At 37.6% G+C, this 41,122-nt stretch carries 30 protein-coding genes and 2 tRNA genes (1 of these 32 cut by a window edge); 27 read left to right on the top strand and 5 right to left on the bottom strand.

From position 1 onward, the window contains the following. Window positions 1–104 precede the first annotated feature (104 nt). The 12 genes from ESV85_RS11325 (at window position 105) to ESV85_RS11270 (ending at window position 15,074) form a co-directional block, all read left to right on the top strand. Window positions 105–1,067: a glycosyltransferase family 2 protein gene (locus ESV85_RS11325; protein ID WP_223275978.1), complete on the top strand. Its 963-nt coding sequence runs from the start codon at window positions 105–107 to the stop codon at window positions 1,065–1,067. A gap of 13 nt (window positions 1,068–1,080) precedes the next feature. Continuing rightward, complete coding sequence (locus ESV85_RS11320) at window positions 1,081–2,118, top strand: glycosyltransferase (protein WP_191321986.1); 1,038 nt, start codon at window positions 1,081–1,083, stop codon at window positions 2,116–2,118. A gap of 1 nt (window position 2,119) precedes the next feature. Continuing rightward, window positions 2,120–3,313 (top strand): hypothetical protein, encoded by a 1,194-nt coding sequence (locus ESV85_RS11315; protein ID WP_146917635.1) that lies wholly within the window; start codon window positions 2,120–2,122, stop codon window positions 3,311–3,313. Continuing rightward, window positions 3,310–4,569, top strand: a complete 1,260-nt coding sequence (locus tag ESV85_RS11310; RefSeq protein ID WP_146917633.1) for a glycosyltransferase — start codon at window positions 3,310–3,312, stop codon at window positions 4,567–4,569. The genes ESV85_RS11315 and ESV85_RS11310 overlap by 4 nt, the downstream gene beginning before the upstream one ends. Continuing rightward, on the top strand, window positions 4,566–4,949 hold the full coding sequence (locus tag ESV85_RS11305; RefSeq protein ID WP_146917631.1) for a glycosyltransferase: 384 nt from the start codon (window positions 4,566–4,568) through the stop codon (window positions 4,947–4,949). Before ESV85_RS11310 ends, ESV85_RS11305 begins: the two co-directional genes overlap by 4 nt. Continuing rightward, window positions 4,950–5,705: a glycosyltransferase family 2 protein gene (locus tag ESV85_RS11300; RefSeq protein ID WP_146917630.1), complete on the top strand. Its 756-nt coding sequence runs from the start codon at window positions 4,950–4,952 to the stop codon at window positions 5,703–5,705. Next, window positions 5,702–7,345 carry a capsule assembly Wzi family protein gene (locus ESV85_RS11295; protein ID WP_146917628.1) on the top strand — a complete coding sequence of 548 codons (1,644 nt, stop codon included), beginning with the start codon at window positions 5,702–5,704 and terminating at the stop codon, window positions 7,343–7,345. The genes ESV85_RS11300 and ESV85_RS11295 overlap by 4 nt, the downstream gene beginning before the upstream one ends. 572 nt (window positions 7,346–7,917) lie before the next feature. After that, a complete protein-coding gene (locus ESV85_RS11290) occupies window positions 7,918–8,994 on the top strand; it encodes an MraY family glycosyltransferase (protein WP_223275977.1) in 1,077 nt (358 codons plus the stop codon). Window positions 8,995–9,112: 118 nt separating this feature from the next. Next, on the top strand, window positions 9,113–10,252 hold the full coding sequence (locus ESV85_RS11285) for a DegT/DnrJ/EryC1/StrS family aminotransferase (protein WP_146917624.1): 1,140 nt from the start codon (window positions 9,113–9,115) through the stop codon (window positions 10,250–10,252). Then, complete coding sequence (locus ESV85_RS11280; protein WP_317130784.1) at window positions 10,253–10,867, top strand: sugar transferase; 615 nt, start codon at window positions 10,253–10,255, stop codon at window positions 10,865–10,867. A 223-nt stretch (window positions 10,868–11,090) separates the two neighbouring features. Continuing rightward, the gene (locus ESV85_RS11275; RefSeq protein ID WP_146917622.1) at window positions 11,091–13,001 is read left to right on the top strand and encodes a polysaccharide biosynthesis protein; all 1,911 of its coding nucleotides are present in this window, start codon (window positions 11,091–11,093) and stop codon (window positions 12,999–13,001) included. Between the two features lie 495 nt (window positions 13,002–13,496). Then, a complete protein-coding gene (locus ESV85_RS11270) occupies window positions 13,497–15,074 on the top strand; it encodes an NAD(P)/FAD-dependent oxidoreductase (protein WP_146917620.1) in 1,578 nt (525 codons plus the stop codon). 339 nt (window positions 15,075–15,413) lie between these two features. Here the strand turns inward: ESV85_RS11270 and ESV85_RS11265 are convergent, their stop codons facing one another. From ESV85_RS11265 to ESV85_RS11255, 3 genes are all read right to left on the bottom strand, one after another. Continuing rightward, a complete protein-coding gene (locus ESV85_RS11265; RefSeq protein WP_146917618.1) occupies window positions 15,414–15,848 on the bottom strand; it encodes a hypothetical protein in 435 nt (144 codons plus the stop codon). 65 nt (window positions 15,849–15,913) lie between these two features. Next, the gene (locus ESV85_RS11260) at window positions 15,914–17,095 is read right to left on the bottom strand and encodes a class I SAM-dependent rRNA methyltransferase (protein WP_146917616.1); all 1,182 of its coding nucleotides are present in this window, start codon (window positions 17,093–17,095) and stop codon (window positions 15,914–15,916) included. Between the two features lie 147 nt (window positions 17,096–17,242). Next, window positions 17,243–18,865, bottom strand: coding sequence for an ABC-F family ATP-binding cassette domain-containing protein (locus ESV85_RS11255; RefSeq protein WP_146917614.1), 1,623 nt, complete (start codon window positions 18,863–18,865; stop codon window positions 17,243–17,245). A gap of 164 nt (window positions 18,866–19,029) precedes the next feature. Between ESV85_RS11255 and ESV85_RS11250 the strand changes: the two genes are divergently transcribed. The 11 genes from ESV85_RS11250 to ESV85_RS11200 all read left to right on the top strand — a co-directional run bounded on the left by ESV85_RS11250 (window position 19,030) and on the right by ESV85_RS11200 (window position 35,093). Then, complete coding sequence (locus tag ESV85_RS11250; protein WP_146917612.1) at window positions 19,030–22,134, top strand: PKD domain-containing protein; 3,105 nt, start codon at window positions 19,030–19,032, stop codon at window positions 22,132–22,134. A gap of 158 nt (window positions 22,135–22,292) precedes the next feature. Further along, on the top strand, window positions 22,293–23,300 hold the full coding sequence (galE, locus tag ESV85_RS11245; protein WP_146917610.1) for a UDP-glucose 4-epimerase GalE: 1,008 nt from the start codon (window positions 22,293–22,295) through the stop codon (window positions 23,298–23,300). A gap of 373 nt (window positions 23,301–23,673) precedes the next feature. Further along, window positions 23,674–28,020, top strand: coding sequence for a PAS domain S-box protein (locus ESV85_RS11240; protein WP_191321985.1), 4,347 nt, complete (start codon window positions 23,674–23,676; stop codon window positions 28,018–28,020). A gap of 204 nt (window positions 28,021–28,224) precedes the next feature. Further along, window positions 28,225–28,298 (top strand) — tRNA-Asp (locus tag ESV85_RS11235). Window positions 28,299–28,448: 150 nt separating this feature from the next. Continuing rightward, window positions 28,449–28,522: transfer RNA gene (locus ESV85_RS11230), tRNA-Asp, on the top strand. A 144-nt stretch (window positions 28,523–28,666) separates the two neighbouring features. Further along, window positions 28,667–29,614, top strand: coding sequence for an acetyl-CoA carboxylase carboxyltransferase subunit alpha (locus ESV85_RS11225; protein WP_146917608.1), 948 nt, complete (start codon window positions 28,667–28,669; stop codon window positions 29,612–29,614). 51 nt (window positions 29,615–29,665) lie between these two features. Continuing rightward, window positions 29,666–30,505, top strand: a complete 840-nt coding sequence (locus ESV85_RS11220; RefSeq protein ID WP_146917606.1) for an MBL fold metallo-hydrolase — start codon at window positions 29,666–29,668, stop codon at window positions 30,503–30,505. Further along, a complete protein-coding gene (locus tag ESV85_RS11215; RefSeq protein WP_146917604.1) occupies window positions 30,495–31,298 on the top strand; it encodes a patatin-like phospholipase family protein in 804 nt (267 codons plus the stop codon). The genes ESV85_RS11220 and ESV85_RS11215 overlap by 11 nt, the downstream gene beginning before the upstream one ends. Beyond that, window positions 31,295–31,855, top strand: coding sequence for a 1-acyl-sn-glycerol-3-phosphate acyltransferase (locus ESV85_RS11210; protein WP_146917602.1), 561 nt, complete (start codon window positions 31,295–31,297; stop codon window positions 31,853–31,855). Before ESV85_RS11215 ends, ESV85_RS11210 begins: the two co-directional genes overlap by 4 nt. 147 nt (window positions 31,856–32,002) lie before the next feature. Then, a complete protein-coding gene (locus ESV85_RS11205; RefSeq protein WP_146917600.1) occupies window positions 32,003–33,163 on the top strand; it encodes a DUF4221 family protein in 1,161 nt (386 codons plus the stop codon). A 394-nt stretch (window positions 33,164–33,557) separates the two neighbouring features. After that, complete coding sequence (locus ESV85_RS11200) at window positions 33,558–35,093, top strand: SulP family inorganic anion transporter (protein WP_146917598.1); 1,536 nt, start codon at window positions 33,558–33,560, stop codon at window positions 35,091–35,093. A 131-nt stretch (window positions 35,094–35,224) separates the two neighbouring features. Here ESV85_RS11200 and ESV85_RS11195 read toward each other — a convergent pair whose 3' ends face one another. After that, complete coding sequence (locus ESV85_RS11195) at window positions 35,225–36,415, bottom strand: aspartate aminotransferase family protein (protein WP_146917596.1); 1,191 nt, start codon at window positions 36,413–36,415, stop codon at window positions 35,225–35,227. 14 nt (window positions 36,416–36,429) lie between these two features. Further along, complete coding sequence (locus ESV85_RS11190; RefSeq protein WP_146917595.1) at window positions 36,430–37,326, bottom strand: class I SAM-dependent methyltransferase; 897 nt, start codon at window positions 37,324–37,326, stop codon at window positions 36,430–36,432. A gap of 327 nt (window positions 37,327–37,653) precedes the next feature. Between ESV85_RS11190 and ESV85_RS11185 the strand changes: the two genes are divergently transcribed. The 4 genes from ESV85_RS11185 to gyrB form a co-directional block, all read left to right on the top strand. Next, complete coding sequence (locus ESV85_RS11185; RefSeq protein ID WP_146917593.1) at window positions 37,654–38,472, top strand: 1-acyl-sn-glycerol-3-phosphate acyltransferase; 819 nt, start codon at window positions 37,654–37,656, stop codon at window positions 38,470–38,472. Then, a complete protein-coding gene (locus tag ESV85_RS11180) occupies window positions 38,469–39,428 on the top strand; it encodes a GNAT family N-acetyltransferase (RefSeq protein WP_146917591.1) in 960 nt (319 codons plus the stop codon). Before ESV85_RS11185 ends, ESV85_RS11180 begins: the two co-directional genes overlap by 4 nt. Then, entirely contained in the window at window positions 39,415–39,804 is a 390-nt protein-coding gene (locus ESV85_RS11175) for a CoA-binding protein (protein WP_223275976.1), read from the top strand. Before ESV85_RS11180 ends, ESV85_RS11175 begins: the two co-directional genes overlap by 14 nt. A gap of 165 nt (window positions 39,805–39,969) precedes the next feature. After that, window positions 39,970–41,122, top strand: the 5' portion of a protein-coding gene (gyrB, locus tag ESV85_RS11170) for a DNA topoisomerase (ATP-hydrolyzing) subunit B (RefSeq protein ID WP_146917589.1). 806 nt of this gene lie beyond the right edge of the window; the window shows 1,153 of its 1,959 coding nt (coding positions 1–1,153); it begins with the start codon at window positions 39,970–39,972; its stop codon lies beyond the right edge, outside the window.

Genomic DNA, 41,122 nt, shown 5'->3' with positions numbered 1-41,122 from the left:
TATATATATATATATGGAATCAAGTATCTAATAAGCATTCAAAAATTACAAAAAAGAAGAATGAAAATTATACGACAAAATCCTACTAATAAAAAGATTAATTAATGATTGAACCAACCTGTTTAAACCAAAACTTTAGCACAACCAGATTATTGGTAAATGACCAATCGGCTATCCTGAAACAAATAAAGCAATCTAGAAACCCCGATGATAAATTCGAAACAATATTATTTTTAAGGGAAGACAAAGATCGGCAAGGAGAAGGCGGCCTACGTACTCAAGGATGTTTTAAGCAATCATATATAGACAAGCCCTTGATTACCATCGTCACCGTAGTCTATAACGGCGAAAAATTTCTTGAAGAAACTATCCAAAGCGTTATTAACCAAACCTACGATAATGTTGAATACATTATTATAGACGGTGGTTCAACTGATAGTTCTCTTAATATTATCCGACAATATGAAAACATGATAGATTATTGGGTGAGTGAGAAGGATGGAGGGATGTATGATGGTATTAATAAGGCCTTTGTTTGTGCTCAGGGAGATTTAATAAATTTTTGTAATTCGGATGATTTATTTTATTCTAAAGATGTAATCATGAAAATTGTTATGAATTTCAAATCCAGATATTTTGATTGTTGTTATGGCTCTAGTGAATATATAAATACCAAAGGTGGCCATTTATATTACAAACATCCTTTAAATTTTAAAAATCGTTATCTTTTAACATTGGGAATGCCTTTTACTCAGCCAACTTTTTTTTGGACAAGTAATATTATGAAGAGAACAGGATTGCTTAATATTAAATATAAAATTGCAAGTGATTATGACTTTATAGGTCGAATTGTGCTTGAGTCAAAAATTGTACATAAAAATAATTTTTACATAGCAAAATTCCGTAAACACGGAGAGTCTTTTGGTGATAAAAACACAACGATTGCTAATAAAGAAGTTTATGATATTAAAAATAATACATTGAAGTGTTTTAAACCATCTTTTTATTCGTTTTTTTTGTTGTATGATCGGGTTATTCAAAAATGTTATAATATTTTATCGACTTAAAAAAGGATTTAAAATGATAGATTATTTGATTGTAACACACATACCTGTTTTTTACAAAATAAACTTATACAATGAAATTTCAAAGGAAAGAAAGATATTTGTATTGTTTGTGTCGGATAATACAGGACAAAAAAGATCTATAGACTTTACAGGTCTCCATAATGCTGTTTTCGATTATGAGTGTATCAATTATGGTAATTTTGAGCACCGCAACAAAATTAAAAGCATTTTTAAATTAGTTAATAAAATTAGATTATTGTCCTTTAAAAAAATTATTATTTCTGGGTGGGATTTGCCAGAATTTTGGGTTTCCGTTTTTATGGTGAAAAAACGAAAAAATTGTTTGGCATTAGAGTCAACAATTAATGAAAGTATTATAAGCGGTGTTAAAGGTTATATTAAGAAATTATTCTTGAACAGAATTAGCCATGTATTTGCATCTGGGAAAATGCATGCAAAGTTAATTCACAATTTAAACTATCGGGGTAAAGTGTCTTTAACATACGGAGTTGGCATTATTAATAAGCCTCTTTTAAATAAAAAAGTATATAAAGAATTTCATAAACGCTTTGTTTTTATTGGTCGATTATCACCAGAAAAAAATTTATCGGATACAATTCTTGTATTTAATAATCAACCTGATATTGAATTACAAATTTATGGTTCTGGTCCTCAAGAAAACTATTTAAAAAGTATAGCCGGAAATAATATTAGCTTTATGGGTTCGATTGCCAATTCTCAATTGCAAGGAGTTTTTAATAATGTAGATTTTCTGCTTTTACTCAGTAAATCAGAAACTTGGGGCTTGGTTGTTGAAGAGGCCTTATATTTTGGTGTTCCTGTTATACTAAGTGATACTTGTGGTGCTTCTGAACTTATTAATGATGGTGTTAATGGCTTTATATTACCAATCAATAACCTAAAAGATAAACTTAATTCTTTACTTATTGACTTTATGGAAGATTCAGAATCTTTTAACTTGTCAATAGATAAAAACTTCATTGATGAAAAAGACGAAACTCAAGTCAAAGTTTATTTTTTAAAAAATTAATATGAATAAAAAGTATCTTAATTTTTTAATTTTGCTTTTATTAGGTATTTCTCCACCATTAGCAGGCCAGTATCTTAATGCAACGTCAATGGCTTTGGGACTTTTAATATCTTTAGGATTTATAATAGTGACTTATTTAACTAAATTGGAATGGCTCTTTAAATCAAATAAAGTAATTTTATCTACTTTTGCAATAGTGTTCATTTATGGTGTTTTTCAACATATTCTCGTAGGGTTTTGGGAGCTAAAGTCTTATTATAGTTTAATTCTTTTATTTATTATTGTATCAGTTGCTTATTTTTTCTCCAAAATCCTTGTTACGGACAATCTTTTTGACAGAAAAATGATTTATTACTTAACTGGTCTTTTAATTTTTTTTGGATTTTTCGCTATTGTAACTGATTCAACCCTATCCAAACTTTTGTATAATAGGGAGAAAGGCGTTTTTCCATTTGGAGAACCAAGTCATTTCGCATTGTTTTTTGGTCCTTTTTTTATATTAACAGTTATTTTTCTTAAAAGTAATTCCATTAGGTTTTTGCTGATATTCATAGTTTTTTTATTGTCAATTTTTATTGAATCATCTACCTTGTTGATCTATATTTTTCTGGTTTTACTGCTTTTTGTGAGGTTTTCCTTTTTTTCAGTATTAATTTTCATTCCGTTTTTCTTAGGTACTCTTTACTATTTCCTTACTAATGATTATTTTAACTCACGTTTAATATTAAGCGTTGATTCTACCAATCTAACTTCACTTGTATATTTACAGGGGCTTACAGATGCATGGTTAGCTCTAAAAAACACAAATGGTCTTGGCTTGGGCTTTCAAATGTTAGGTTCCCAAGCGCCAAGCCAGATTAGTTATCAAATAGCTCATGTTTTAGGATCCCAAGGAGGGGAAGTAAATCGTCTTGATGGTGGTTTTTTAGCGGCCAAAATAGTGGCTGAATTTGGTGTGTTTGGAATATTTGCAATTTTTGGTTATTTATTTGTATTTATAAAGACTTTCCTAAAGTTAAGAAGGGTAATGAATAGCCGGATTTTTGTTCCAAATTTTTATCTTTTCTCTTTAGTTTTTATATATCCCTTATTTGTTGAGTTTTTTGTACGTGGAGTTGGTTATTTTTCACCTAGTCTATTCTTATTTTTCGTAGCTATGTTTATCTATAATACCTATTCAAATAGATTTTTATGAAATTAAATCTTTATTCTTTTTCCATCATGCGTGGCGGTGCTGGTCTTGCTGCTAAAAAATTTAAAACGCTTTCTGAAAATATATTACGTTCATCAGTATTGATTGTATGTCAAGATAGTGCTTCAGGGTTTCAGTTCTTCAAGCGTTTAATTTCCTTTGCTTTATTGAAACTTCAATTCGATGGTAATCCGATAAAGCATTCACTCAATTTGTTTTCATATGGTCCAGTTTTAAATTCATTTAAGAACCTTGAAAAGCTGCATCATATTCATTGGATTAACAACGACACTCTCAGTGTTTTTGATTTCGATAAAATCCCTGCGGGGTCAATAATTACATTGCATGATGAGTGGCTTTATTGTGGTGCTGAACATTGTTATAATGTTAAGGATGAAAATTTGGATTTTGTTAATGGTTATTTTTTTTTAAAAAAGGGAACATTAGGTATTCATTGGAATTATATTATTTGGAAGATTAAATTAAAAAAACTCTCATACAGATCAGATTTAATTTATACTGTTCCTTCCACTTGGATGTTGGAACGCGCAAAGAGAAGTTTGATATTAAGAAATGCAGATGTTCGCTTATTACCGAATCCTATCGATACTGATGTTTTTTGTCCTGTTACTTTCAATTTTCTAAAAAAATATCGAAGGAAACTTGGGTTGTCTGTTGATGACTTTGTTCTGTGTTATGGAGCTGTCGGCGGCAAAGCTAGCTATTATAAAGGTTCACATTTGTTAGAAGAGGCGTTGCGAATTCTACACAAATCGATAAGTGAGATAAACTCAAAGAAAATAAAAATTGTTATTTTCGGTGGTAAATGGAAAGGGACAAAGGAAAGTTTCGGTTTTAAAACTTATTCTCTAGGCCATATAGCAAATCCTGCTGAACTAGCGTTGCTTTATGCCAGTATTGATTGTGTCGTAGTCCCTTCTTTGGTTGAGTCTTTTGGTCAGGTCGCGGCTGAATCCATGGCGTGCGGGACACCTGTAGTATCTTTCGACTGTTCTGGCTTAAAGGATATTGTTATTGATGGTGCGACAGGTTTATTAGCTCAAAACTATAGTGCGGATGATTTAGCTGCCAAGTTAAAAATTATACTTATGATGTCATCAACTGAGCGCAAGGCATTAGGAAAGAAAGGTAGAGAACACGTAGTTAATAACTTTTCCTATTCTGTTATTGAAGATCAATATAAAAGCATTATTAATGACGCTGCACTCTTAAAAAAACAAACAGTTATACCTAAATGAAAATCGCCCTAATCACGGTCTTTTACAACAGTACTGCAAACATTGAAAAAACAATACAGTTGGTGGCTGCACAAACTTATAAAAATATAGAATACATTGTAATAGATGGCAATTCAAAAGACAATACAGTTGCTATTATCAAAAAACACGAAGCCGTAATTACCAAATGGGTTTCAGAACCAGACAAAGGTTTGTATGATGCTATGAATAAAGGCATAGAAATGGCAACTGGTGATATTATAGGCATATTGAATTCAGATGATACTTTTTATAACAATACCGTATTGTCAGTAGGATCAGTTGCTGTCAAAAACCTGGAAGCCTATTCCATATACCAAGGGAACCCTGCTTTAAAAGTTAGAGATCGAATAATTTCTTAAATGAAAGTAAGTATCATCACAGTAACCTATAATTCCGATTCTACTCTTCAGGATACTATTGATAGCCTGGCCATTCAGGATTATCCGAAGATCGAATACATCATCATTGACGGAAATTCCAAAGACAGGACTCAGGATATTATCCGTGCCAATCTGGATGTGGTATCCTCCTGGATATCCGAACCTGACAAGGGGCTCTACGATGCCATGAATAAAGGAATAAAAATAGCTACGGGTGATGTGGTTGGAATAATAAATTCAGACGATTTTTATCACAGATCGGATGCGATTTCTAAGATTGTAGAGGCTTTTCATTCTTCTGGAAAAGATGCGGTGTATGCAGATGTAGAATTTGTAGACCCTTCAAATCTTGAAAAAACAGTTCGTTATTATAGTTCAAAAAGATTTGCACTTTCTAAATTTAAAAAAGGAATAATGCCAGCTCATCCTACTTTTTTCACCTACAGGAAAAACTTCGAGAAATTTGGGTATTATAAAACTGACTATAAAATCACGGCTGATTTCGAGCTTTTAGTTCGATTCTTATATAAGAATAGACTAAGTTCACACTATCTCCCTATTCCTCTAATGAAAATGAGAACGGGCGGTGTAAGTACAAAATCCTGGATGAGTAATATTATAATAAATCAGGAAGATTTACGGGCTTGTCAAGAAAATGGGTTAAAAACTAATTATTTTTGGCTGTATTCCAGATATTTTAAAAAAGTATTTGAATTTTTCCCTAGACTATTTTGAAACAGATTCTTATTCTTTTATTTCTTTTTAATGTAGTTATTGGCAGATCGGCATTAGCCCAATCTATACCAGCCAACTTCCCTGTTTTAGAAGAAAATCTTAGGCGAAGTCAGTTAGTCGACACTTTACATAAATCTACGTCCATTTTATTAAGACCTGTTTTAGCTGATAACAGTCTTTATCCGTTTTTGGAGAGTATTAGCGATAGTGAAGTGTCCATCAAACTCAGCCCGGTAATTAACACTACTCGTCTCACCTCCAAAAGACCTTATGGATGGGGAGATAATGGGATGATACCAAATCCCGGTTTTCAGACCTATTTTTCGGGTGGTGTTGAGGTAAAGTATAGATTCATCAACCTTACTTTTAGGCCTGAACTGGTTATTGCTCAAAACAAAGGTTATAGAACCGGGCTGGACAATTTTTCGAATTCGGAAATTAGGGATAAATTCTATTACTTTAATAGAGGTGATTTTCCTGAGCGCTTTGGTAACGGTACTTTGGTGAATCCTTGGTGGGGGCAGTCCAAGCTTACTTTTCAATATGGAGCATTTGAAATTGGAGCCGCCACTCAAAATATCTGGTGGGGTCCAGGCCAATTTAACGCTCTGACCTTTTCAAATAACGCTCAAGGATTTCCTCATTTGACTTTAAATACTACAAAGCCAGCGAAAACATTTTTAGGAAGCTTTGAAACTCAGCTGATCTTTGGCAAGCTTCAAAACTCAGGATTTGCTGGATCTCAGTATCCTGAGTTGAATTCTCAATATTTTAAGCCATTTTCTGGGGACTGGAGATTTCTAAACGCCTTAATGCTATCCTATAATCCAAAATGGGTTCCTGGTTTATATGTAGGCTTTACCAGAACTTTCCAACAATACAGTGAATCAATGGACTCTGGGCTGTTAACGTATCTCCCTGTTTTTTCGGGTGTTACAAAAGATGCCTATGGTTTTGATAAGGATGCCAATGGTCAGGACCAGCAAATATCGATTTTTGGACGCTTAGTAATGCCTAAATCCAAAAGCGAAATGTATTTTGAATTTGGACGTAGAGATCATGCAAAAAACTGGCGGGAATTTACACTTAGTCCCGAACATGCTAGAGCATATATTTTAGGTTTTGTACAGTTATTTGATGTGCCTCTTTTAAATAAAATGCTTCAAGTTCGTGGAGAAATGACCCAGCAACAAGAATCTGTAAATAGATATATTCGATATGGAGGTTTAGGAGGAGAATCAACTTGGCATACCCATGGAATAGCTAGAGGCTTTGTCCAAAACGGTCAGCCCCTTGGAGTAGGGATAGGAGTGGGTACTAATGTGCAGACACTTGAGTTCTCCCTCGTCGAAGGCTTAGACAAAATTGGGATTCTGTTTGAACGATTGGCTAATAATCAGGACTTTTATTACAAAGCCCAACTACAGAATACGGAACGAAAGCCCTGGATCGACTTATCTCTAGGCTTCCTTTACGATAAAAAATTCGGTAACCTGTTAGTTAGTTCCAAGCTTCAGTTTATCCATGCCAGAAACTATCAATGGCAACTGGATCCAGCAAGTACGCCTGACTTCCCGAAAGGAGAGAACATGACTTCTTTCCTAGCGCAGACTAGTTTGATTTACTTCTGGAATAAGTAGCTGAGATAAGAAGCGACCTCAGAGAGCTAGGAGGTTTAAGGAAATTAAAAAAGGGAGAATTTTAATTGGATACCACAGCTATTAATGTTTGAGAAATTCTCACCTTACTATCAATCCGAAAGAACAGGTTGGTTCGCTAGTGAGTGAGGAAATTGTGTCTTTTATATTTTTCCTTATGCAATTTCTCACCAATTCAGTTACCAAAATGCACTGGAATTACCCAATTCTCCCCATTCCGATAATGATTTTTCAATTGTTTAGTGGCCGGTAGTGTAGGCTCTATAATTTATGATTTTAATCAAAAGTGGGTGTATGTTTTTTTGGCGTATTATTTTTGTAGTTTACATTTCAATTTTAGCTTAACGCCACATTTTTAATATTTTCTTGTTTGCAAATAATCGCACGTAATATTATTTGATTATTAATGGCAAGGCAATTGTATTGTATTTTCCTAAATTTGTCCTAGCCAACTAGAGTTTAACTACTTCTTTATGTTTTTTATACTTGCTACACTTTCAGCGTTTTCAGTAGGTCTTTTAGTAACACCTATATTGATCAAGTTCCTGAGAAGGATGAAAATTGGTGATTCACCTGGAGGACGCAAAATTCATAAATCATTTATCCCTTCTATGGGGGGGATCTCTTTTGTGATAGCAGTAGCTGTCTCTCTTGCTACATGGGGTTGGCAATTTCCATTACCGGACATTAGGTATTTGCTTGGAGCAATAGGTTTGATGTTTTTTGTAGGGCTTAGTGATGATTTGATTGAGCTGAAGGCAACTCATAAGTTATTAGGGCAAATGGTTGCAGTGACTTTAGTGGTTGTTGCTTCAGATATTAGAATCAGAGACCTGCACGGATTTCTTGGAATAGGAGAGCTAAATATTGTTATCAGCTACGCATTTTCAGCATTTACTCTTCTTGCTTTGACGAATGCTTTTAATCTAATCGATGGACTGGATGGACTTGCTGGTACGATTGCTTGTATAGTTTTTGCTCTTTTAGGCTCTTGGTTTTTGATTCAAGGTTTGGAAAGTTATGCACTCTTATCATTTACATTCCTAGGGGGTATCCTAGCATTTCTTGTTTTTAACTGGCATCCAGCAAAGATCTTTATGGGTGATACAGGCTCGTTAACTCTGGGCTTTACTATGGGAGCATTAATTATTGCTTTTATGGAGCGAAATTCAGGATTGCCTCAGGGTAGTTTTCTTAAGTTTGAACCTGTATTTTCTGTTGGGGTTGCACTGATGATGTTTCCTCTTTATGATATGGCTAGAGTGTTTACTCGAAGGATATCTCAAGGAAAAGCACCTATGAGTCCAGACAAATCTCATGTCCACCATTTCTTGATGAGAATGGGACTTCGACATGATCAAGTAACTTTGGTACTAGCAGGATTGCAGTTCGCATTCATTTTTTTGGTTTTTATTTTAAGAAATTTTTCAGATCATCTAGTGCTTTCCTTGATCTCAATTTTGGCCATTGCACTTGGTTACCGGTTGGACAAGATTACTGTGAAATATGTAAAAAAGAAAGTATCTGTTCAACCTAAGGTCTTAGAAATAAGAGCCTTAAGGATAAAACAAAAGAAGAAAATTAAGGTTGACAAAAGCGAATTTAAAGAGTCCCAAATCAATTTGAATTAATCGTTAAAGTGAACTATAAAAATAAAAAGGCTCCATAGGAGCCTTTTTTATTAAAATCTGATCTATTGTGGTTTGAAATTTGTGTGATATATTTATAGTCAAGAGCTAAACCTATAGAATGTCCTTACAAATTCCCTTATCATTTCCAGTATTTAAAGGCAGTGAAAACCTGTATTCCCAACAGGCTATAAGTTCTGGACATATAGCTACTTTTGGTTCATTCATAAATAAGTTTGAGAGTAAGCTGACTAAAAGATTAAAAACTCACGAGTGCGTTGCATTAAACTCAGGAACATCAGCTTTGCATTTGGCAATGGTTCTTTTGGGAATTGGTTCAGGCGATGAGGTAATCTGTCAGTCTTTTACTTTTTGCGCTTCGGCCAATCCAATTGTTTATCTAGGAGCTTCACCAATTTTTGTAGACAGTGAAAAGAGCTCTTGGAATATTTGCCCGGAAATTCTGGAGGATACAATTCTCAATAGAATATCCAAGGGAAGAAAACCAAAAGCTATAGTTGTAGTGCACTTGTTTGGTATGCCTGCTAAGATGCGGGAGATCATGGAGATTTCTACCAAATATAATATACCAGTTTTGGAAGACGCTGCTGAAGCTGTTGGTAGTAAATATTTGGATAAAAACTGTGGGACTTTTGGTGAGATTGGGATTTTTTCCTTCAATGGAAATAAAATCATTACTTCAGGAGGGGGAGGTGCTCTAATTTCAAATGATGCAGCTATGATCCAACGTGCAAGACATTTGTCCACTCAGGCTAGAGAAGATTTACCTTATTATCATCATTTGGAAATTGGCTATAATTTTAAAATGAACAATCTAGCGGCTTCAATAGGATTAGCTCAATTAGAGCAACTGGACGTTTTTATAAAGAAAAGAAGATCCATTAATGAACTTTATAGAAACTTATTGAAAAATTTTGAAGGAATTAGCTTCCAAACAGAAGGGATAGAATCTAAATCAAATTACTGGCTTACAACAATTTTGATTGATAAGGAGAAAACTGGTTTTACCAATAATCAGTTAAGAACTTCATTAATGAAAAGAGGCATAGAAAGTAGATTCTTGTGGAAACCACTTCACACTCAGCCGATATTTAATAAAACTCCATATTATGGAGGTAGCTTATGTGAAAAATTGTTTGAGAATGGCCTTTGTCTTCCGAGTTCTGTTAATTTGTCCCTTCAAGATCAAGAGATTATCGTAGATATAATGCATGAGGAGCTTAGTAAAACATTTAAATAAGTGATATACCGTAATTGGCTAAAAAGGGCTATTGATTTACTTTTGGCCTTAATGTTATTTATTTTTCTTTCACCGATATTTTTGGTGCTTGTGGTTACTTTAAGTTTATATCATAAAGGGACACCTTTTTTTTCTCAATCACGCCCGGGAATGGACAATATTCCATTTAAGATTTTGAAATTCAAAACTATGTTGGATTTAGTAAATGAGGATGGTAATCCACTTTCAGATTCGGAGAGAATTACTGGTTTTGGAAGAATTATTAGAAAATCATCATTGGATGAAATCCCCCAATTAATTAACGTACTTAAGGGAGATATGAGTCTTATTGGACCTAGACCTTTATTGGATGACTACCTTAAGCTTTATTCATCTGTACAGTCTAGGAGACACGAGGTAAGACCAGGTGTGACTGGTTGGGCTCAAGTGAATGGAAGAAATGCTATTTCTTGGGATACTAAGTTAAAGCTAGATGTTTGGTATGTAGATAATATGACTTTTCTTCTGGATCTCCGCATTCTTTTCCAAACATTAATTAATGTCCTGGCTGGTAAAGGAGTTTCGCAAAAAGGGCACGTGTCAATGGGAAGGTTTGAAGGAAGTAGAGAGGGATAGTAATTTGGATATTGTTTTTTCTGCTCAACATATACAATCAGAACTGATCCGAAAAAAGTATTTATTGCGTTAATGAACAAAAGTTATCATTTGATAGCCTAAAAAACGCAAAATATTATATTAGGATTTAGATATAAGCAGTAAAAATCTTTACTTTGCAGATTAATTAGTCTGTTTCATTGATTGAGTTTATAAATTAGTATTATTTGAATAAATCTTTACTATGAATTTTTTAACGCGGTTGAAAATCCTTCCTAGATGGATAATAGCCACCCTTGACTCCTTTATTCTTTTCTATTGTGCCTTATTTGGATATTTGGTTCGATTTAATTTTGAACTAGTTCTAATAGAGCAGAATGATGCTTTTGCCGGAAGCTTTATTTTTATGGTCGGCGGTCTATTGGTGATGCAAAACACCAGAAGCTACGAAGGTATTGTGCGCCATACTGGTTTTAGAGATGGTGCTAATATCTTTAAAACTGTACTCATAAATTTCATTCTATTTTTGTCCTTGAATTTCTTTCATGGCAACTTTCTGAATGATAGGTTTTTGCTTCCTACATCTGTACTTATTATAGCAAGTCTATCGTCGCTCTTCATGTTAATCTTTTACCGCTTGCTAGTAAAAGAACTATTTGTTTACCTGAAAAATGGAATTTTGGTAAAAGAACTGAAGAATGGAATAATATTCGGAGCTGGAGAAGCGGGAATTATCGCTCAGGAGGCAATTAAACGTGACAGCAAGATTCTTTTCAACACAGTGGCATTTTTGGATGATGATCCAAAAAAAGAAGGTAAAAATATTGATGGGAAGAGAATTTATAAGGGATTAGGCGATCTGGAAAAATTAGTGACTCAATTTGGTATCACAGAATTGATTATAGCGGTCAGGGATCTCTCTGTACAGCGAAAGAATGAAGTGATAGATGAATGTCTTCGTTTAAAGATTTCAGTTTCTATAGTTCCACCAGTTGACCAATGGATTAATGGTGGTTTGACAGCGGGGGCCATTCGCGAAGTGAAAATTGAGGACCTGCTTAGTCGTGAGCAAATAATTTTGGATAATCCTAGAATTCATCAAGACTTGCTAGGAAAAGTAATCCTGGTGACTGGTGCTGCTGGTTCAATAGGATCAGAATTATGCCGACAGATTAGTCATTATGAGCCTAAGCTGCTAATCATGTTTGATATTGCTGAATCAGCTTTATACGATGTGGAGCAAGAATTTAAGGAGAACCATGCCCATTGTCCAATAAAAATTGTACTTGGTGATGTACGGAATAAGAAGAAGGTTAAGGAAGTTTTTAAAGCATACAAGCCCCAGGTTGTATTCCATGCTGCTGCATACAAACATGTGCCAATGATGGAGAATTATCCAGAGGAGGCTATCCAATCAAACGTGTTAGGGACCAAAATTCTGGCAGATATTTCCGTGTTAGCTAAGGTGGATAAATTTGTTTTTGTTTCAACCGATAAAGCTGTGAACCCTACTAATGTAATGGGGGCAAGTAAGAGAGCAGCCGAAATGTATGTACAGGCTTTAAATGAATATCTTGAAAGAAATCATAAAAGTTACCATACAAAGTTTATCACTACCCGATTTGGAAATGTGTTGGGCTCTAATGGATCGGTGATACCATTGTTTAAGAAGCAAATAATGCATGGTGGGCCAATTACGGTGACTCATCCAGAAATAACTCGGTATTTCATGACTATTCCAGAAGCTTGTCAGTTAGTACTGGAGGCAGGGATAATGGGTGAAGGTGGTGAGATATATATCTTCGATATGGGAGATCCGGTCAAAATTCTTGACTTAGCTTATAAGATGATCAAGCTTTCTGGTAAAAAAGTGGGTGAAGATATTGATGTGGTTTTCTCTGGATTAAGAGAAGGCGAAAAGTTGTATGAAGAACTTTTAAATGATTTTGAGACAGTCAAAATTACTCACCATCCTAAAATAAAAATTGCTCAGGTGCTTCCATCCTCTTATCACAAGATCGATGGGCAAATCGAACTATTCATAGATTTGGTAACTAAAAATTCTGAGAATGAATTGGTTTCACATCTGAAAGTAATCGTACCTGAATTCATTTCTAACTCGTCAAGATTTGAAGTTCTTGATCGTTTAAATTAAGTTACTTGACAAGTTCAGCCCAGATCTAAGCAATCTATATTTTCTTATACTTATTTATATCTAGCAGCTTCGGTGTTACTAGATTCTTTACCTAATCCCGGTAGCTACTCCTTAGATACCCCATAGATACCCCGTAGATACCCGCATGATAAAGGCATGATAAAGGCATGATACTTGGGCTTTTGCTTACTTTATCTTTTTAATTATTTTTTGCATGACTACCATTTGTCATTTCAACCATTCACCACTCACAATTTTTACTACTAACAGTTACACGTGCTGGGACTGAAGCTGAATACTGATTACTAAGTCTAAGTACATGATACTTCTGAAAACACTATCTTTGCAAACCCTTTTTAAGGATAAATACCTTACTATGAAATCGAGCATATTACAGTTGTTTTATAATGCGTGGGTTATGAACCATGAGAGATTCCCCGTCCGACTGGGTTCAGCTGGGCATGCATGTGACCATAAAACCCAAATTATAATCACATGAAGAAAGAATTCACCTTACAATTGAGCCCTCAAGAGGCTTATGACCCTGTTGTTTTTCAGGAAGTAGTACTAAGGAAGGCAGGTCTTTCAGTAGATTCAAAAGAGGTAATAGCTAGGCAAGTGAAGCGCTCAATTGATGCAAGAGGCAGAAATATCAAAGTGAATATTCAAGCAGAGCTCTTTGTCAAAGAAACGCCACCTGCAATGCTTGACCACAAACCAGAATATAAAAATGTAGGGAATGAAGACCCAATTATTATTGTAGGGGCAGGACCAGCTGGACTTTTTGCAGCACTTCGCGCTATTGAGCTTGGAGTAAAACCCATTGTGATCGAACGAGGTAAGGATGTTAGATCCCGTCGGCGAGATCTCGCAGCAATCAACAAAGAGCATATAGTAAATCCGGATTCAAATTACTGTTTTGGAGAGGGTGGAGCTGGTACCTATTCAGACGGTAAACTATATACCAGATCTAAAAAGCGTGGAGACATTCGAAGGATCATGGAAATCCTAGTAGCGCATGGGGCTACAGAAGAAATTCTAGTGGATGCACATCCTCATATCGGCACAAACAAACTACCGAAACTTGTGGAAGACCTTCGGGAAAGTATCAAGCAGTTTGGAGGAGAAGTCTTATTTGATACTAGGGTTGAAGACTTCATTTTGGAAGGAAATGAGATGAAAGGTGTAGTAACTCAGCATGGAGATAAAATAATGGGAATGGGAGTAATCTTGGCTACAGGTCACTCTGCACGGGATATTTTCCAATTACTGCACAAAAAGGAGATCACCATTGAGGCGAAACCATTCGCATTAGGAGTTAGAATAGAACACAGTCAAAATCTCATCGATAGCATTCAATACCATTGCGGTTTAGATCGGGGGCCATATCTTCCTGCGTCTGCTTATTCATTAGTACATCAGACAGAATTCAAAAAGAAGCAAAGAGGGGTTTTTAGCTTTTGCATGTGCCCAGGAGGATTTATTGTTCCTGCAGCTACTGCTCCAGGAGAATTAGTAGTGAATGGGATGAGTCCCAGTCGTCGAGATGGGAAATTCGCTAATTCTGGAATAGTAGCTTCGGTCGAACTTGAAGATTTGCCTGAATATCAAAAATTTGGTCCTCTTGCAGCTATGGAATTTCAAGCTGATATAGAGAGAAAAGCTTGGGTAGCTGGCGGAAAAACTCAAACAGCTCCAGCTCAACGAATGGTTGATTTTGTAGAAAAAAGAGTGAGTTCCAGCCTACTTGATACTTCCTATCAACCTGGGCTGAATTCAGCGGAAATGAGGGATGTATTGCCGGATTTTATCTCAGAGCGTCTAGCGATGGCTTTTAAGGCTTTTGGGCAAAAAATGAAGGGCTATTATACTAACGATTCTCAGTTGATAGGACTAGAAAGCAGAACTTCTTCTCCAGTCCGTATTCCTCGTGATCGTGAATCTTTTGAGCATATTCAGATCAAACGTCTTTACCCATGTGGAGAAGGAGCTGGTTATGCAGGAGGTATTGTATCTGCAGCCATGGATGGGGAAAGATGCGCTGAGCGTTTGATTGAAGCTTATGTGAAGTGATGGAGGTAGGGTCGAATCATTATTCGCCCGAACAGATCCAAATTTCCGAAGAAAAGATTATCCTCAGGAATTGAAAATCCTGATTGGCATCTGAGTTTGGTCTGTGAGGACATTCTATGGTGAAGAAATTGGCCTGAAAGGCCATAATGTCCCAACGATGGGTGCATCCCATCACTAATTGAAGGAGATTGTTTTCTAGCCCTGAAAGGGATAAATCTTGTAAACTTCTATAAAACCAAAAAGAGGTAGCATGTCAGATGCTACCTCTTTTTGGTTTTAATACTGAATGTTGAATTTTGAATATCGAAGTTTATAACCTCAAATCATTGACCTACAAGCTTATCCCAACCAAGCAGACCAAGGAATTCGGCTAAGAATCAGAAGAAATCCAATCGCATACATCATATAGATACTTCTGAATCTACCTCTAGAAGCACCAGGTTTTTTAGCTCGAATATATCCAATACTGATTAACACTATCGCGATGATATTAATCAACGGGTGCTCTAGTGCCATCAATCTTGCTGCAGGATCAGACATAGCTGAACCTGATTTTAGCATTTCCAATCCCAAAGGACTTAGGAAATAAAGGATCAAACCTACCAACAACTGGATGTGTGAAAGGATAAAAGCGATCAATGCAATTTTTCTGTCTTTCTCCGTGAACTCACGATTAGAAAGGGATCCAATTAGCATGTAAATAATGACCACTGCCAAAGCAAGCAATGCGAGATAGGCCACACCTGAGTGTAAATGTTGTATTCCTGTGTACATGTTGTTATTTATTAGTTAACGAAAATAGGGCAAAAGTCTTTAACTCTTAACTATAAACTCTGATTTTACTCTACAAATAGAACCAAGCCTTTCAGATATTCAGTTTCAGGATGGAAAATGTTGATCGGATGATCAGCTGGCTGCGTTACTTGATGAAGGATTTTCACTTTTCTACCACATTCTAAAGCGGCGGCGGTGACAGTATTTCGGAAAAGTGCTTTGTCCACCACCTGACTACAGGAGAAAGTAAATAGAATTCCACCGGATTTGATTTTCTTTAATGCTTCAGCATTCAATCGTTTGTACGCCTGTACAGCATTATGTCTAGCTTTTAGATTCTTCGCAAAAGCAGGTGGGTCTAGCACGATCACATCGTAATCATCACCAATTTCGCGAATGTATTTAACCACATCGGCTACTTTCGATTCGTGCTTTCCTTTGATTTCTGGATTGAGCTGAATGTTTTCCTCCGTGAGCTCTATGGCTTTTGAAGAAATATCTACAGAATGTACTTCTGCTGCTCCCTCTTGTAGGGCCAAGACAGAAAATCCTCCTGAGTAGCAAAAAGTGTTTAGAACCTTTTTACCGTGGGAATAATCTGCCAGTAGTTTTCTGTTTTCGCGTTGATCGATGAAAAAACCTGTTTTCTGACCTTTTTCCCAATCAATTTTATAGGTCGCCCCATACTCCTTAACCAAGTCAGTTTTCGGCTCGCCGAGCACCCATTCATTGGAAATGACACCTAGATTCTTTGGTAACGTTTCAGCGCTTTTATCATAAACTCCTGAGATTTGATCTCCATAAGCCGTCTTGATAGCTTGTGCGATTTCATTTAGATGAGCATGCATCCCAATTTGATGCGCTTGAATGACTGCAGTGCCATTGTAAAAATCCACTATTAATCCCGGTAGTAAATCTCCTTCGCCGTGTACCAATCTGTATACATTCGTCGCTTCATTATCTGCAAGTCCTAGGCTTTTTCTCAAAGAAAGAGCTGAAGCAATTTTCTCATTCCAGAAGGATTGATCTATTTCCCGCTCTTCGAAGGAAATAATTCGAACCATAATTGAGCCTTCGGCAAAATGCCCTATCCCCAAAAACTCATCCTTCGAGGAGACAACGGTAACCAATTGACCATTTTCAAGATCGGCGTCTTTTTGGAAAATAGCTCCGGAGAATACCCAATGATGTCTTCTTTTTAGAGAGATTTCTTTGCCGTGTTTGAGTATGATTTTAGGATAGTTCATGAGTATTTTAAGTTAAGTAAAAGCAAAGGGAGCGAACGACCTGTCAAAACAAAGTTATTCGATCCCTTTATGAATTTTGAAGCCTAGGCTCCAATTGGAATTGTGATCGGTAGATAGGTGATTATTGCTGTTTATAGCAACGATCTACTACTTAGATTTACCGTACATTTTCTCTCTCAATTCCTTGATTTCTTCACTTTCAAGATAAGCTTCGTAAGGCATTCTTCTATCAATTGTGCCATTTGGAGTAAATTCTACAATTCTATTTGCAGAAGACTGTACAAATGCGTGGTCATAAGAAGACATCAATACCGTTCCGGTGAACTCAATTATTGCATTGTTGAAGGCAGTGATCGATTCCAGATCCAAGTGGTTTGTTGGTTCGTCCATTACCAAAAGGTTTGGATTCTGAAGCATCATCCTGGAGATCATACAACGAACTTTTTCACCTCCAGAAAGTACTGAACACTTTTTCAATGATTCCTCACCTGTGAAAAGCATTCTACCCAAGAAGGTTCTTACATAAGCCTCTTCCTGATTTCCTGAGAATTGTCTTAGCCAATCGATAAGGGAAATATCTGTTTTGAAAAATTCAGAATTATCGTTTGGTAAATATGCTTTGTTGATGGTAACTCCCCATTTGATACTTCCTTTTGAGGAAGGGATTTCTTCCATTATTGTTTGGAAGAATTTATTCACAGCCTGCTTGGTCTTAGAGATAAAAGCAATTTTATCGCCTTTGTCCACCATCAGATTTACGTCAGTGAAGTAAGTCACTCCATCAGCTTTCAATTCCAGGTTTTCAGTCATGAAAATCTGATCTCCGGCTTCTCTTTCTGGTTTGAAAATGATACCAGGGTATTTTCTCATCGAAGGCTCAATCTCATCGATGTTTAGCTTTTCGATCATCTTCTTACGCGCGGTCGCCTGCTTAGACTTGGCGACATTGGCAGAGAATCGATCGATAAATGCCTGCAATTCCTTTCTCTTATCCTCAGACTTCTTGTTGGAATCAGAACGCTGCTTCAATGCTAATTGTGAAGATTCGTACCAGAAGGTATAGTTACCAGAATATATTTTGATTTTCCCAAAGTCAATATCTACGATGTGTGTGGAAACTGAATCGAGGAAGTGTCTATCGTGAGACACTACAATTACCAAGTTTTTGAAGTCAAGCAGGAAATTTTCTAACCAATCGATGGTAGCTGCATCCAAATCATTGGTAGGCTCATCGAGAATCAAAATATCAGGATTGCCGAATAATGCTTGAGCTAATAGAACTCGAACTTTCTGGTTACCGGCAAGATCTTTCATTTGCATGTAATGCAGGTCTTCAGTGATCCCAAGACCTGATAGAAGGGCAGCAGCATCAGATTCTGCATTCCAGCCATCTATTTCTGCAAAATCAGCTTCGAGTTGGGAAGCTCGTAAACCATCTTCTTCGGAGAAATCCTCTTTCATATAGATGGCATCCTTTTCCTCCATGATGGCATACAGCGTCTTGTGTCCCATAAGAACAGTCTTGAGCACTTCTACTTCGTCAAATCCGAAGTGATTTTGGCTCAAAACGGCCATTCGCTGACCAGGAGTAATGCTGATGCCACCACTGGTACTATCCATTTCACCGGAAAGGATTTTCAAAAAAGTTGATTTTCCTGCGCCGTTTGCCCCGATCACACCATAGCAATTGCCTGGGTTGAACTTTAGGGATACTTCGTCGAAAAGGGTTCTTTTTCCAAATTTGAGGGATAGATTATCTACTGAAATCATAAAGGTGTTGCTTCTTTTTTGAGGCGCAAAGATAGGAATTAAATACGTGAAGACTTAGGGATTGTCCAGCTTTTGGAGTGATAGAATCATTGTTTATACTGGATGGAGGGTTTTATTTTTATCAGTTAGCTATATTGAGGTGTTAATGAGTTTCAAAGTTCTGAATGATTAGATTTTACCGGCTTGGTATTTTACTGTTGTGCCTGCAAATTTTTGCATTGGCTACCTATGGCCAAGTATCTACTATTGGAAAGGAATTTTGGTTGGGATATATGGACAATAACAGAATTCTCCCAGGAGCTCCAGACAGGGCGGTCTTAGAAATAGCAGCCGTTGAAGATGCTATTTTTACTATTGAATATCTTGGACAGTCGATTAGCCAGTCGTTAAAAAAAGGCGAGAGATATAATCTGGTCGTGGATTCGCGTGATGTGGATCTACATCATAGGTCCTCAGGAATAGTTGAAAAAAAGGGAGTTTTTATAAGCTCTACGGGTGATTTGTCTGTATATGCTTTTAATGAAAGAGTTAGGAGTGCTGATGGAACAGTCATCCTGCCCTTGGGAGCACTCGGAAAAGACTACTACGTCACTTCTCATTATGAGAGGCTCACATATCCAGTGGAATACGACGGGAATGTTGATGATGAAAGCAGTCTTTTGGTGATCGCAACAGAGAATGATACTCAGGTAGAAATATCCAAAAGTAATGGGTCAACACCTATCATAATTAAATTGGATCGTGCTCAAAGCTATCAGATAAAAGAAAAGTATGATCTCACAGGGTCAAGAGTGAGAGTGATCGGGGATGATGCAAATTCATGTAAGAAAATTGCTGTTTTCGGAGGGAATAAATGGACTTCGGTAGGAAACTGTGGTGCAGCAAATGACAATCTTTTTCAGCAAGCTTATCCCGTAACTACCTGGGGAAAATCATTTATCCATGTGGCTTTGGAAGGACGGTCATCGGGGGAGTTGGTAAAAGTGCTGGCAGCTGAAGAGAACACTGAAGTAGTTGTAAACGGAATTAGTAGAGGTACGATCGATGCAGGTGATTTTTTAAATCTTGATTTAAAAGCAGATGAAACAGTCTCAATCACAACTTCAAAGCCATCTTCTGTTACTGTTTTTTCTAAAAGTCAAGAATGCAATAATGCCAGCGACCCTAATTTTGGGCAAGGTGACCCATTTATGATTACCTACAGTCCAAATGAACAATTGCTGAAAGATGTGAAGTTTTCGGCTCTTTCATTACAGTCCATAGTGGTCAATTATGTGAATATTATTGTTCCTGCTGGATCTCAGTCAAATACTGTGTTAGATGGTAAGAATATAGGAGCTTCCTTTTCTCAGGTTCCCGGAAATTCCTCCTTTTATTTTGCCCGAATAAGTGTATCTCAAGGAGTACACCAGTTGACAAACCCAGAAGGTTTTATAGCCTACGTTTATGGATTTGGATATTTGGAATCCTATGGATATGCTGTGGGTGCTGCCTTGGATAATTTGAATTTTGAAGTTAAAGTTGACTATGATTTTGAAGTGGTTGGAGATCTCACAGCTTGCCTCAATGAAGAGGGAACTTGGTCTATAACTTCAGAAAATGAAAAGTTTACCTACTTCGTTTGGGATTTTGGAGATGATTCTGATATTCAAGAGGGACAAGAAGTAACTCATACATTTACCAAGCCGGGTAAATATGAAGTTTCTGTTACAGCCTCCATCAGCCAAAACACATGCGATCAGCAGGAAGAAGAAACGTTTACAGTAGAAGTATTAGAATCTAAAGCAACCCTAGTAGGAGAGCAGTCGGTTTGTCCTGATGTAGAAGAATTGATTTATAAAATTGAAGGAAAAGAGCATATTAAGTCTGTAAGCTTTGAAGTTGAAGGAGGCGTTATAGTACAAGATTATGGTGATTCAGTTTTGGTTAATTGGGGTCCGCCGAACCCAAATGCTAAAATTATTGCCACACCACTTAGTACAAACGGTTGCTTAGTCACGCCTATTTCTCTTGAAGTTGTTATCAATTCAAAACTGGATGCTGCTAAACCGGTTGGAAATATAACTATCTGCTTTGATCCTCTGATATCACATTTTTATACTGCCCCTAATCCTTCGGTAGGACGGGGCTACGAGTGGATGGTGAGCGGCGGAAAAATTATCTCCGGAGAAAACCAACCTACGGTTGAAGTCATTTGGGATACAGCAGGCACTACTGGTACAGTTAGCTATATGACATATAGTCTTGTAGACCAATCCTGTGCGGGAACTTCTGAAGAATTGCAGATATCGGTGGCAGAAGACTTTGTGGTTAAATTAGAGACTATTGAAAATGTCAAATGTTTTGGCGAGGCCAGCGGACAAATAATCTTAGATGTCCAAGGAGGCGTTGCGCCTTTTGTTTTTACTTGGTCTCATGATCCTGAGTTGAATTCAGCAACTGCAGGAAATCTACCAATTGGGAGCTATTCTGTTACCGTGATTGATAATATTGGATGTGAGAGAATTATAGAAAACTTAGAAATCACCGAGCCGCAAGTATTAGAGATTGCTTCAATAGCTGTAGCTGGAGTGAGTTGCTATGGTAAAAAGGATGGAGTACTGAATTTGACGGTGAAGGGCGGAACTGGTCCATATAAATTAGACTTGGACGGAGAGAAAGTGTTTTCGGGTCAGTTGAATCTGACGGACGTATCTCAGGGTTCTTACGAACTTATGGTTTATGATGATGCAGGATGTTCCGTTCCACTAATTTTTGAAATTACTTCGCCAGCTGCATTGGAAGTCGATGTGAGATTGACCAAGCCAGCATGTCCTGGTGGTAGTAATGGTGAGTTGTTTGCATTTCCTGCAGGAGGCAAGGCCCCTTTTATCTATTATTGGGAAGAACAGAATGTTAGTCAGAATTCCCTGACTGGACTATCAAAAGGAACATATACTATATCGGTTTTGGACGCTTCTGGCTGTGTGAGTTTAGGAACTGGATTAGTAACTGAAAAGGCACCGGATGTAAGAATGCCCTCAGGCTACTATCCACAGAGAGACGGGGGAGTTTTTCAGGCTGTTTCCAATTGTGAAATCAACTTTAATATCTGGATCTATAATAGATGGGGACAGTTGATTTACTCTGGTTCTGAAGGATGGGATGGCTTGGTTAATGGGAGAAATGCTACTCCAGGAAGCTATACTTTCTTGATGCAGTATAGTTTTCCGCTTGATGGGGAAATGCAGACTGTCGAAAAGCGGGGAAATTTTACGTTAATTATGTAGCCAATTAAGGAAATGAGTCAACTTTATGAATGGTAGATTCATTGTCAATTAACTTTTCACAGGTTACTAAGTCTTCAATTTTTCATTAACTCTTCTTCCAAAATAAATCTATTATCCATCCAATTGGATAGTTTTGTCTTAGCAAACTTTTACAATAGATGAAAAATATTTTAATCACTGGTGGAGCAGGTTATATAGGATCTCACACAGCAGTTCAACTCTTCGAAGCGGGATACAATCCGATAATCATTGACGACCTTTCTAATTCTGATGAAAAAGTACTTGACAGATTAGAAGATATTATTGGTAAAAGACTTACTTTTTTTAAAGGAGATTGTAGTGATCGTAGTCTTTTGGATCAAATTGCTACTGAGTATGAAATAGCCGGTGTGATACATTTTGCAGCGTTCAAAGCTGTGGGAGAAAGCACTAAGCAGCCATTGAAATATTATCAGAACAACATAGGGTCTTTGCTAGCTCTACTTGATTTCATGAAAGCTAAGCAAATTAAAGATTTGGTTTTTTCATCCTCATGTACTGTGTATGGTCAGCCTGACCAGTTACCCGTCACAGAGGCTACACCTAGACAAGATGCGGAGAGTCCGTATGGCAACACAAAGAAAATTTGTGAGGATATTTTGGTGGATTTTGTAAAAAGCCAAGCTGGAATCCGTGTGGTTTCCTTGCGTTATTTTAATCCCGTAGGAGCACATCCAAGTGGGAAGATAGGGGAGCTACCAATCGGTACTCCAGCTAATTTGGTTCCTTTTGTGACTCAAACTGCAGCTGGAATTCGAGAGAAGCTTACAATCTTTGGAGATGATTACGATACAATTGATGGTTCATGTGTCCGTGATTTCATTCATGTGATGGACTTGGCAGATGCTCATGTTAAGGCTTTGGATTATTTGAAAGAGCAGCAGGATGATTTTTACGATGTGTTTAATGTGGGGACTGGGAATGGAAATACTGTATTGGAAGTCATTAGAACATTTGAAAAAGTCAATCGCATAAAAGTAAATTTCGAAATCGGAGCTAGAAGACCAGGTGATGTTGTGAAAATCTGGGCCGATACAACTAAAATTAATTCCATACTTCATTGGCATCCTAGTTATTCCTTAGAAGACTCATTGAGAGATAGCTGGAATTGGCAGAAAACATTGTAACACGATTTTACTACACAACTAATCTCTGGTATTAGTTAAAAAGTTCTCTTTATGGTAAACATACCGTAAGAGAACTTTTTTTATTTTTGGATACTGATGAAAGAAGGCTAAGAAGAGGAATAATTTAAATAAAAAGCATATTTAAATTATATATAAAATTTTTGTTGAAAAGCGTATTCTTTTATTTGAAGAACATTAAATAGGTGTGTTGGGTTTTTTTACTACGAAAAAGAGTTCGCTTGTTGGCTTAAAATGATGTTCCAAGAGGATCTAAGCTTTTTTATTTCTTACCAAAGAGTCATAATTTGAGGGCGAATTATTATCAATTTCCATTAGATCATTAAATAAAAATTGAAAAATTTTAAGTTTGGATATGAATAAGTCCGTAAAGGGAGGAAGTAACTCATCACAAGTGCCAGTCCAAAAATATCAAAATCTTGATACTGTAGAGGATGCTTCACTATATAGAATTTACGAACTAAGTTCAATGGTTAGCGGTACTTCTAAGGCATTTATTTTAGTAGAAGGAAGAGATCTTCGTTTTAAAGCTGAAGTTGGATTTAGTATGGAGAGCAATGAGCTTAGGTCCTTTTTTAAGATGCATAGCTTAGATAAGACCGCACTAATTACCTGCGCAGATATAGAGAATCTTGCACTTACGTCGGAAGTTTCCAAAGCATTTTCCGATTATGCTATTAAAGCCTTTGCAGGACTTTCCTTGCTTAGTGAAAAAGGAGAGTTAATCGGTTGCCTTTATGTGCTAAGCAGTGATGCTATTTTACTGGATGAAAAAAGTAAAACTGCCTTGGAACTCCTGGCCCTTGAGGCTCAGTGTATAATCCAAGAGCGTAAGTTAATTGCTGATTACAGCAATGTAGAGAAGTTATTTAATCTCTCCAACGATCTGATTTGTATCGCTGGAACAGATGGCTTTTTTAAGAAAGTAAACCCTTCTTTCTCCAGAATTCTAGGCTGGACCTCTGATACTTTATTAAGTCGATCATTCTTTGAAATGGTACATCCTGATGATCTGGAGAAAACAAAATTGGAGATCGAAAAACTTGCCAGTGGAGAGCCCACTATCAACTTTACTCATCGATTTATTCATGAAGATGGTTCATACAAAATATTAGAATGGGTAGCTACCCCCAATCCAATCACAGGGGATTTATATGCCATAGCCAGAGATATTACAGATTGGAGTAAAGGAGAAATGGCTCTTGCTCAAAGCGAGGCACGTTTAAGAGCATTTTTTGAGAATTCTCAAGGATTCATGTGTACTCATGATATGAACGGTGCGTTTTTATCTGTTAATGATGCTGGAGCTACTATGCTGGGCTATTCCAAGGAAGAAATCTTAGGGATGAGTCTATTTGATATAGTTCCAGAATATCGTAAACCAGCGGTCCATGGATATTTGAAAGCCATTGATGCAGAAGGTATATTAAGTGGACAGATGATTACCCAACATAAACATGGACAGATATATACTTGGATGTTCAATAATGTTCGTGAGAAAAACAGTGTTGATGGTAGCTATTATGTGATCGGTAATGCTATTGACATGACTGAGCGTATGGGATTGGAGGTAGATTTAAAGCAGACCAAGTTTTTGCTTGAAGAAACAGGTAAGGTTGCTAGAGTAGGTGGATGGAATCTTGATATGGAAAAGCAAAAAATGACATGGACTCCGGTAACTAAACAGATTCATGAGGTAGCTGATGATTTTGAACCAGATCTTGCTACTGGTATTAATTTCTATAAGGAGGGGGAGAGTAGAAATAAGGTCATCAAAGCTGTAAATGAAGCAATAAATGAAGGTAAGCCTTGGGATTTAGAATTGCAGCTGGTGACTAATCTAGGAAATGAGATTTGGGTACGTGCAATTGGCCATTCGGAGTTTATTAATGGAGAATGTACTAGAGTCTTTGGTACTTTTCAGGACATAGATGAAGCTAAAAAATCTCAGTTAGAATTAGTTAGAACTAAAAAAACCTTGGATGATGTGATTAATGCTTCATCTGAGGTTAGTATCATTGCTACGGATGTAGCTGGTGTTATTACAGTGTTTAATCCGGGAGCGGAGAAAATGTTGGGTTACACAGCTGAAGAAATAGTAGGCAAGCATACGCCTGAAATATTTCACGATCATCAAGAAGTTGAATTACATCTGGCAGAACTTCAGAAGGAATTTGGGAAAGATATAGGTATAGAAGAAGTCTTCACAGCTAGGGCAGAAAGAGCCGGTATGGAGCAGCGGGACTGGAGTTATATGTCTAAAGACGGTTCTAGGAAAACTGTATCGTTGGTTGTTACTCCAATCCGGGATATAGATAATGTAACTATTGGTTATTTGGGTTTTGCTACTGATATGTCAGATATTAGGAAAATGGAAGATGAACTCATCTATGAAAAGAGTCGCCTTTCTGCTTTTGTCCAGCACGCACCCGCTGCTGTGGCTATGCTGGATAATGATATGAAGTACATCGCTGTCAGTAATCGCTGGATAGAGGATTATCAGTTGGAGGGACGAGAAATAGTGGGAGAATCGCACTATACTTTGTTCCCATCTATTAGCCAAGAAGGCAAAGAGAGACACGGACGTATTTTAAATGGAGCAGTAGAGACACGTGAGGAGGAATTGGTAAAAGTGCCTGGATTATCTGAAGACCAGTATGTTACTTGGGAAATGAGGCCTTGGTATCTGCCTAACAAGGAAATTGGTGGTATTATGCTTTTCACCCAAAACATCACCAGTCTGGTAAGACAGAGAGAGGAGTTGAAAAAAGCGAAACTACAAGCAGAAGAAGCCAGTGTTGCCAAGTCAGAATTCTTGGCCAATATGAGTCATGAAATCCGTACTCCACTAAATGGTGTAATTGGATTTACAGACCTTGTCTTGAAGACAAGTCTTAATGAAACACAACATCAATACCTTTCCATTGTTAATCAGTCTGCAAATTCCCTCCTGAGTATAATAAATGATATACTTGATTTTTCAAAAATTGAAGCTGGCCGTTTGGAATTGGATATAGATAAATGTGATCTCTATGAAATAAGTTCACAGGCTACTGATATCATAACCTATCAGATCCAAAATAAAGGTCTGGAAATGCTCCTAAACGTAGCGACAGACTTGCCTAGATTTATTTATGCTGATTCTGTTCGTTTGAAGCAAATTTTGGTGAACCTCTTGGGTAATGCTTCCAAATTCACGGAAAGCGGAGAAATAGAATTAAAAATAAAAACCCTGGAATCAAATGGAGACGATTATAAAATTCGCTTTGCAGTCCGAGACACTGGTATAGGAATTAAGCCTGAGAAACAATTAAAGATCTTTGAGGCATTTTCACAGGAAGACAGTTCCACTACTAAGAAATATGGCGGTACAGGTCTTGGCTTGACTATTTCAAATAGCCTTCTTAGACTAATGGATAGCAAGCTTGAATTGAAAAGTAAGCCAGGAAAAGGAAGTACTTTTTACTTCGATGTTACATTGAAAACTGAAAAGGGAGAAGCTATCGATTGGTTTGATGTAGATAAAATAAAGAATGTATTAATAGTTGATGATAATGAGAACAACAGACTAATTGTAAGGCAAATGTTGTTGCTTAAAAACATTCAGTCTAAAGAAGCATTCAATGGTTTTGAAGCGCTACAGCTATTGGCTACTGGAGAAGTTTTTGACGTAATTCTAATGGATTACCACATGCCTTTTATGGATGGACTTGAGACTATCCGTAAGATTAGAGAATCCTTTAAATCCTGGGGAGGTGAGGAGCCTATCATGCTACTTCATAGTTCTTCGGACGATCATAAAATAATAGAAAGTTGTAAAGAGCTACGTGTTCATCATCGTTTGATTAAGCCGATTAAGATTCAAGATTTCTATCAGGCACTTTCTAGACTTCACAAACCAGATGAATTTAAGGAAGTAAACAATCCTGATTTTCCGGCAGAAAGGATTAAAGAATTTACAGTGCTTTTGGCTGAGGATACTCTAGTCAATATGCTGTTGGCTAAAACTATCATTAAAAAAATTGCTCCATTAGCAACTATAAAAGAGGCTGCTAACGGGCTTGAAGCATTTGAATATTGCCAAAAGCATTTTCCGGATATTATCTTAATGGATGTTCAAATGCCTGTGATGAATGGGTATGAAGCAACCAAAAATATAAGGCTTTTAGAAAAGGATACTCGTGTTCCTATTATTGCCTTTACTGCTGGCAATGTGAAAGGGGAGCGTGAGAAATGCATAGCTGTAGGCATGGATGATTTTGTGGTAAAGCCAGTGGTGGAAGCGACCATAGATATGATCTTAAAAAAATGGGTGGGTACACATGCTTTAAAGGTGAGCCAGAAAGAGGAAGCAAAAAATTCAGGTGTAAATATTCATTATAATCCAGCTAAGCTGCAAAACTACACAGATAATGATTCAGAGGTTTTGAATAATATTCTGACAATTGTGAAAGCTGAATTAGCAAACTCACTTTTATCTTTAAAGGAAGTTATACAGGGAGAAGAATTAACTAAAATCAATGAAGCAGGACACAAGCTATATGGTACAGCTATCTCGGCAGGTATGAGTTCACTGACGGATTTGGCCAGTGAAGTTGAACATATGAATTCTTTTCAACCTACTCATATGAATGAACTATACGAACGTGTAGCAGCGGAAATAAAACTTGTGCTGAAGATGATGGAGGAAGAGAATTCTTAATGGATTCTCAGTTTTGAAAGCATTTGAGCATTGCATAAGCAATAGAGTTGAAAAAATATCTCATTGAAATAGAAGTTCATACGAATTATTAACGCAAAAATTCGAATCTACTTTTGCAATAACAAATCTAAAACATACCTTTGCATCACTCAAAAACGGGGTAGTTGAAGAGAAATCTAAAACGGTCTCGAATTTGAAAAAAACGGAGTGGTAGTTCAGCTGGTTAGAATGCCTGCCTGTCACGCAGGAGGTCGCGGGTTCGAGTCCCGTCCATTCCGCTTAAATTTGATGAAAAAGTTCATCAACTAGTGACAATTAAAATATTGGAGTGGTAGTTCAGCTTGTGAGATGCTTGTCCCGATACATCGGAAAGGTCACAAGTTCGAAATCACTTGTATGAGATAAAAAAATCTCAATTTAAAACCATTGGAGTGGTAGTTCAGCTGGTTAGAATGCCTGCCTGTCACGCAGGAGGTCGCGGGTTCGAGTCCCGTCCATTCCGCATTAAGTCCCGAAGAAATTCGGGACTTTTTTGTTTTTTAAGGATTTTTTGAATTCTTATATATTTATAAATATCCACTCCTCATTAAAAATTTTAATTCCCAAGGGTATATGCTTATCTTTGTTTTTCCCAAAAATCACCAGAATGGTATTAGAATTCGAAAAACCTATAGCTGATTTAGAACAGAAACTTCAGGAAATGAAGGATTTGGCTATTGGCAGAAATATCGATTTAAGCTCAGATATTGTATCCCTTGAAGATAAAATTCTTGCTTTGAAGAAAGAAACTTTTCAAAATCTGACGCGCTGGCAGCGAGTTCAGCTATCTAGGCACGCTGATAGACCTTATGCACTGGATTATATCTATGAGATGACAAATGATTTTGTCGAGCTGCATGGAGATAGGAATGTAGGAGATGATAAGGCTATGATAGGCGGTCTAGGAGATTTGGATGGCAGGTCAGTGATGTTCATCGGACAGCAGAAAGGTAGAAATACCAAGCAGCGTCAGATGAGAAATTTCGGGATGGCAAATCCTGAAGGCTACAGAAAGGCTCTTCGCTTAATGAAAATGGCAGAGAAGTTTGGTAAGCCTATCATCACTTTGATCGATACTCCAGGTGCATTTCCAGGTTTGGAAGCTGAAGAAAGAGGGCAAGGTGAAGCGATTGCGCGTAATATCAGAGATATGTTTATGCTGAAAGTCCCTGTTATTTGCATCATCATAGGTGAAGGTGCATCAGGAGGAGCTTTGGGTATCGCTATTGGAGATCGTGTTCTTATGCTTGAAAACTCTTGGTATTCGGTGATTTCCCCAGAAAACTGCTCTACGATTCTTTGGAGAAGTTGGGATTACAAAGAACAGGCAGCTGAGGCTCTTAAATTGACTGCCATAGACATGGAAGGCAATGGATTGGTTGACGGTATAATTCCTGAGCCACTTGGTGGAGCACATAGAAATATGAAAAAAATGGCTATCACGCTTAAGGAAGCTATTCTTCAAGCATTGAAGGAATTAGATAAAATCAAGCCAGAGAAAAGAATAGATCAACGCATCGACAAGTATTGTTCGATGGGTGTAGTAGTTGAGTAACATAATTTAAGCCCGGATTTCTTACAAAATCCGGGATTTTTCTTTCATATCATGGAATTACACGTAGTTAATACAGGATTTTTCAAACTGGATGGAGGAGCCATGTTTGGGGTGGTACCTAAAACGCTTTGGTCTCGAACAAATCCAGCTGACGAGAATAACCTTTGCACATGGGCGATGAGATCTCTTCTTGTAGTCGATGGAAATAGGATTGTATTAATTGATAATGGTATTGGGAATAAGCAGGATGCTAAGTTTTTCTCTCATTTTTATCTTCATGGCGATGATTCTTTGGATCAAAACCTGAAGAAACTGGGTGTTAGCCCTCACCAAATCACAGATAATTTTTTGACGCATTTGCATTTTGATCATTGTGGAGGTGGAGTGAAATATGGCTCACACGGGCAATATGAGATGACTTTTCCAAGAGCCACTTACTGGTCAAATAAAGAGCATTGGCAGTGGGCAACTATCCCAAATCCCCGTGAGAAAGCTTCTTTCCTTGAAGAGAATATCCTTCCAATGCAGGAGTTGGGCCAATTGGGTTATTTGGATCTGGATAAGAAGTCATTCTTACCTGGATTTGATTTTATCACTGCAGATGGACACACGGATAAACAAATGCTTCCAAAAATCCAGTATAAAGGAAAGACGGTAGTTTTTGTAGCTGATTTGCTTCCTTCTGTTGGGCATATTCCATTGCCTTATGTGATGGGTTACGATACTCGACCTTTAGTCACGATGGATGAAAAAGCAAAATTTCTAGAAGAAGCTGCACGTGAGGAGTATGTTTTATTCCTTGAACACGATGCTGAAAATGAGTGCTGTACTGTGAAAATGACAGACAGAGGCGTGCGCTTGGATCAAACATTCAGACTAGATGAAATCTAACCTTAAGATAGGTATTGCTCTTTCTGGTGGAGGTGTTAGAGGGATTTCACACTTGGGAGTGTTAAAGGCGCTCACTGAGTCTGGGATTTACCCTACGAAAGTTTCTGGGACTTCAGCTGGAGCTATCGTTGGAGCGATGTTTTGCCAAGGCTATACACCTGAAGAAATCCTTAAAATAATCGTAGAAACTAATTATTTTAAGTTTTTGCGTCCAGCGATTTCCCTAACAGGATTCCTGAAAATGGATTCTGTGGGTAATCTATTTAAGCTTTATCTTGATCACGATGATTTTTCTAAGTTGCAGATTCCTCTCACCGTAGCTGCTACTGATATCAAAAAAGCAAAAGTCAGGTATTACTCAGAAGGGGAGTTGATCCGCCCAATTATGGCTTCTTCTTGCATTCCAGGCATGTTTGATCCTATTGTTATTGGAAAAAGATACCTAGTGGACGGAGGAGTTCTTAATAATATGCCGGTAGAGCCGCTGGAAGGAGTTACAGATTATGTGATTGGTGTGCATTGCAATCAGCTACCGGAAGAAAGTAATGTCAGTAATATGAAAAAACTGATCGAGCGCTCTGTAATTATGGCTATGAATTATAATGTGTACACTCGAAAATCTAAGTGTGACTATTTCATTGAGCCTCCAGGACTTGGAAGATATGGCGTATTTGATATTAAAAAAGCCTCTGAATTATATGGCTTCGGTTATGATTACACGATGAATTACATTGAAAATAACCCTTCGATTTTGGAATTAGCAGTGAAAAGTAATAAATCTAGTATAGCATGATGAAGTTTTTGTCTCGTATTGTGTTTTGGATTTCAGGCTGGTCTTTGAATAATCAGTGGCCGAAAGGATTGAAAAAAGCGGTGCTTATTGCAATTCCACACACCTCCAATTGGGATATCTTGTATGCTCGTGCAGCATTCTTTCTCATGGATATTCCAGTACGTTTTACCATCAAAAAGGAAGTAATGGTAGGTCCTTTGGGTTGGTTACTTAAAGGGCTTGGAGCAATTGCTATTGATAGGAAACGTATTCCCGGAGGTAAGAAACAAACCTATACTGAATCCATGGTCACCATGTTAAATGAGCGAGACGAACTCGTAATCATGGTGACACCAGAAGGAACTCGAGGTCAGGTGAAAAAATGGAAATCAGGATTTTACCATATTGCACTGGGAGCAAATGTTCCTATAATTGTTGGCTACCTTGATTATAAGAAGAAGGAAGCCGGTATAGGTCCATGCATCTATCCAGATGGAAATATGGATGCGCAAATCGAAGAATTAAAAGTCTTCGGAAGAACTGTAACAGGAAGACATCCAGAGAAGGGGATTCTGTAGAATTTGAAATTTCTATAAGGAAATATCGCTTGAATTATAGTGCCAATTCGATTTAACTTTTTGTAACATCTCAAAATGAATTTTTAGATTGAATTCAATTAGCTTTTAGTTCAAAAGGTTTTTAATTGAATTCTAACATTGCTTTTTATGAGATTGTTAATTGCTGCAGCATTATTTTTAGCTGTTAGTGCCTGTGCTTCAAAAGAAGAGAAAAAGCAGGCAGTCTCGGATCAAATTAGAGTTTCATTAGACACTGTGCTAGTGGATTCAGGTGATGAGTTTCTTCATTTACAGGATCAACTTTATTATTCTGGTCTATCTAATGATAAAAGCTATCTGATCAATTTTAATAGACAAGATTATACCACAGAGAAGATTGATTTAAATGAACTTAGACTTTCAGAAAAGGTTCAATTCGAAAAAGAAGGTCCCAATGGCGTACTTAACGTGGTTAACTATGTTTCACACTTCTCTCTTTGGTCGGATGGAAATATACTTTTCTGGGATTATTTTTTATATAGGATTTTTGATCAAAATGGACAGTTAGTCAGGGATTTGGCACTGGATAAAATTGCTCCTGAATTCCTTGGAACTGATGAATACTATGCAGGAGCATTTTTTCAAGTCAAAAATAATTCAGATAGGCTTATTGTATTTATTTTTCACCAGAAGAGTGGATCTCTCCTGATACTTGATTTTGATTTGAAAGATCAAACTTTTGAAAAGATAGAGTTGCCAGAATTAGAAAAACTAAAGGATTTTAATGTTAAGCTTTTGTTTGAAGGATCTCCAGCAGGAAGCTATGGGCCAAGTGCCTCAGCTATAAATGTCAATGGGCAAATTATTATTAGTAATACTGCCTTCAATGAAGTGCTTATTTTTGATTTGGAAAAAGACAGCCTTTATACGAAAAGCTGGAATACCCATTTACTGGCCGATAAGAAAAGTTATGTGCCTCCAAAAGAAGTTGAAAGAACCTCTGGTCAATTGAAGGAAATTATTAAAAGAAATGAGGAAGATCTTAATTACAAATCTTTTTTTTGGGATGAGAAAAATGAACGTTTTTTCAGGTTTTCAGAAAGAATTCATTTTGGAGAAGAACTCAATGGTTACGGAGACTATATATCGGCTGGGTCGGATATTTTTTTAAGTGTATTTGATAAGGACTTCAATCTAATTGCTGAAGCTGAGATACAAGAACTGGCTAAGCTTCCGCTAAAATACTTTACTAAAGATGGGGACATCTGGATGTTTGAAAATGTCAATGATGAATTGGCATTCGTCATTATGAAAATTGAAGATCTCTAGAGATTGTTTGACTGAGGAGGCTAATCTTGAAGGTATGAATCAAATTAGCATGCGCGACTTATATTTTAGTAGTAGCTAGCATCTGCTTTTAATAGATAAGTAGTTTCTGTTTTTAGTGAGTAAGGCGCTTTAAACAAAGTCAGGGAATAGCCTCGAAATACTTCTCTGATAGGTTGGAGGGTGTTTTTTGAAGTTTAATTTGCCTGACTACCAGTGAAACGCTACATTTGCAGCACCTAATGAACAGAACACCCAACACATCTTCCCCAATCACACCGCCTTAAGTATAGGCTAATACGCATTTTTTCCAATTGTTATTTATTGGCAACTTTCTCTTACCGAAAGTTTTTTCTATCGGTACCTATTTCAATTATATATCTCAGATTCTACACCCATGCAGAAAATCATTAACCTTTTTGATTTTAAACAACAAGTAAATTATAAGAATGAAATTCTAGCAGGGCTTGCGGTTTCAATGACCATGATACCGGAATCCTTATCCTTTGCTATACTAGCTGGCCTTCCTCCCTTAACAGGGCTTTACGCAGCGTTTTTAATGGGGATAGTTACTGCTATTTTAGGCGGAAGACCAGGTATGGTCTCGGGAGGTGCTGGTGCTACGGTTGTCGTGCTTATTGCGCTAGCCGCTTCGCACGGGGTAGATTATCTTTTGGGTGCAGTTGTATTGGCTGGAATCTTACAATTGCTGGTCGGTCTATTCAAATTAGGGAAATTTGTTCGCTTAATACCACAACCTGTTATGTACGGGTTCCTAAATGGTCTTGCTGTTATCATTTTTATGGCTCAAATTGAGCAGTTTAAAATCTTTGAGGGTGGTGTTTCTACCTGGATGCAAGGCCCAGCACTTTATCTGATGGTAGGGTTGACTATGCTCACCATCGCTATTGTGTATGTATTGCCAAAGTTTACCAAAGCTGTTCCAGCTTCCTTAGTGGCTATATTAGTTGTTTTTGGAATAGTTTATTTTTTCGATATAGATACTAAGAAAGTTATAAATATTGCTTCTGTAGGAGGTGCATTACCTTCATTTCGTATTCCAGAAATCCCATTTAGTCTAGAAGCTTTAAAAATCATTTTCCCGTATTCTCTTGTAATGGCTGGGGTTGGCCTGATTGAAAGTTTGCTAACTCTGAATATGGTGGATGAAATAACCAATACGAAAGGCCAGTCGAACAGGGAAGCTGCAGCTCAAGGTATTGCCAATATCACAAACGGGTTTTTTGGTGGCATGGGCGGATGTGCCATGGTAGCGCAAACTTTGGTCAATATAGGAGCAGGAGGGAGATCTAGACTTTCTGCAATCGTAGGAGCGACTGCTATTTTAGGGGTTATTTTGGTTGCTGGTCCTGTCATAGAACAAATTCCGATGGCTGCCTTAGTTGGTGTGATGATGATGGTGGCTATAGGAACTTTTGAGTGGGTAAGTTTCAGGATCATTAATAAAATGCCACGACACGATATTTTTGTAGGTATTCTCGTAGCGTTGATCACGGTTGTTTTACACAATTTAGCCTTGGCAGTATTGATAGGAGTGGTTATTTCAGCACTTGTATTTGCTTGGGAAAGTGCCAAACGAATACGTGCTCGAAAATATGTAGATGAAAATGGAGCTAAGCATTATGAGATTTATGGCCCGCTTTTCTTTGGTTCTACTACCGCATTTATAGAGAAATTTGATGTGGAGAAAGATCCTGATGAAGTAATTATTGACCTCAGAGAAAGCAAAGTAGTAGATATGTCTGCCATTGACGCGCTTCACAAAATCACTGAGAAATATCTAAAACAGGGGAAAAAGGTACATCTAAGACATTTAAGCCAGGATTGCAGGCTTTTGCTAAAAAATGCGGAATCGGTTATAGATGTAAATATTATCGAAGACCCAACCTATAAAGTGATGACAAATAAGTAGATGGATTTCCATCTATTAGGACTTTGAATTTGGCAAGGTCCATTTAATCCACCTGATTCTCTTAAGTTTCTAGCATTTGCTTAGCTATTAGCGTCGGAAAGAATCTCTTACTTGTGAATAAATGAGGGGTTTTAGGAAGGAAATACTTCTTCAATCGCCTTTAAAATAATAGCACAGGCTTCATGAATCTCGTCTGACGTGATGGTCAAAGGAGGAGCGATTCGCATGGCATCGTCGCAGAAAAGGAACCAATCTGTAATCACTCCCAATTCAATTGCTCGATCAATGATGGGCTTGAGCGTATCAAAAGAATCAAACTCCACGGCCATCAGCAATCCTTTATTCCGGATGCTTTTGATCTTTGGGTGCACTAAAAGTGACTTGATCAAATTGGCTTTCTCTTCAACTGACTCAATCAGCTTCTCTTCTTGAAGAATTTGTATGGTTGCCAATGACGCTGCTGAACTAACGGGATGACCACCAAAAGTAGTGATGTGACCTAGGATAGGATTGTTTTTGAATACACCCATTACCTCTTTATTCGCTATAAATGCGCCTATTGGCATGCCGCCACCCATTCCTTTGGCACAAACAAGAATATCAGGTATGATCCCAAAATGCTCGAAAGCCCAGAATTTTCCTGTTCTACCGAATCCACATTGAACTTCGTCCAAAATCAATAAAGTGCCTGTTTCATCACATCGGGTACGCAAGGCTTGAAAATACTCCTTCGTGGCAACTCGAATTCCTGCTTCGCCTTGGACCGTTTCTATGAGTACTGCAGCAGTATTTGAGTCAATACTTTCTAAATCGGAGATCTCCCCATAATTTATGTGGCTAACTCCTGGAAGTAAAGGTCGGTAGGCTTGTTTGAAAATCTCATTTCCACCCACGCTAAGCGAGCCGTGTGAACTGCCATGATAAGCATTCACACATGAAATCAAATTAGGTTTGCCAGTGTATCGCTTGGCGAGTTTTAATGCGCCTTCAATAGCTTCACTTCCGCTGTTAACTAAATAGACATTGTCTAATTTCTCTGGTAAGGTGTCGCAAAGTGCTTTAGCTAAAAGTGACTGAGGGCTTTGCACATATTCGCCATACACCATGAGATGTAGGTATTTTTCAAGTTGTCCATAGATCGCTTCCAGTACTTTTGGATGACGATGTCCCACATTGCTTACGCCAATTCCTGAGATCAAGTCGATGTATTTCTCGCCTTTAGGGCCATATAAATATACTCCTTCCGCTTTTTCCACCTCGATCATCAAAGGGAAATCTGTTGTTTGAGCTAAGTGTTGTAAGAAAAGCTGACGGTTATTCATGACTGGTGTTTAAATCAATAGCTTGAAAATCTGAAGAAGATCCCCAGTGGCAGTTTTTTGTTTTGATTGTCTTGAAGGTAAAGTTCGCCATGCTCTGCGTTCTGTACATTTTTGAACGTAGTGTTGATCAAGTTCGCTGCGATGAGTGATGAGAAGCTCAGTGAGTACATGTTGAGCAAAAGGAAATGATCTTTTGGATCAAGAATCTCAGCACAGACTTTCAGCATTTCATTGATTTGCTCTTCCAAAACCCACTTTTCTCCATCTGGTCCGCGACCATAGGCAGGAGGGTCTAAAATGATTCCATTGTACTTATTTCCACGACGGGCTTCTCTTTTGATGAATTTCATCGCATCATCCACCATCCAGCGGATGTCAGATTGAGCTGAAGATTCCATATTGTGTCTAGCCCAAGTCACGACTTGCTTCACAGAGTCCAAGTGAGTCACGTCCGCTCCTGCGGCTTTGGCTGCCACACTTGCAGCTCCTGTATAGGCAAAAAGATTGAGAACTTTAGGTTTTGCTACTGGTGAGCGCTTGATGGTTTTATAGAGGTAATCCCAGTTTACAGCCTGCTCAGGGAAGAGACCGATATGCTTAAAAGAAGTTTGGGCAAGATTTAGCTTCAAGTTTAATCCATCAGGATTAGAATATTCAATGGCCCAGTTATGCGGCATTTTCTTCAATTGCTCCCAATTTCCCTTTTCAGGATTGCTTTTTTCTTTAGCAAAATGCGCATGAGCCAGATTTCTCCACTCACTTTCAGGAAGAGTTTTATCCCAAATCGCCTGAGGTTCCGGTCTGCTGAGAATGAAGTCTCCAAATCGCTCTAGTTTCTCAAATCCTCCAGTGTCAATGAGTTCGTAATCATTCCATGGGCCAGGACAAAGTGATAGTATGGATTCGTTCATAGGGTATTGTTTTTCAGGAAGCAAAAATAAGAAATTAATTGGAGGGAGTAGGAAGCGATCTTTAGAATCCGTTTTTGAGATCATTTAATTGATTCTTTTCAATTGTACAATTCGAAACTAGTGTTGAATATTAGAAAAGAACGGCTGGAACTAGGATCAAATGGTCATGGTATAAATTAAGTCGATTGGTACTCAGGGCAGTACTTCATTCAGTCTTGGTTAATCTTACTGTTAAATCTGTTTTTTTGTACTTTTAGGTTTATTTTGAAATTGAAAAAGAACTATTTCTTCTGTTTTCAACCAACTTACAATCACCAAAGAGTATAAATGTCCAAGAAATTTATCGATATAGAAAAAGCCATTGATTCCAAAAATCCTGCGCTTTTGAAATGGATGCCTGGCTTTATGCTCAACTATATTAAGCGGGTAACTCACGAGGCTTGGATGAATGAGGTCCTTGACAGAGTTGATCATTTGCATGGAATTGATTATGCAAAGGGTTTGATGAGAGAATTGAATATAGAGGTGGAGCTGAAAGGAAAAGAAAATATCCCTAAGACAGGTGGGATTATCATTGCAGCGAATCATCCACTTGGAGGAATTGATGGAATTGCATTAATTCAGGCAATAGGAGAGGTAAGGACAGATGTACGGTTTTTGGTAAATGACCTATTAATGGCTTTCAAAAATTTCAATACATTATTTATTCCTATTAATAAGCATGGTAAAAATTCAGGAGATACTTTAGCTGCAATTGAATCGGCTTATTCTGAGTCGTATGCAGTTTTAATCTTTCCTGCGGGGCTTGTTTCAAGGAAAGATGATTCAGGAATTCGTGATTTGCAATGGAAAAAGAGCTTTGTAAGCAAAGCGAAGAAATACAAAAAAGATATCTTACCTTGTTTTATAGGAGGTAAAAATTCCAAATTTTTTTACAATTTGGCTTATTGGAGAAAGAAGATTGGCATCAAAGCTAATATCGAAATGTTTTACCTCGCTGATGAATTATACAAGCAGCAAGGGCAAAAAGTGGTGATCACTGTAGGTGAACAAGTTTCCTATCAAAGCCTTAATTCCTCTAAAACGGATGGACAGTGGGCAGATCATTTGAAGGATGTAGTTTACGAACTTGGTAAAAAAGAATGAATAAAGAAGCAGCAATAATTCCGGCAATTGATAAAGAACTACTGAAGGCTGAGTTGATTCCGGAGCGTTTTTTACGATATACAAACAATGGAGACAACCTAGTTTACTTGGTTAATTTTCATAATGCCCCAAATGTAGTACGGGAGATAGGTAGACTCCGGGAATTGACTTTCAGAGCTGCAGGAGGCGGAACAGGTCTAGAGCTAGATTTAGATGAAAATGATATCTGCGAAAATTGCTATGAGCAATTAGTCACTTGGAACCCTGAGGATGAAGAGATTGTGGCAGGCTACAGATTAATCAATTGCAAAAATTCAGTTAAGGCAGACGGTAGCTTAAATCTTTCTACGACCCATTTGTTTGACTTTACAGAGCGATTTATTAAGGATTATATTCCTTACACTATTGAGCTAGGTAGATCATTTGTTCAGCCTAAATACCAACCAGCATTTGATAATCGAAAAGGAATTTTCAGTCTTGACAATCTTTGGGATGGCTTAGGAGCTGTTGTGTTAATGAATCCGGATGTCAAATATTTATTTGGTAAAGTCACCATGTATCCGCACTTCAGCCGTGAAGGGAGAGATTTATTGTTGATGTTCATGAATTACTATTTTCCGGATAAGGACGGATTGGTAAAGCCTAAAGATGACTTGGCATTGGGGTATGAAACTGATTTACCAAAAGCTGGAAATCCATTTGAGGGCTTGGAATATAAGGAAGGGTATAAATTACTTAATGGGCGGATTCGTACTTACGGCGAGAATATCCCGCCTCTGATCAATACCTACATGAATCTATCTCCTACTATGATGACTTTCGGTACAGCTTTGAACGACGAATTTGGCGAAGTAGAGGAAACGGGGATATTGATCACACTGGCGGATATATACGAAACCAAAAAGCATAGACATATGGATACATTCGAGCGCGATAAAATCTATGGAAGCAGGTAAGAAGATGTCTGAGAAGGTTACATTGGTCGTTGGCGCCACAACTAACCCGTCTAGGTATGCGTATTTTGCGGCAAGTAGATTGGCCAATGCTGGTGTTCCGTTTATCCCAATTGGAATCAAATCAGGCGAAGTTTTTGGTGAGGAAATACTTGATCTCCGTACAAAACCTGATTTAGAAAATATTCATACGATAACTCTTTATATAGGGGCAGTGAATCAAGAGGAATGGTTGGATTATTTAATCAGCCTACATCCAAAAAGAATCATCTTTAATCCTGGAACGGAAAATCCTTTATTTTTTCAGAGAGCTAAGGCGGCGGGGATAGAGGCGATTCATGCCTGTACATTGGTTATGTTGAGTTCAAATCAGTATTAATAACCTTGAGGCACAGTTTTGAAAGCTGGTATTTCAAATGGTTTTTGTGTACCTGTGTATAGCGAAAGCCTGTGAAAAGTCACTTTTTTTATCTATCTTGCCACATCTAAGAAAGAACATAAAATCACCCTTTTAGACCCAATTTGAGGGTTTTCTCCAAAACATATGAGTGAAGAAAAAGCGAAGAATCTAGGCGAATACGGTGCCAGTAATATTCAGGTATTAGAAGGTCTTGAAGCGGTTCGTAAGAGACCTGCTATGTATATCGGTGATATTGGAGTCAGAGGCCTCCATCACTTGATCTGGGAAGTTGTAGATAACTCTATCGATGAGGCTCTTGCAGGGCATTGCGATACGATCAAAGTCACGGTGAATGAAGATAATTCAGTTACCGTCGAAGATAACGGGCGTGGGATTCCTACAGATATGCACGCTAAGGAGAAAAAATCTGCTTTGGAAGTTGTGCTAACTGTACTGCATGCTGGTGGTAAATTCGATAAGGATACCTATAAGGTTTCGGGTGGTCTGCATGGTGTAGGTGTTTCTTGTGTGAATGCACTTTCAGAAGATTTGAAAGCTACAGTTTATCGCAATGGAGTAATCACAGAACAGGAATTTAAAATCGGAGTGCCTCAATATCCTGCCAGACAAATTGGTGAGACAGATCGCAGAGGAACTACCATTCATTTCAAGCCTGACTCTTCTATTTTCGCGATTACAGAATATAAATATGAGACGATAGCCAACAGGCTTCGTGAAATGTCATTTTTGAATGCTGGTATCAGGATTATTTTAACTGATCTAAGGGAGAAGGAAGACGACGGAACTATGAAATCAGACGAGTTTTACTCTGAAGGTGGATTGGTGGAATTCGTACAGTATCTGGACGTGAGCCGTGAGAAAATCATTGAAGTTCCGATTAGTATTGATACAGAAAAAAATGGAGTACCCGTTCAGGTAGCTATGAACTATAACACTTCATATTCTGAGAATGTGGTGTCCTATGTAAATACAATCAATACTTACGAAGGAGGTAGCCACGTTTCAGGATTTAGAAGAGCGCTGACCAGAACTCTTAAATCTTACGCTGATAAATCCGGAATGCTGGATAAGTTGAAGCTGGAAGTTTCTGGTGATGATTTCCGTGAAGGTCTTACTGCGGTAATTTCAGTGAAGGTTCAGGAACCACAATTTGAAGGACAAACCAAAGCTAAATTAGGTAACTCTGAGGTAGTTGGGGCGGTGGATAGTGCTGTTTCGGAAGCTTTACAGTCTTGGCTGGAAGAGCATCCTAGAGAAGCAAAAGTTATTGTTGGTA

The organism is Algoriphagus aquimarinus, assembly GCF_007997215.1.
GTDB lineage: Bacteria > Bacteroidota > Bacteroidia > Cytophagales > Cyclobacteriaceae > Algoriphagus > Algoriphagus aquimarinus_A.
The sequence above is the reverse complement of the archived record's forward strand: the minus strand, read 5'-3'. Positions and strand labels throughout refer to the sequence as shown.

Bases quoted from the DNA above. Each gene is read 5' to 3' on its own strand.
- ESV85_RS11325 (WP_223275978.1), top strand. From the start codon at position 105: ATGATTGAACCAACCTGTTTAAACCAAAACTTTAGCACAACCAGATTA.
- ESV85_RS11320 (WP_191321986.1), top strand. From the start codon at position 1,081: ATGATAGATTATTTGATTGTAACACACATACCTGTTTTTTACAAAATA.
- ESV85_RS11315 (WP_146917635.1), top strand. From the start codon at position 2,120: ATGAATAAAAAGTATCTTAATTTTTTAATTTTGCTTTTATTAGGTATT.
- ESV85_RS11310 (WP_146917633.1), top strand. From the start codon at position 3,310: ATGAAATTAAATCTTTATTCTTTTTCCATCATGCGTGGCGGTGCTGGT.
- ESV85_RS11305 (WP_146917631.1), top strand. From the start codon at position 4,566: ATGAAAATCGCCCTAATCACGGTCTTTTACAACAGTACTGCAAACATT.
- ESV85_RS11300 (WP_146917630.1), top strand. From the start codon at position 4,950: ATGAAAGTAAGTATCATCACAGTAACCTATAATTCCGATTCTACTCTT.
- ESV85_RS11290 (WP_223275977.1), top strand. From the start codon at position 7,918: ATGAAAATTGGTGATTCACCTGGAGGACGCAAAATTCATAAATCATTT.
- ESV85_RS11285 (WP_146917624.1), top strand. From the start codon at position 9,113: ATGTCCTTACAAATTCCCTTATCATTTCCAGTATTTAAAGGCAGTGAA.
- ESV85_RS11275 (WP_146917622.1), top strand. From the start codon at position 11,091: ATGAATTTTTTAACGCGGTTGAAAATCCTTCCTAGATGGATAATAGCC.
- ESV85_RS11270 (WP_146917620.1), top strand. From the start codon at position 13,497: ATGAAGAAAGAATTCACCTTACAATTGAGCCCTCAAGAGGCTTATGAC.
- ESV85_RS11265 (WP_146917618.1), bottom strand. From the start codon at position 15,848: ATGTACACAGGAATACAACATTTACACTCAGGTGTGGCCTATCTCGCA.
- ESV85_RS11260 (WP_146917616.1), bottom strand. From the start codon at position 17,095: ATGAACTATCCTAAAATCATACTCAAACACGGCAAAGAAATCTCTCTA.
- ESV85_RS11255 (WP_146917614.1), bottom strand. From the start codon at position 18,865: ATGATTTCAGTAGATAATCTATCCCTCAAATTTGGAAAAAGAACCCTT.
- ESV85_RS11250 (WP_146917612.1), top strand. From the start codon at position 19,030: ATGATTAGATTTTACCGGCTTGGTATTTTACTGTTGTGCCTGCAAATT.
- galE (WP_146917610.1), top strand. From the start codon at position 22,293: ATGAAAAATATTTTAATCACTGGTGGAGCAGGTTATATAGGATCTCAC.
- ESV85_RS11240 (WP_191321985.1), top strand. From the start codon at position 23,674: ATGAATAAGTCCGTAAAGGGAGGAAGTAACTCATCACAAGTGCCAGTC.
- ESV85_RS11225 (WP_146917608.1), top strand. From the start codon at position 28,667: ATGGTATTAGAATTCGAAAAACCTATAGCTGATTTAGAACAGAAACTT.
- ESV85_RS11220 (WP_146917606.1), top strand. From the start codon at position 29,666: ATGGAATTACACGTAGTTAATACAGGATTTTTCAAACTGGATGGAGGA.
- ESV85_RS11215 (WP_146917604.1), top strand. From the start codon at position 30,495: ATGAAATCTAACCTTAAGATAGGTATTGCTCTTTCTGGTGGAGGTGTT.
- ESV85_RS11210 (WP_146917602.1), top strand. From the start codon at position 31,295: ATGATGAAGTTTTTGTCTCGTATTGTGTTTTGGATTTCAGGCTGGTCT.
- ESV85_RS11205 (WP_146917600.1), top strand. From the start codon at position 32,003: ATGAGATTGTTAATTGCTGCAGCATTATTTTTAGCTGTTAGTGCCTGT.
- ESV85_RS11200 (WP_146917598.1), top strand. From the start codon at position 33,558: ATGCAGAAAATCATTAACCTTTTTGATTTTAAACAACAAGTAAATTAT.
- ESV85_RS11195 (WP_146917596.1), bottom strand. From the start codon at position 36,415: ATGAATAACCGTCAGCTTTTCTTACAACACTTAGCTCAAACAACAGAT.
- ESV85_RS11190 (WP_146917595.1), bottom strand. From the start codon at position 37,326: ATGAACGAATCCATACTATCACTTTGTCCTGGCCCATGGAATGATTAC.
- ESV85_RS11185 (WP_146917593.1), top strand. From the start codon at position 37,654: ATGTCCAAGAAATTTATCGATATAGAAAAAGCCATTGATTCCAAAAAT.
- ESV85_RS11180 (WP_146917591.1), top strand. From the start codon at position 38,469: ATGAATAAAGAAGCAGCAATAATTCCGGCAATTGATAAAGAACTACTG.
- ESV85_RS11175 (WP_223275976.1), top strand. From the start codon at position 39,415: ATGGAAGCAGGTAAGAAGATGTCTGAGAAGGTTACATTGGTCGTTGGC.